General features: G+C 63.7%; 50 protein-coding genes, 1 tRNA gene and 1 pseudogene. 15 read left to right on the forward strand and 37 right to left on the reverse strand.

Translation table 11 applies throughout. From position 1 onward, the window contains the following. Positions 1-111 (reverse strand): annotated as a pseudogene (locus IAE37_RS24730) (thiamine pyrophosphate-binding protein); the annotation flags it as partial. A 126-nt stretch (positions 112-237) separates the two neighbouring features. Between IAE37_RS24730 and IAE37_RS24735 the strand changes: the two are divergent. Together IAE37_RS24735 and IAE37_RS24740 are read left to right on the forward strand one after the other, a co-directional pair. Next, positions 238-1,152 (forward strand): LysR family transcriptional regulator, encoded by a 915-nt coding sequence (locus IAE37_RS24735; protein ID WP_201177911.1) that lies wholly within the window; start codon positions 238-240, stop codon positions 1,150-1,152. Between the two features lie 63 nt (positions 1,153-1,215). Continuing rightward, complete coding sequence (locus IAE37_RS24740; RefSeq protein WP_201177913.1) at positions 1,216-2,883, forward strand: NAD-dependent malic enzyme; 1,668 nt, start codon at positions 1,216-1,218, stop codon at positions 2,881-2,883. Positions 2,884-2,952: 69 nt separating this feature from the next. Here the strand turns inward: IAE37_RS24740 and IAE37_RS24745 are convergent, their stop codons facing one another. From IAE37_RS24745 to IAE37_RS24755, 3 genes are all read right to left on the reverse strand, one after another. Next, on the reverse strand, positions 2,953-3,717 hold the full coding sequence (locus tag IAE37_RS24745) for a 2-keto-4-pentenoate hydratase (protein ID WP_201177915.1): 765 nt from the start codon (positions 3,715-3,717) through the stop codon (positions 2,953-2,955). Between the two features lie 51 nt (positions 3,718-3,768). Beyond that, the gene (locus IAE37_RS24750; RefSeq protein WP_201177917.1) at positions 3,769-5,067 is read right to left on the reverse strand and encodes an MFS transporter; all 1,299 of its coding nucleotides are present in this window, start codon (positions 5,065-5,067) and stop codon (positions 3,769-3,771) included. A gap of 108 nt (positions 5,068-5,175) precedes the next feature. Beyond that, positions 5,176-6,387 carry a pyridoxal-phosphate-dependent aminotransferase family protein gene (locus IAE37_RS24755; RefSeq protein WP_201177919.1) on the reverse strand — a complete coding sequence of 404 codons (1,212 nt, stop codon included), beginning with the start codon at positions 6,385-6,387 and terminating at the stop codon, positions 5,176-5,178. A gap of 145 nt (positions 6,388-6,532) precedes the next feature. On the opposite strand from IAE37_RS24755, the gene IAE37_RS24760 reads away from it, so the two are divergent. Then, positions 6,533-7,249: a GntR family transcriptional regulator gene (locus IAE37_RS24760; RefSeq protein WP_201177921.1), complete on the forward strand. Its 717-nt coding sequence runs from the start codon at positions 6,533-6,535 to the stop codon at positions 7,247-7,249. Between the two features lie 14 nt (positions 7,250-7,263). Continuing rightward, positions 7,264-8,433, forward strand: a complete 1,170-nt coding sequence (locus tag IAE37_RS24765) for a beta-eliminating lyase-related protein (protein WP_201177923.1) — start codon at positions 7,264-7,266, stop codon at positions 8,431-8,433. A 383-nt stretch (positions 8,434-8,816) separates the two neighbouring features. Here IAE37_RS24765 and IAE37_RS24770 read toward each other — a convergent pair whose 3' ends face one another. Genes IAE37_RS24770 through glcD form a run of 5 tightly spaced genes read right to left on the reverse strand, consistent with a single transcriptional unit; the run spans position 8,817 to position 15,221 of the window. Beyond that, positions 8,817-10,994 (reverse strand): malate synthase G, encoded by a 2,178-nt coding sequence (locus IAE37_RS24770; protein WP_201177925.1) that lies wholly within the window; start codon positions 10,992-10,994, stop codon positions 8,817-8,819. Between the two features lie 40 nt (positions 10,995-11,034). After that, positions 11,035-11,433: a heme-binding protein gene (locus IAE37_RS24775; RefSeq protein WP_201177927.1), complete on the reverse strand. Its 399-nt coding sequence runs from the start codon at positions 11,431-11,433 to the stop codon at positions 11,035-11,037. A 9-nt stretch (positions 11,434-11,442) separates the two neighbouring features. After that, the gene (glcF, locus tag IAE37_RS24780) at positions 11,443-12,660 is read right to left on the reverse strand and encodes a glycolate oxidase subunit GlcF (protein WP_201177929.1); all 1,218 of its coding nucleotides are present in this window, start codon (positions 12,658-12,660) and stop codon (positions 11,443-11,445) included. Positions 12,661-12,669: 9 nt separating this feature from the next. Then, the gene (gene glcE / locus IAE37_RS24785; RefSeq protein ID WP_201177931.1) at positions 12,670-13,722 is read right to left on the reverse strand and encodes a glycolate oxidase subunit GlcE; all 1,053 of its coding nucleotides are present in this window, start codon (positions 13,720-13,722) and stop codon (positions 12,670-12,672) included. Then, complete coding sequence (gene glcD, locus IAE37_RS24790; protein WP_201177933.1) at positions 13,722-15,221, reverse strand: glycolate oxidase subunit GlcD; 1,500 nt, start codon at positions 15,219-15,221, stop codon at positions 13,722-13,724. Before glcD ends, glcE begins: the two co-directional genes overlap by 1 nt. Before the next feature lie 230 nt (positions 15,222-15,451). Between glcD and glcC the strand changes: the two genes are divergently transcribed. Beyond that, positions 15,452-16,231: a transcriptional regulator GlcC gene (gene glcC, locus IAE37_RS24795; protein WP_201177935.1), complete on the forward strand. Its 780-nt coding sequence runs from the start codon at positions 15,452-15,454 to the stop codon at positions 16,229-16,231. A 2-nt stretch (positions 16,232-16,233) separates the two neighbouring features. Here glcC and IAE37_RS24800 read toward each other — a convergent pair whose 3' ends face one another. Then, positions 16,234-16,419, reverse strand: a complete 186-nt coding sequence (locus tag IAE37_RS24800; RefSeq protein ID WP_201177937.1) for a hypothetical protein — start codon at positions 16,417-16,419, stop codon at positions 16,234-16,236. 375 nt (positions 16,420-16,794) lie between these two features. Then, entirely contained in the window at positions 16,795-17,847 is a 1,053-nt protein-coding gene (locus tag IAE37_RS24805; RefSeq protein WP_201177939.1) for an alpha/beta fold hydrolase, read from the reverse strand. A 337-nt stretch (positions 17,848-18,184) separates the two neighbouring features. On the opposite strand from IAE37_RS24805, the gene IAE37_RS24810 reads away from it, so the two are divergent. From IAE37_RS24810 to IAE37_RS24820, 3 genes are all read left to right on the forward strand, one after another. Then, complete coding sequence (locus IAE37_RS24810) at positions 18,185-18,610, forward strand: DUF6306 domain-containing protein (RefSeq protein WP_201177942.1); 426 nt, start codon at positions 18,185-18,187, stop codon at positions 18,608-18,610. 35 nt (positions 18,611-18,645) lie between these two features. Then, positions 18,646-19,800, forward strand: coding sequence for a cyclopropane fatty acyl phospholipid synthase (gene cfa / locus IAE37_RS24815; protein WP_201177944.1), 1,155 nt, complete (start codon positions 18,646-18,648; stop codon positions 19,798-19,800). A gap of 376 nt (positions 19,801-20,176) precedes the next feature. After that, entirely contained in the window at positions 20,177-20,371 is a 195-nt protein-coding gene (locus IAE37_RS24820; RefSeq protein ID WP_201177946.1) for a hypothetical protein, read from the forward strand. Positions 20,372-20,502: 131 nt separating this feature from the next. Here IAE37_RS24820 and IAE37_RS24825 read toward each other — a convergent pair whose 3' ends face one another. From IAE37_RS24825 to IAE37_RS24845, 5 genes are all read right to left on the reverse strand, one after another. Continuing rightward, positions 20,503-21,927, reverse strand: a complete 1,425-nt coding sequence (locus IAE37_RS24825; protein WP_201177954.1) for a GGDEF domain-containing protein — start codon at positions 21,925-21,927, stop codon at positions 20,503-20,505. Between the two features lie 130 nt (positions 21,928-22,057). Beyond that, positions 22,058-23,893 (reverse strand): SLC13 family permease, encoded by a 1,836-nt coding sequence (locus IAE37_RS24830; RefSeq protein ID WP_201177956.1) that lies wholly within the window; start codon positions 23,891-23,893, stop codon positions 22,058-22,060. A 143-nt stretch (positions 23,894-24,036) separates the two neighbouring features. After that, complete coding sequence (locus tag IAE37_RS24835) at positions 24,037-24,444, reverse strand: glycine zipper domain-containing protein (protein WP_201177958.1); 408 nt, start codon at positions 24,442-24,444, stop codon at positions 24,037-24,039. Positions 24,445-24,494: 50 nt separating this feature from the next. Continuing rightward, positions 24,495-24,671: a hypothetical protein gene (locus IAE37_RS24840; protein ID WP_201178014.1), complete on the reverse strand. Its 177-nt coding sequence runs from the start codon at positions 24,669-24,671 to the stop codon at positions 24,495-24,497. Between the two features lie 190 nt (positions 24,672-24,861). Then, complete coding sequence (locus IAE37_RS24845; RefSeq protein ID WP_201177960.1) at positions 24,862-25,164, reverse strand: RcnB family protein; 303 nt, start codon at positions 25,162-25,164, stop codon at positions 24,862-24,864. 114 nt (positions 25,165-25,278) lie between these two features. On the opposite strand from IAE37_RS24845, the gene IAE37_RS24850 reads away from it, so the two are divergent. Beyond that, on the forward strand, positions 25,279-25,629 hold the full coding sequence (locus IAE37_RS24850) for a hypothetical protein (protein WP_201177962.1): 351 nt from the start codon (positions 25,279-25,281) through the stop codon (positions 25,627-25,629). A 15-nt stretch (positions 25,630-25,644) separates the two neighbouring features. Here the strand turns inward: IAE37_RS24850 and IAE37_RS24855 are convergent, their stop codons facing one another. The 4 genes from IAE37_RS24855 to IAE37_RS24870 form a co-directional block, all read right to left on the reverse strand. Further along, positions 25,645-26,412 carry an SDR family oxidoreductase gene (locus IAE37_RS24855; RefSeq protein ID WP_201177964.1) on the reverse strand — a complete coding sequence of 256 codons (768 nt, stop codon included), beginning with the start codon at positions 26,410-26,412 and terminating at the stop codon, positions 25,645-25,647. Positions 26,413-26,444: 32 nt separating this feature from the next. Further along, on the reverse strand, positions 26,445-27,512 hold the full coding sequence (locus tag IAE37_RS24860; RefSeq protein ID WP_201177966.1) for a phosphotransferase family protein: 1,068 nt from the start codon (positions 27,510-27,512) through the stop codon (positions 26,445-26,447). Between the two features lie 197 nt (positions 27,513-27,709). Then, positions 27,710-28,027, reverse strand: coding sequence for an SCP2 sterol-binding domain-containing protein (locus tag IAE37_RS24865; protein WP_201177967.1), 318 nt, complete (start codon positions 28,025-28,027; stop codon positions 27,710-27,712). A 55-nt stretch (positions 28,028-28,082) separates the two neighbouring features. Next, positions 28,083-28,793: a histidine phosphatase family protein gene (locus IAE37_RS24870; RefSeq protein ID WP_201177969.1), complete on the reverse strand. Its 711-nt coding sequence runs from the start codon at positions 28,791-28,793 to the stop codon at positions 28,083-28,085. Positions 28,794-28,989: 196 nt separating this feature from the next. On the opposite strand from IAE37_RS24870, the gene sohB reads away from it, so the two are divergent. Both sohB and IAE37_RS24880 read left to right on the forward strand, forming a co-directional pair. Then, a complete protein-coding gene (gene sohB, locus IAE37_RS24875; RefSeq protein WP_201177971.1) occupies positions 28,990-30,015 on the forward strand; it encodes a protease SohB in 1,026 nt (341 codons plus the stop codon). Positions 30,016-30,168: 153 nt separating this feature from the next. Further along, positions 30,169-30,242, forward strand: a tRNA-Cys gene (locus IAE37_RS24880). 96 nt (positions 30,243-30,338) lie between these two features. Here IAE37_RS24880 and IAE37_RS24885 read toward each other — a convergent pair. From IAE37_RS24885 to IAE37_RS24915, 7 genes are read right to left on the reverse strand one after another with little or no spacing between them, the layout of a single operon-like run. Next, positions 30,339-31,391 (reverse strand): site-specific integrase, encoded by a 1,053-nt coding sequence (locus IAE37_RS24885; protein ID WP_201177973.1) that lies wholly within the window; start codon positions 31,389-31,391, stop codon positions 30,339-30,341. A 1-nt stretch (position 31,392) separates the two neighbouring features. Next, complete coding sequence (locus IAE37_RS24890) at positions 31,393-31,638, reverse strand: DUF4224 domain-containing protein (RefSeq protein WP_201177975.1); 246 nt, start codon at positions 31,636-31,638, stop codon at positions 31,393-31,395. 39 nt (positions 31,639-31,677) lie between these two features. Beyond that, the gene (locus IAE37_RS24895; protein ID WP_201177977.1) at positions 31,678-31,905 is read right to left on the reverse strand and encodes a hypothetical protein; all 228 of its coding nucleotides are present in this window, start codon (positions 31,903-31,905) and stop codon (positions 31,678-31,680) included. A gap of 56 nt (positions 31,906-31,961) precedes the next feature. Beyond that, positions 31,962-32,273, reverse strand: coding sequence for a hypothetical protein (locus IAE37_RS24900; RefSeq protein ID WP_201177980.1), 312 nt, complete (start codon positions 32,271-32,273; stop codon positions 31,962-31,964). Between the two features lie 46 nt (positions 32,274-32,319). After that, positions 32,320-32,745, reverse strand: coding sequence for a hypothetical protein (locus IAE37_RS24905; protein WP_201177982.1), 426 nt, complete (start codon positions 32,743-32,745; stop codon positions 32,320-32,322). Further along, the gene (locus IAE37_RS24910) at positions 32,742-32,993 is read right to left on the reverse strand and encodes a hypothetical protein (RefSeq protein ID WP_201177984.1); all 252 of its coding nucleotides are present in this window, start codon (positions 32,991-32,993) and stop codon (positions 32,742-32,744) included. The genes IAE37_RS24905 and IAE37_RS24910 overlap by 4 nt, the downstream gene beginning before the upstream one ends. After that, a complete protein-coding gene (locus IAE37_RS24915; RefSeq protein WP_201177986.1) occupies positions 32,990-33,640 on the reverse strand; it encodes a hypothetical protein in 651 nt (216 codons plus the stop codon). Before IAE37_RS24915 ends, IAE37_RS24910 begins: the two co-directional genes overlap by 4 nt. A gap of 178 nt (positions 33,641-33,818) precedes the next feature. Between IAE37_RS24915 and IAE37_RS24920 the strand changes: the two genes are divergently transcribed. Together IAE37_RS24920 and IAE37_RS24925 are read left to right on the forward strand one after the other, a co-directional pair. Further along, positions 33,819-34,070 carry a hypothetical protein gene (locus tag IAE37_RS24920; RefSeq protein ID WP_201177988.1) on the forward strand — a complete coding sequence of 84 codons (252 nt, stop codon included), beginning with the start codon at positions 33,819-33,821 and terminating at the stop codon, positions 34,068-34,070. 61 nt (positions 34,071-34,131) lie between these two features. Further along, on the forward strand, positions 34,132-34,413 hold the full coding sequence (locus tag IAE37_RS24925) for a hypothetical protein (RefSeq protein ID WP_201177990.1): 282 nt from the start codon (positions 34,132-34,134) through the stop codon (positions 34,411-34,413). 20 nt (positions 34,414-34,433) lie between these two features. On the opposite strand, the gene IAE37_RS24930 is transcribed toward IAE37_RS24925, so the two are convergent. After that, positions 34,434-34,586, reverse strand: coding sequence for a hypothetical protein (locus IAE37_RS24930; RefSeq protein WP_201177992.1), 153 nt, complete (start codon positions 34,584-34,586; stop codon positions 34,434-34,436). Next, positions 34,583-35,083, reverse strand: a complete 501-nt coding sequence (locus tag IAE37_RS24935) for a hypothetical protein (RefSeq protein ID WP_201177994.1) — start codon at positions 35,081-35,083, stop codon at positions 34,583-34,585. The genes IAE37_RS24930 and IAE37_RS24935 overlap by 4 nt, the downstream gene beginning before the upstream one ends. A 48-nt stretch (positions 35,084-35,131) precedes the next feature. Here IAE37_RS24935 and IAE37_RS24940 point away from each other — a divergent pair, with 48 nt between their 5' ends. After that, complete coding sequence (locus tag IAE37_RS24940) at positions 35,132-35,377, forward strand: hypothetical protein (protein ID WP_201177996.1); 246 nt, start codon at positions 35,132-35,134, stop codon at positions 35,375-35,377. Between the two features lie 18 nt (positions 35,378-35,395). Here IAE37_RS24940 and IAE37_RS24945 read toward each other — a convergent pair whose 3' ends face one another. The 4 genes from IAE37_RS24945 to IAE37_RS24960 all read right to left on the reverse strand — a co-directional run bounded on the left by IAE37_RS24945 (position 35,396) and on the right by IAE37_RS24960 (position 38,359). Next, positions 35,396-36,319, reverse strand: a complete 924-nt coding sequence (locus IAE37_RS24945; RefSeq protein WP_201177998.1) for a DNA cytosine methyltransferase — start codon at positions 36,317-36,319, stop codon at positions 35,396-35,398. A gap of 15 nt (positions 36,320-36,334) precedes the next feature. Continuing rightward, the gene (locus IAE37_RS28890; RefSeq protein ID WP_236410142.1) at positions 36,335-36,559 is read right to left on the reverse strand and encodes a hypothetical protein; all 225 of its coding nucleotides are present in this window, start codon (positions 36,557-36,559) and stop codon (positions 36,335-36,337) included. A gap of 850 nt (positions 36,560-37,409) precedes the next feature. Further along, positions 37,410-37,793, reverse strand: a complete 384-nt coding sequence (locus IAE37_RS24955; protein ID WP_201178000.1) for a hypothetical protein — start codon at positions 37,791-37,793, stop codon at positions 37,410-37,412. A 14-nt stretch (positions 37,794-37,807) separates the two neighbouring features. Then, a complete protein-coding gene (locus IAE37_RS24960) occupies positions 37,808-38,359 on the reverse strand; it encodes a hypothetical protein (RefSeq protein ID WP_236410143.1) in 552 nt (183 codons plus the stop codon). A 110-nt stretch (positions 38,360-38,469) separates the two neighbouring features. On the opposite strand from IAE37_RS24960, the gene IAE37_RS24965 reads away from it, so the two are divergent. After that, the gene (locus IAE37_RS24965) at positions 38,470-39,066 is read left to right on the forward strand and encodes a hypothetical protein (RefSeq protein WP_201178004.1); all 597 of its coding nucleotides are present in this window, start codon (positions 38,470-38,472) and stop codon (positions 39,064-39,066) included. Between the two features lie 5 nt (positions 39,067-39,071). On the opposite strand, the gene IAE37_RS24970 is transcribed toward IAE37_RS24965, so the two are convergent. From IAE37_RS24970 to IAE37_RS24985, 4 genes are all read right to left on the reverse strand, one after another. Beyond that, positions 39,072-39,422 carry a hypothetical protein gene (locus IAE37_RS24970; protein ID WP_201178006.1) on the reverse strand — a complete coding sequence of 117 codons (351 nt, stop codon included), beginning with the start codon at positions 39,420-39,422 and terminating at the stop codon, positions 39,072-39,074. Between the two features lie 245 nt (positions 39,423-39,667). Then, positions 39,668-40,159, reverse strand: coding sequence for a single-stranded DNA-binding protein (ssb, locus tag IAE37_RS24975; protein ID WP_201178008.1), 492 nt, complete (start codon positions 40,157-40,159; stop codon positions 39,668-39,670). After that, on the reverse strand, positions 40,156-40,494 hold the full coding sequence (locus IAE37_RS24980) for a hypothetical protein (protein ID WP_201178010.1): 339 nt from the start codon (positions 40,492-40,494) through the stop codon (positions 40,156-40,158). The genes ssb and IAE37_RS24980 overlap by 4 nt, the downstream gene beginning before the upstream one ends. 20 nt (positions 40,495-40,514) lie before the next feature. Further along, the gene (locus IAE37_RS24985) at positions 40,515-40,898 is read right to left on the reverse strand and encodes a response regulator transcription factor (RefSeq protein ID WP_201178012.1); all 384 of its coding nucleotides are present in this window, start codon (positions 40,896-40,898) and stop codon (positions 40,515-40,517) included. Between the last annotated feature and the right edge of the window lie 178 nt (positions 40,899-41,076).

A 41,076-nucleotide genomic window follows, 5' to 3' on the forward strand; every position in this document is an offset into this window, starting at 1 on the left:
CAGGGCCGAGTACAGCGGGTTGATGGCAGCCCCGGGAATGCCGAACGCCGTCTCTACACCTTCACGGCGCATGACCAGCACCGCCGCGTCGATCGCTCTCATCTTTGCCATGGTGTGTTCTCCTGTCATGGGGTCGATATCTTTCTTATTGACTGGCAGCATGGAGCAGGGGTCTGGCTTGTTGAAGGCCAGTAAACTAGATTCTGTCGATACCTTTTGTATGGAGTACGCGGGGTCATGGATCGCTACGTCGAGCTGCAGAGCTTCGTCCAGGTCGCCCAGAAGGGCAGCTTCGCCGCCGCCGCGCTGGTCGAAGGCGTGACTCCGGTGATCATGGGGCGGCGCCTCGACAGCCTGGAAAAACGCCTGGGCGTGAAGCTCATGCACCGTTCCACTCGCGGCCTGAAACTGACGGCCCTGGGCGAGCAGTTGCTGGAAAGCGCCAGGCAGGTGCTGCTCGACTTCGACGACCTGGAGGCGGCCATCTGCAGCAGCTCGTCGCTGGTCAAGGGCAGCCTGCAAATCTCGGCGCCGGCAGCGTTCGGGCGGGTGCACGTGGCCCCGCTGGCACTTGGGTTCCAGCAGCGCTACCCGCATGTGAAGCTGGCCTTCAACCTGACCGACAGCGTGGTCGACCTGGTCAGCGAGGGCTATGACCTGAGCATCCGCATCGGCGAGATCCGCGACCCCAACTACGTGGCGGTGAAGCTGTTCCCCAATCGCCGGGTGGTGTGCGGCACCCCGGACTACTTCGCCCGCCATGGCAGCCCGCAGACCCTCGAAGACCTGGCCGGGCACAACTGCCTGGCCTTCACCCTGCAGGGCGGCCAGCAGCGTGGCTGGACCTTCCTGCGCGATGGCCGCCCGGTGGCGATGAAGGTCAGCGGCAACCTGGCCTGCAACGACGGCGAGCTGCTCGCCTCGTGGATGCAGCAGGGCGTGGGCATCGGCTGGCGCTCGACTTGGGAGATCCAGGCGGCGCTCGATGCAGGCACCCTGGTCACCGTGCTCGACGAGTTCGCGTTGCCCGACTACGACATCCAGGCCGTCTGGCCGCAACAACGTCACCTGCCGGCCAAGGTGAGGTTTTTCGTCGACTACCTTAAAGAGGTCTACAACACAGCGGGATACTGGGACGGTGCCGGCGCTTGATTGCAATCCCGCGCTTGCTTGGTATATTGAATTCAAAATACAACAAACAAACGAGGCCACTCCATGCCGTCAGTACGTCGTCCGTTGCCCGTCAAGTTCCGCGGCCCAACGCTGCTGGAAACCCCATTGCTGAACAAAGGCACTGCCTTTTCCGAGAGTGAACGCCAGCAGTTCCACCTGCTCGGCCTGCTCCCGGCTCACGTCGAGACACTGGAGCAGCAAGTCGCCCGGTGCTACCGGCAGTTCAGCGAAGCGCCGGGCAACCTGGAAAAACACGTCTACCTGCGCTCGGTGCAGGACCGCAACGAAACCCTGTACTACAAGTTGGTGGAAACCCATCTCGAGGAGATGCTGCCGATCATCTACACGCCCACCGTCGGCAAGGCTTGTCAGGAGTTTTCCCGTATCTACCGCAGCTACCGCGGCGTGTTCATTTCCTACGACGACCGCGACCGAATCGACGAAATCCTCAACAACGTCACCAAGGACAAGGTCAAGGTCATCGTCGTCAGCGATTGCGAGCGCATCCTCGGCCTCGGCGACCAGGGCGTGGGCGGCATGGGCATCCCGATCGGCAAACTGTCGCTGTACACCGCCTGTGGCGGCATCAGCCCGGCCTACACGCTGCCGGTGGTGCTCGACGTCGGCACCGGCAACAGCACTCTGCTCGACGACCCGGAGTACTTCGGCCTCAAGCAGCCGCGGGTACGCGGCGCCGAGTACGACGCGTTCCTCCAGGCCTTCGTCGATGCCGTGCAAAAGCGCTGGCCCGATGCCTTGCTGCAGTTCGAAGATTTCGCCCTGACCACCGCCATGCCGCTGCTGGCGCGTTACCGCGACCAGATCTGCTGCTTCAACGACGATATCCAGGGCACCGCCGCCGTCACCGTCGGCACCCTGCTGGCGGCCTGCAAGATCAAGGGCGAGCCGCTGTCGCAACAGACCATCGCCTTCGTCGGCGCCGGTTCCGCGGGCTGCGGTATCGCCGAGCAGATCATCCAGGCCATGGTCGAGGAAGGTCTGACCGATGCCCAGGCCCGCAGGCAGGTATTCCTGCTCAACAGCAAGGGCTTGCTCACTGACCGCCAGGAAGGCCTGTATGACTTCCAGAAGCGCCTCTCGCACCCAACGGCCTCGCTGGGGCAGTGGGGCTTCCAGGGCGATTGGCCGAACTTGCAGGAGGTGGTGGCCAATGCGCGGCCAACCGTGCTGATCGGCGTGTCGGGCAAGGCCGGCTTGTTCACCGAAGAGGTCATCAGCACGCTGTACAAAGGCTGCGCCAAGCCGATCGTGATGCCGCTATCCAACCCGACCTCACAGATCGAGGCACACCCCGCCGACATCCTGCGCTGGACCGACTGCCAGGCACTGGTAGCCACCGGCAGCCCGTTCCAGCCGGTGGAAGTGGATGGTCGCACCTTCCGCATCGCCCAGTGCAACAACTCGTACATCTTCCCCGGTGTCGGCCTGGGCGTGCTCGCCAGCAAGGCCAAGCGAGTCACCGAGCGCATGCTGATGGCTTCGGCCAGGGCGCTGGCCGACAGTGCGCAAGCCGGAGAGATGCTGCCGCCGATGAACGAGGTGCAGCGGGTGAGCAAGGACATCGCCCTGGCCGTGGCGCTGGAGGCGTGCGCCGAAGGGGTGGCGCCGCAGCAGAGTGAAGCGGCGCTGCGTGAAGCGATCGAGGCGACCTTCTGGGAGCCGAAATACCGCGACTACGTCACCGCCTGACGGCAAGCGGCGCCACACGAATATCGTGTGGCGCCGCAATTGTGACGGCTCGATGTGCCAGCCGGTGATTCACTGGATATCGAGTTTCACCGATGGCAGCCCCTCGATGACGCCAACCACCTGGCCCTGAGCCTGCGGGAAGTACATGCCGGTGAACGAGCCAGTGGTGATCACGAAGTCCTTGGGCAGCGTGCGCCCTTGCTGCGTGTGGTGATTGACCAGCCATGGCAGCAGCCGACGGGGGTCGCCAGCCGGGTTCGCTGCCGCCCCTGGGACGATGCTGGTTTCGTTGAACATGAACTCCAGTGACGGTTGCGCGAAAGGAAAATCTGCCCGGTAGGGCACGAATTCACCGACTATCAGCGCCCCGTGATTGAGCAGGTCGGCCAACTGGGCCAGCGGCTCGATCTTCGGCCATGCGGCGAATCGGCTGGACACGATCTCCACGGCCGCGGCCATCTCGCCGATGCTGCCGAGCACTTCCTCGTCGCTGTACGGCTGCTCGCGCGGGGGGAAGTCGCGATTGAAGCGAAAAGCGATTTCCAGCTCCAGGCCGGCAGGCGCGTAGACCACCCGATCGAACTGGCTGGCCTGGGTGTGGATGCATTCGGCAGGCAGGGGCGAGCCCTGGATCGGTCCGCTGTGGGATTTCGAGCCGACCTTCCAGCCACCTGGTTTCAGGCCGCGCAGGTCGAGGATCGCTTGCTGGGTCTGGTAGGCGGCGGCGAAATCTTCTGGGTTGAGGGCCGGGTCGAAGTCGCCCAGGGCATTGCGCCCGCGCTGCGCGTCGACCAGCAGTTGCGCCAGGCGCGCAGGGTTGGTTGCTGTATTCAAGGTATCGCTCCGTTGTCGAGGGCCCGCGCCTCGGGGCGCGGGCTCGGTGCATCACTTGCCGATGGCAGGCGAGGGTTGTGCTTCGGTGGCGGGGGCCACTGGCGGCTGGGCATATTCGAACTTGTTCTGCGGCTTCATGCGGCCCGACAGCGCGACGCCGATGCCCAGCAGGATGATGCTGACCAGGAACGGCAACTGCCAGTTGTCGAAGGTGTCGATCAGCATACCCGATGCCACCGGGCTGATGATCGCCGCCATGGCAGAACCGGTGTTCATCATGCCGCTGGCGGTGCCGGAATGCTCGGGGGCGATGTCCATGGGGATCGCCCACATCGGGCCGATGGTCATTTCCGAGAAGAAGAAGCCGATGGCCAGGCAGGCCAGCGAAACGTGCAGGTTGGTGGTGAACATCAGTGGCAGCAGCGACAGCAGGGTCAGGCTCAGGCAGATGGCGACCATCAGGCTGCGCGCCTTGTTGAGGTTGCCGGTGCGGGTATAGATGCGGTCGCTGACGATGCCGCCCAGGGTATCGCCGACCACCCCGCCGAAGAACACCAGCGAGGCGAAGATCGCCGTGCCCTTGAGGTCCAGGCCCAGGTTCATGAAGTACATCGGCACCCAGCTGAGCAACAGCCACAGCGTCCAGCCGTAGCAGAAGTAGACGATGGTCACCGGTGCCATGCGCTTGAACAGGCGCCCCCAGGGCAGGGGGGTCTTGTTCTTGGACTTGGCCTCCGGCAGCGAATCCAGCTCTTCTTGCGAAATGCGCGGATGGCGCTTGGGTAAATCGGTGAACACCAGTGCCCACAGGCCGACCCAGACGAAGCTGATGACGGCGCACACGTAGAACGACTCGCGCCAGCCATAGTGGGCCATGATCGCGATCATCGCCGCCGGGGCCAGGGCGTTGCCGAGCCGGGCGAAGGCGTGAGTGATGCCCTGGGCGAAACCGCGTTTCTCCTTCGGCACCCAGCGCGACATCGCCGACGTGGCTGCGGGGAAGGTCGCACCCTCGCCAAGGCCGAGGATGATGCGGGCGATGATCAGCGACACGAAACCACCGGCCAGGCCGGTCATCACCGTGCCGCCGGCCCAGATGATGCCGCACACCACCAGGGTGCGCTTGGCGCCGAAGCGGTCGCTGACCCAGCCGCCGATGATCTGGAAGATGAGGTAGGGGTAGGCGAAGGCCGAGAAGACGATGCCGATTTCGGTCTTGCTCAGGCCGAACTCAGGCCCGAAGCCGACGGCGGCGGTACTGACGTTGACGCGGTCCAGGTAGGTGATGAAGTACATGGCGCAGAGCATAGCCAGCACCACGGTGGTGGGGCGCAGACGTAAAGACTTCATGTTCTATCTCCAGTTTCTTATTGTTCTCGCCAGCGCGAGGTGTCGGGATAGTCAGTCGTTCATGGCACTGCGGCAGGTGCCGCAGTGCGCTTCACTGCGGTGGGCAGGTCATTCGCGGCGCAGCGGCACCGATTGCGCTCCCAGGTAGTCCATCGCCGCCAGTACACCACTGGAGTGCAGTTTCACGCCCGCCAGTTGCAGGCCCATCTCGCAACCGGTCAGCGTCGCCATCAGTGTCAGGTCGTTGCAGTCACCCAGGTGGCCGATGCGGAACATGCGGCCCTTCATTTTGCCTAGGCCGGTGCCCAGCGACATGTCGAAGCGTTCGTAGATCACCTTGCGCACGGCGTCGGCGTCGATGCCTTCGGGCGTCATCACGCCGGTCAGCACCGGGCTGTACACGCGCGGGTCGGCGCATTGGATATCCAGCCCCCAGGCGTTGACGGCGGTGCGGCAGGCCTGGGCCAGGCGCTGGTGGCGGCTGAAGACGTTGTCCAGGCCCTCGCCGAGGATCATGTCCAGGGCTTCGGCCAGGCCATACAGCAGGTTGGTGTTCGGCGTGTAGGGCCAGTAGCCGGTCTTGTTCATCTCGACGATTTCGTCCCAGCCCCAGAAGCTGCGTGGCAGTTGGGCCTGCTTGCTGGCTTCGATGGCCTTGGGCGACAGGGCATTGAAGCTGATGCCCGGCGGCAGCATCAGGCCTTTCTGCGAGCCGGACACGGTGACGTCCACGCCCCATTCGTCATGCCGGTAGTCGGCCGAGGCCAGGCCGGAAATGGTGTCGACCAGCAGCAGGGCGGGGTGGCCCGCCGCATCGATGGCCTTGCGCACGGCGGCGATGTCCGAGGTAACGCCGGTGCTGGTCTCGTTGTGCACTACGCACACCGCCTTGATGCGCTGGGCGCTGTCGGCGCGCAGATGGCTTTCGATCATCGCGGCATCGACGCCAGCGCGCCAGCCCTCGATGCCTGGGCGGCCGATGAACTGCGGCTTGAGGCCCAGGTTCACGGCCATCTTCTGCCACAGCGTGGCGAAGTGGCCAGTCTCGAACATCAGCACTTCATCGCCTGCGCTCAGGGTGTTGCACAGCGCGGCTTCCCAGGCGCCGGTTCCCGACGCCGGGTAGATGACCACCGGGTGCACGGTCTTGAAGATCTTCTTGATGCCGTCGAGCACCTTGAGCCCCAGCTCACCGAATTCCGGGCCACGGTGGTCGATGGTGGGGTAGCTCATGGCCCGCAGGATGCGATCGGGAACCGGGCTCGGCCCAGGGATTTGCAGGAAGTGACGGCCGGCAGGATGGAAGTCGAGCTTGAGCATGGGTGTCTCCTGTTGTTTTTGTATTTTGAATGCAAAAAACAATAGCAGCCGGATTCGGCCTGTCAAATGAGGCTTCATGCACCCCTCAAGCTCCCGCTTTGCGAGGGTTTGATCTATCATCACCAAGCCTGATGGGGGATTTTGCATGCAATATTCAGATTCTGTAGGGGGCGGTGCACTGGATCGGGTGCTGCCCAAGGTCGAGCGTCAACGCCTGCACGACACCGTGGTCGAGCACTTGCGCACGTTCATCACCGAGGGTGTGCTGGAGCCTGGGCAGAAGCTTAACGAGCGCGAGCTGTGCGAGCACCTGGGCATTTCCCGCACACCGCTGCGCGAGGCCTTGAAGGTGCTGGCCGCCGAACGCCTGATCGACATCGCGCCGAACCGCGGCGCCAGCGTTGCGCGCCTGTCCGAGGCCGAGATGCGCGAAGCGTTCGAGCTGATGAGTGGCTTGGAGGCGTTCTCCGGCGAACTCGCCTGCGAGCGCATCACCGCTGAGGAGCTGGCCGAGATCAAGGCCATGCACTACGCCATGGTGGTGTGCCGCAACCAGGACGACCTGGCGGGCTACTACAAGCTCAACCACGCCATTCACGAGCGCATCAACCTGGCCGCGCGCAACAGCCTGCTGACCCAGCAGTACCAGCAGTTGAACAGCCGCTTGCAGGCGTTCAGGTTCCGCTCTAATCATCTGCCGCCGAAGTGGGACCGGGCCGTGCACGATCACGAGGAAATGATCGAGGCGCTCGAAGCGCGTGATGGCAAGCGCCTGGGCGCCATCCTGCGTCACCACTTGCTGGAGAAACGCGATGCGGTGTTGTTGCTGACCGCCACGCAACAGGCGGCTCAACCTCGCTAGACCGGGAGCCAGGCATGACAGCGATCGAAAGCGATGAAGCACTGACAGACGCGGCGCAGGGCCGTTACCAGCAGTTGAGCGAGGCGCGGTTGGTGCTGTACGCGGGCGCCAACCTGCCCAGTGCCGAGGTCATCGCGGCCTATGCGCCGGGGTTGAGTGCCTATCCGGCGATGGGGCCGAGCTTTTTCAAGGAGCAACCGGACACGGATCTGGTGTCGCACCTGGAGCAACGCGTCGAGGCGCTGGCCTGCGAGGTGTTCGACGCGACCTGGGCAGAGGTGCGGTTGCCCAGTTGCACGTTGGCCAATCTGGCGATTTTTCATGCTTTCAGCAAGCCTGGAGACCTGTTGCTGGCGCCGGCCGCGGCTCATGGCGGGCACTTGAGCCAGCGCCGGGGTGGCACGCCGGAACTGGCGGGGCTGCGGGTCGAGGACTTGCCGTTCGATGTGCAGGCCGGCCAGTTGGACGGCGAGCGTGCCGCTGCCCTGGTGCGGCAGCGTCAACCGCGATTGGTGATGCTGGGGCGTAGTGTTCTGCTGCAGCCCGATGCGATCGATGAGGTGGTGCAAGCCGCCCACGCCGTGGGGGCGCTGGTGGTTTTCGATGCTTCGCACGTGTCGGGCCTGATTGCCGGCGGGGTTTTCCCGAATCCGTTCGAGGCAGGTGTCGACCTGGTCACCACCTCGACCTACAAGACCTTGCCGGGGCTGCCGCAGGGGCTGGTGCTGGGGCGCCGGCCGGAGCACGCGGTGCAGTTCAAGGCATTTCTCGACCGATATTTCCTGGCCAACTACGACGCCGGGCGGCTGCCGTGTCTGTTGCAGTTGCTCAATGAGGTGAAGCAGGACGGGGCTGGGTATGCGCGAAGGGTTCAGCGCAACACCATTGCCTTGGCCACCGCCCTGCGGGCTGAGGGCTTCACCGTGAGGGCGGCGGCCACGGTGGAGCAGGCGACGCATCAGTTGTTGGTTCCGGTGCAGGATGGCGCAGATCCACGGGCGGTGATGGGGCGCTTGGAGCGCGGCGGTATCGTAGTTGGCACTTGCGCGGACCCGGTGCGGCCCGGCGGGCATGCGTTGCGGGTAGGGACGCAGGTGATTACCCGGTTGGGGTTGGTGCCGGAGGATATGGCCGGCGTTGCGGGGCGCTTGCGGGCGGTAGGGGTGTTCGCTCAGGATTTGTAGGGAGGCGGATATCGAGCGCCGCCCGCGCGGCGCTTCGCGGTGTTCGACTCAAGAGGTGCATGGTCGCTGATATCGAGCGCCGCCCGTGCGGCGCTTCGCGGGGCAAGCCCGCTCCCACATTTGTTGCAACGTGGCCATGTCTGTGAGGCCATAGTTGTCAGCCTTGTTGGTATGACTGGATTTCGATGTGGGCATCGCTGCCGCCCCACCTGTCTCAAGCCTTGCACCAAAGCGGGCAACCATGGCCTGACAGGTTCGGCACGTTGCAACAAATGTGGGAGCGGGCTTGCCCCGCGAAGCGCCGCGCGGGCGGCGCTCGATATCAGCAGCGCTGCACCTCTCGAGTCGAACACCGCGATGCGCCGCCCGCGCGCCGAGCCCCTTTACTGCCCCTGCTTGAACCGCAACCGCCAAGCATGCAGCAACGGCTCGGTATACCCGCTCGGCTGCTCGCGGCCCTTGAACACCAGGTCACTGGCCGCACGGAAGGCATACGACCCTTCCAGGTCCGTGGCCATCGCGCGATACGCCGGATCCCCGGCATTCTGCCCGTCCACCACCTGCGCCATGCGCGCCAGCGTCGCATGCACTTGCTCGCTGCTGACCACGCCGTGATGCAGCCAGTTGGCGATATGCTGCGCAGAAATACGCAAGGTCGCGCGGTCTTCCATCAGCCCTACGTCATGGATGTCCGGCACCTTGGAGCACCCGACCCCCTGTTCGACCCAGCGCACCACATAGCCCAGGATCCCCTGGCAGTTGTTGTCGAGCTCGGCCTGGATATCGCTGGCGCTCCAGTCACGCGTGGCGCTGACCGGCACGCTCAGCAGATCGTGCAGCAGACTGGCGCGCTGGCTGTCGAGCGAGGTGCGCTCCAGCTCGATCTGCACCTGGCGCACGTCGACCTGGTGGTAATGCAAGGCGTGCAGGGTGGCGGCGGTGGGCGAGGGCACCCAGGCGGTGTTGGCGCCGGCCTTGGGGTGGGCGATCTTCTGCTCGAGCATGGCCGCCATCAGGTCGGGCATGGCCCACATGCCTTTGCCGATCTGCGCGTGGCCGCGCAGCCCGCAGTTCAGGCCGACCAGCACGTTGTTGCGCTCGTAGGCCTGGATCCACGCGCTGGACTTCATGTCGCCCTTGCGTAGCATGGCCCCGGCTTCCATGGCCGTGTGCATCTCGTCGCCGGTGCGGTCGAGGAAGCCGGTGTTGATGAACACCACGCGCTGTGCCGCCTGGGCGATGCAGGCCTTGAGGTTGACGGTGGTGCGCCGCTCCTCGTCCATGATGCCCATCTTCAGGGTATTGCGGGCCAGGCCGAGCAGGTCCTCGACGCGGTCGAACAGCTCGCTGGCGAATGCCACTTCGTCCGGGCCGTGCATCTTCGGCTTGACGATGTAGACGCTGCCGGTGCGCGAGTTGCCCTGGCGTTGCAGATCGTGCAGGGCGGCCAGGCTGGTGACCACGGCATCGAGGATGCCCTCGGGGATCTCCTGGCCGTGTTCATCGAGCACCGTCGGGTTGCTCATCAGGTGGCCGACGTTGCGCACGAACAGCAGCGAGCGGCCCGGCAGGGTCAAGGTAGAGCCATCGCGGCCCTGGTAGCTGCGGTCGGGGTTGAGGGTGCGGGTGAAGGCCTTGCCGCCTTTGCTGACGCTTTCGGACAGGTCGCCCTTCATCAGCCCCAGCCAGTTGCGGTAGACCAGCACCTTGTCGTCGGCATCCACCGCGGCCACCGAGTCTTCGCAGTCCATGATGGTGGTCAGCGCCGACTCCAGCAGCAGGTCCTTGACCCCGGCGCGGTCGGTGCTGCCGATGGCGCTGGCCGGGTCGACCTGGATTTCCACGTGCAGGTCATGGTTTTTCAGCAGCACGGCGGTAGGCGCCGAGGCCTGGCCCTGATGGCCGAGGAACTGCTCCGGCCGTGCCAGGCCTGCGCTTTCGCCGTTGCCGAGGGTGACGCGCAACTGGCCATCGACCACCTGGTAGGCGCTGGCATCGACGTGCGAGGCACCCTGCAGCGGGAAGGCCTGGTCGAGGAAGGCGCGGGCGAAGGCGATCACCTTGTCGCCGCGCACCGGGTTGTAGCCCGGGCCCTTTTGCGCGCCATCGGCCTCGCTGATGGCATCGGTGCCATACAGCGCGTCGTACAGCGAGCCCCAGCGGGCGTTGGCGGCGTTCAGCGCATAGCGCGCATTCATCACCGGCACCACCAGCTGTGGGCCGGCCTGGGTGGTGATCTCGGTGTCGACCTGGGTGGTGGTCACCTTGACCTGCTCGGGTTGCGGCAGCAGGTAGCCGATGCTTTCGAGGTGGCGCTGGTAGGCGGCCATGTCCTGCACCGGGCCTGGGTGGGCGCGGTGCCAGGCATCCAGTTCGGCTTGCAGGCGGTCGCGTTCGGCCAGCAGCGCGCGGTTACGCGGGGCGAGGTCGTGCACCAGGGCGTCGAAGCCTTTCCAGAATTGCCCCGCGTCGATCTCGGTGCCAGGCAGCACCTCGTCCTCGATGAACTGCTTGAAGTTGGCGGCCACGCTCAGGCGCTGGCACGTTACACGCTCGGTCATGTTCTTCTCCTATGGCTTGATTCGTTGATCCTTGCCGCGCTCACAACGCGGCGATACCGGCGGCTGCCACCTGCGCGTCCTGCTCGGCCTTGACCCCGGACACGCCCACCGCGGCGATCACCTGGCCGTCGACCACCACCGGCAGGCCACCTTCGAGCGAAGTCAGCAGCGGGGCGCTGACGAAGGCCGTGCGGCCACCGTTGACCATCTCTTCGTAGCCCTTGGTGTCACGCCGGCCCAGGGCCGCGCTGCGGGCTTTCTCGGTGGCGATGTAGGCGGCGATCGGCGCGCAGCCGTCGAGGCGCTCCAGGGCCAATGGGTGGCCACCGTCGTCGACCACGGCGATGCTCACTTTCCACTGGTTGCGTTGCGCCTCGTCGCGCGCGGCGGCGAGGATGCGGGTGACGTCGGCTTGTTCCAGTACGGCTTTGCGTTGCATGGTCTTCTCCTAGATGAGGGCTTCTTCCACCAGTTCGATCCAATGGCGCACGGGTGTGCGCCCAGCCCCGTCGAGGTGGGTCTGGCAACCGATGTTGGCGGTGACGATCACCTCCGGGTTGCCGCTTTCCAGCGCGTTGAGCTTGTTGTCCCGCAGTTGCAGCGACAGCGCCGGCTGGGTCAGCGAATAGGTGCCGGCCGAGCCGCAGCACAGATGGCTGTCCGGCACTGAGGTGAGACTGAAGCCTAGACGGCCCAGCACGCCTTCGACGGCGCCGCCGAGCTTTTGTGCGTGTTGCAGGGTGCACGGGCAGTGAAACGCCAGGCGTCGGTCGGCGTGCACGCCGAGGCTTTCCAGCGGTTCCGCGCGCAGCACTTCGACCAGGTCGCGAGCCAGGGCGCTGACCTTGGCCGCCTTGGCGGCGTAGGTTGGGTCACCGGCGAGCAGATGCCCATAGTCGCGTACGAAGGCGCCACAGCCGCTGGCGGTCTGTACGATGGCCTCGGCTCCGGCCTCGATGGCTGGCCACCAGGCGTCGATGTTGCGGCGGGCGCGTTCCAGGCCCTTGTCCTGGGCGTTGAGGTGATAGTCCACGGCGCCGCAGCAACCGGCTTCGCGCGCCGCGCTCACCGAGATGCCGAGGCGATCGAGTACACGGGCTGCCGCAGCGTTGGTGTTGGGCGACAGGCTCGGTTGCACGCAGCCTTCGAGCATCAGCACCTGGCGCGCATGCTGGCGCTGTGGGCGCGGCTTGGCCGGCTGCGCATGGCGCGGCAGCTTGGCCTGCAACCGTTGCGGTAACAGCGGGCGCAAGGCCTTGGCGGTCTGGGTCAGCGCCTTGAACACCGCCGGGCGTGGCACCACCGTGCGCAAGCCTTCGCGCAACAGGCGCTCGCCGAGCGGGCGAGGGACCTTTTCCTCGACCACGGCGCGGCCGATGTCGAGCAGGCTGTGGTACTCCACGCCCGATGGGCAGGTGGTTTCGCAGTTGCGGCAGGTCAGGCAGCGGTCCAGATGCTCCTGGGTCTTGGCGGTGACCTCCTGGCCTTCGAGCACCTGCTTGATCAGGTAGATGCGCCCGCGCGGGCCGTCCAGTTCATCGCCCAGCAGTTGGTAGGTGGGGCAGGTGGCGGTACAGAAGCCACAGTGCACGCACGAGCGCAGGATGCGTTCGGCTTCCTCGGCGCGAGGAAGGCTTTTGGCGTATTCGCTCAGGTTGGTTTGCATGGCGCGCTCTCAGACGTCGGCGTACAGACGGCCAGGGTTGAAGATGCCCTGGGGGTCGAGTTGCTGCTTGAGGTTGCGGTGGTAGCGCAACAACGGTTCGGCCAGCGGCTGGAACGGCGCCGGGTCCTGGCGGAACAACGTCGCGTGGCCACCTGCTTGCGCAGCGGCGGCACGAATCGTCGCCGCCGGGGCGTCGGACTTCAGCCAGCGCTGGGCACCGCCCCAGTCAAGCAACTGCCTGCCAGGCAGGCCCAGCAGCGGTGTGTTGTTCGGCAGCGACAGGCGCCACAGCGGCTCGTCGCCGGCAAAAAAGCCCAGGCGCTGCTCGCGCAGGTCCGTCCAGTAACGGCTGTCCAGTATTTCTCCACCGAGCCGGTCGACGGCCGATGCCACCGAACCTTCACCCCCCTCCAGGCGTAGGTGCAGGGCTTCGCCGTCGTGGCAGGCGGCGCTGATCGGGATCGGCTGCTGGCCCCATTCGGCCAGCTCGCCCAAGGCCTGGCGGGCATCCATCGGCAAGCGCAGGCTCTGGCAGGCACGCGGCTTGGGCAGCACCTTCAGCGACACCTCGACCAGCAGCCCCAGGCAGCCGAAACTGCCGGCCATCAGTCGCGACAGGTCATAGCCGGCGACGTTCTTCATTACCTCGCCACCAAAGCGCAGCAGCTTGCCGTGGCCAGTGATCACCCGGGTGCCCAGCACATAGTCGCGGGTCGAGCCGGCCCACGGCCGACGCGGGCCGGACAGGCCAGCGGCGACCATGCCGCCGAGGGTCGCCTCGGGGCCCAGGTGCGGTGGCTCGAAGGGCAGCATCTGCCCCTGGGCCTGCAGCGCCGCCTCGACTTCCGCCAGCGGCGTGCCGGCGCGTGCGCTGAGCACCAGTTCGGTCGGGTCGTAGCTGACGATGCCACGGTGCACGCGGGTGTCGAGCACCTCGCCCTCGACGCGGCGACCGAGCATCGCTTTGCTGTTGCCGCCCTGGATGCGCAGCGGCGTGCGCTCGTTGAGCGCCTGGTTGACCTGTTCCAGCAGCGCCACGCTGGCGTCGTGATCGTGTCGCATCAGAAGCGCTCCAGTTCAGGGAACGGCAGTTGGCCGTGATGCACGTGCATCGAGCCGAACTCGGCGCAGCGGTGCAGGGTGGGGATGTTCTTGCCGGGGTTGAGCAGGCCCTGGGGATCGAAGGCGTGCTTGACGGCATGGAACAGGGTCAGCTCGTCGCTGTTGAACTGGGCGCACATCGCGTTGATCTTCTCGCGGCCCACGCCATGCTCGCCGGTGATGCTGCCGCCCACCGCCACGCACAGTTCGAGGATGCGCGCGCCGAGTGCTTCGGCGCGCTCCAGCTCGCCGGGCTGGTTGGCATCGAACAGGATCAACGGGTGCATGTTGCCGTCGCCGGCATGGAACACGTTGGCCACGCGCAGGCCAAATTCCTCCGACAGCGCAGTGATGCCATTGAGCACCTCGGGCAGGGCGCGGCGCGGAATGGTGCCGTCCATGCAGTAGTAGTCCGGGGAAATCCGCCCGACTGCCGGGAAGGCATTCTTGCGCCCGGCCCAGAAGCGCGCCCGCTCGGCCTCGTCGCAGGCCAGGCGCACGTCGGTGGCGCCAGCGGCCCGGAGCACGTTGTCGACCCGTTCGCAGTCGTCCTGCACGTCGGCTTCCACGCCATCGAGTTCGCACAACAGGATGGCCGCGGCGTCTACCGGATAGCCGGCATGGATGAAGTCTTCGGCGGCGCGGATCGACAGGTTGTCCATCATCTCCAGGCCACCGGGGATGATGCCGGCGCTGATGATGTCGGCCACTGCCCGCCCGGCTTTTTCCACCGAGTCGAAACTGGCCAGCAGCACCCGCGCCACTTGCGGCTTGGGCAGCAGCTTGACGGTGACCTCGGTGACGACGCCGAGCATGCCTTCGGAGCCGGTGAACAGTGCCAGCAGGTCGAAGCCCGGCGCGTCGAAGGCGTCGCTGCCGAGGGTCATGCATTCGCCCTCGATGGTGAGGATCTCCACCTTGAGCAGGTTGTGCACGGTCAGCCCGTATTTCAGGCAGTGCACGCCGCCGGCGTTCTCGGCGACGTTGCCGCCGATCGAACAGGCGATCTGCGAGGAAGGATCGGGGGCGTAGTACAGGCCGTGAGGCGCGGCGGCCTGGGAGATGGCCAGGTTGCGCACCCCGGGCTGGACCCGGGCAAAGCGGCCTTCGGGGTTGACCTCGAGGATGCGGTTGAAGCGCGCCATCACCAGCAGGATGCCTTGCTCCAGCGGCAGTGCGCCGCCGGACAGCCCGGTGCCGGCGCCACGCGCCACCACCGGCACGTTCAACCCATGGCACAGCTTGAGCAAGGCCTGCACCTGCTCGATGCGCTCGGGCAGCACCACCAGCAGTGGTACCACACGGTAGGCCGAGAGCCCGTCGCACTCATAGGGGCGCAGGTCTTCGAGGGTGTGCAGGATCTCCAGGTCGGGTAGGGCAGCGCGCAGGCGGTCGAGCAGCAGGGCCTTGTCCACACGGGGCAGCGCGCCGTCGACGCGCTCGTCGTAGAGAATGTTCATAGTGCTCACTTTGTCTTTTTTGTCTAAAGAGCCCTAGGGCTCTCCACGCTGAACATTTCCGAGACTGCAACCTAGGGCTGGCTTGCGTCGAGGGGGAGGTGGACTGGTCCTACCACTTTCTCGGGAAGCGCCGCTGAAAAGGTAGGTGGTTGATGGCTTGCTGGGATAGGATCGATAGCAGTGTGCTTCGCAAATCAATGACTGGTCCTACCAGTTCTAACGAGGTTTCGATGTCCAGCTCGCCGCATGTCAAACAAGAAAAGGTCCAGGTCGCCGACCAGGTCGCAGAGCGAATCGAGAAGTTGATCGTCGACGGTGTCATCAAGGTCGGTCAGGCGTTGCCGTCGGAACGGCGCCTGGTCGAGAAGCTGGGCTGTTCGCGCTCGGCCCTGCGCGAGGGGTTGCGCATCCTGCGTGGGCGGGGCATCGTCGAAACCGAGCACGGCCGCGGCTCCTACGTCGCCGACCTGACCCGTGCGGACAATGCCACGCCGCTGATGCACCTGTTCAGCTCGCAGCCGCGCACGTTGTTCGATCTGCTGGAGGTGCGCGCCCTGCTCGAAGGTGAGTCGGCCAGGCTGGCGGCGCTGCGCGCGACCGATGTCGACCGGCTGCTGATCAAGCGGCGCTTCGACGACATGGTCGCCGCCCACGAGGAGGCGCAGTTGCACGACCCACGCGAACAGGCGCGGCTCGACCACGCCTTCCACCGGGCGATCAGCGAGGCCTCGCACAACCCGGTGCTGGTCCATACCCTGCAGACCCTCAGCGACCTGACCTTGAGCACGGTGTTCGCCTCGGTCAACAACCTCTACTGCCGGCCGGCACAGAAGCGCCAGATCGACCGACAGCATTCACGGTTGTACCACGCCGTGATGGAACAGCTACCGGAGCAGGCGCAGCGGGCAGCCAGGGAGCACATCCACAGCATTCGCGACAATTTGCGCGAGATCGAGCAGGAAGAGCAGCGCTTGGTGCGGGCCACCATGCGCTTGGAAGGATGGCGCTGAGCCTACTGCAAAGTGGGGGGGCGAAGCTTTTCAGGTAGGTCGCGGAGTATCTGCTCCATCCGCTCGATGTGCTGGGTAAGCGCCGCGGCTTTCTCTTCCTGGCCGTCCGCCTGCAGGCGGTCGCGAGAGCGGCGCAGGTCGAGCAGGGTTCGCTGTAGACCGCGTGCTGCGCTGTGGAAATGTTCCATGATGTTACTCACTGCTGTGGGCATCCGTGCCGTTGTAGGAAGCGCGGACCGTAGCAGGTCGAAGTTGGAGTCGGAACTGGGGTTTTGAACAGGTAAATGCTGAGGCTGGGATATAGCCTACTGAAGAGAGTAAAACTTCCTACAAGCGATGTTTCCGTTCGTAAAAGCCGGCAGTGGATGTAGGCCTCAGTTGGCTTGGTCTGCGAGGGATCCGGCGCCTCGATCGCAGCATGGCCCGCGTAGACCCAGGCGCGGGCAGCCACCACAGGCTACCGAAATCCTTTGTTTCAATTGATGCCTCCTTACCCGCGAATGCGGTGGTGGTATCACCCTCGCATTCGCGGGTAAACCCGCTCCTACACGCTCAGCGTGATTTCACAAATGATCAGCATCCACCACCGCTTTGGCGAATGCCTGCGGTGCCTCCTGCGGCAGGTTGTGGCCGATGCCACCGGCGATCAGGCGATATTCGTATTTGCCGGTAAACCGCTGCGCATAGGCCTCGGCCGGCGGATGCGGCGCGCCGTTGGCGTCGCCTTCCAGGGTGATGGTCGGCACCGAGATGCTCGGCAGCTTGGCCAGCTTGGCCTCCAGTGGGTCGTACTGGGGCTCGCCCTGGGCCAGGCCCAGGCGCCAACGGTAGTTGTGCACGGTGATGGCGACCTGGTCGGGGTTGTCCAGCGCCTGGGCGCTGCGCTCGAAGGTGGCATCGTCGAAAGCCCACTTGGGCGAGGCGGTCTGCCAGATGAGTTTGGCGAAGGCATGGCGGTTGGCGTCATAACCGGCCTGGCCACGGGCGGTAGCGAAGTAGTACTGGTACCACCACTGCAACTCGGCGCTCGGCGGCAGCGGCGTCTTGGCTGCTTCCTGGCTGTTGATCAGGTAGCCACTGACCGACACCAGCGCCTTGACCCGCTCCGGCCACAGCGCTGCGACGATGTCGGCGGTGCGTGCGCCCCAGTCGAACCCGGCCAGCACGGCGTGCTGCACGTGCAGGGCATCCATGAACGCGATCAGGTCGCTGGCCAGGGCCGTCGGCTGGGCGTTGCGCGGGGTTTGCGCGGACAGGAAGCGGGTCTGGCCATAGCCGCGGACATACGGCACCAGCACCCGGTAGCCTTTGGCGGCCAAGGCCGGGGCGACCTCCTGGAAACTGTGGATGTCGTACGGCCAGCCGTGCAGCAGGATCACCACCGGGCCATCGGCCGGCCCCTGTTCGACATAGGCCACATCCAGGACACCGGCCTGGATGTGCTTGAGCGGGCCGAAGGCATCCGTGCTGCTGGCCGTGGCCTGGGCGGGCGTTGGCGCGGCCAGGGAGGTGCCGGCGGCGGCCAGCCCGAGTGGCAACAGGGCACAGGCGAACAGGGCTGCGCGGGTCAGGCGGCGTGGCGCGAACGGGACGGCGGCGGGGCGACTGGCGAACATGGGGCGTCTCCTTGCGTAGGCATCGGTGCGGTTGATGCAAGCCAGTAAAGAGGGGCGCTGTATCTCATCTGTGTCGGCAGGGTAGGAATGTTGCCGGTTTGTGTGTCAGGTCGCAGTTTGTACACACGAAGATACATTCGATGAGGTTGGTCGTGGTTGGTGCGGCTGGTCGCTTGATGAGCCCGATGCATCAAAAAAACTGCACTCAAGCCGTGAGTCGACCGCCAATATTCATTTTATTGCACTCAAGGCCCATTTAATTTCAGTTATTTTCCCTCGCCCATCCCTCTAAGCTCGTCCCGTCGCTGCATTCCAGAGCGGCTTCAGGAGCTTCTTCATGATCCCCGAGACTGATACCAAGACCTCACCTATTCCAAATGCCGACGACCTGATCGACTGGCTGCGCATGCTGATGCGTGCCGAGCGCGCTGGTGCGCGACTGATGCTCGACAGCGCCCGCGAAACCGATGACCCAGCCATGCTCGCCCGTCTGGAGCAGTTGCATCACGGCGAGGCCGAAAGCTGCCGCCGCCTGCATCACTGCCTGGTACGCCTGGATGCCAAGCCCGGGGCTGGCATGGGTGAGTTCTATGCCAAGGCCATGGCCATTGCCGACCTGCAGGCGCGCTTGCAGTTCATCGCCCGTGGCCAGCACTGGGTTGCCCGGCAACTGCAGGCGCGGCTGCCGCAGATCGCTCAGCCGTGGCTGCGCGAAGAGCTGGAAGTGGTGCTACGCCTGCACCAGGCTCCCAGCGACGACTGAACGTCCGACCTCCAAGAATCCGATAAGGACAGAGCATGCCTTCAGAGCTTTCCTCCGATCTGCGTGACCCAACGCAGCCCGATCGCGCCACCCGTTTCGCCCGCTCGCTGCTGGCCCAGGCCGGCCTAGGCCTGGATGGCGAGCAACCCTGGGACATGATCTTGCACCAGGGCGACGTACCCCGCCGGGCCCTGGCTCAAGGCAATCTCGGCCTGGGCGAAAGCTACATGGAAGGCGCCTGGGACTGCGAGCAACTGGATGAGTTTTTCAGTCGCCTGCTGCGCGCCCAGGTGCCTGACCAGGTCAGCCCCTTGGCGCTGATCTGCAACGCCTTGCAGGCGCGCCTGCTGAATCGCCAGACCACGCGGCGTGCATGGGCCGTGGGCGAGCGTCACTATGACCTGGGCAATGACTTCTATGCCGCGATGCTCGACCCGCGCATGGCCTACACCTGCGGCTACTGGAAGGACGCCAGCAGCTTGGCCGAAGCCCAGGACGCCAAACTCGACCTGATCTGCCGCAAGCTGGGCCTGCAGCCAGGCATGCGGGTGCTCGACATCGGCTGCGGCTGGGGCAGCTTCATGGGCTTCGCCGCCGAGCGTTACGGCGTCGAATGTGTCGGTGTGACCATTTCCCGCGAGCAGTGCCAATGGGCCGAAAAACGCTACAAGGGGCTTCCCCTGGAGTTTCGCCTGCAGGATTACCGCGAACTGGACGAACGTTTCGATCGCATCGTCAGTGTCGGCATGTTCGAGCACGTCGGGCGCAAGAACCATCGCACCTTCATGGAGGTGGCCGCGCGCTGCCTGGATGACGACGGCCTGCTGTTGCTCCATACCATCGGCAAGAACCGCCGAAGCGATGTGCCGGATCGCTGGATCGACAAGTACATCTTCCCCAATGGCGACCTGCCCTCCATCGGCCAGATCGGTGACGCGGCCGACGGCCTGCTGGTGATCGAGGACCTGCACAACTTCGGCGCCGACTACGACCGCACGCTGATGGCCTGGCACGCCAACTTCGAGGCCCACTGGCAATACTTCGCAGAAGAGCTGGGCGAGCGCTTCCGGCGCATGTGGCGTTACTACCTGTTGTCCTGCGCCGGGGCGTTCCGGGCCAGGGACATCCAGCTGTGGCAGTGGGTGATGTCGCGGCGCGGCGTGACGGGCGGCTATCGCCGGGCTATCTGATACGGTTTTTTTCCATCAACCTGAATCTGTAACCGTATCAGCGATAGCGGGACAATAGGTGCCATCTCCTCATCACATTGCAGAGGTTCCGATGGGCAAGCTGGCACTTTTCCTGGGTGGTTTCCTGTTATTGACGATTCTGGTGGGGCTGCTCGGCACCATCCCGCCGAGCTGATCCTGCCAATCCCTCCTGGCCCGTCTATCTCGCTGGATGGGCCCCTGCCTGCCCGCCCTGGGTAGCTCGCCTGACCTAGAACCACCGGATCGGTGGTATCTGCAGTTCGTTCTCAAGTGCAAATCATTCGTGTACGCTGCGCCGCCACCTCATGCTGGCCGCGTACGCGCGCCGTCTGTTTGCCTTGGAGCCAACGAATACATGGAATGCAAGAAAGGCGCTGCGGCCGTGCTGCAGTGGCGCAGCCGCTACCTGACCGACGACCTGCTCGACGAAGCCGCCTATGACCAGGCACTACGCAGCGCCGAAGCGCTGGAGCAGTCCGGTTCCATCAGTGCCAGTGAATGGATCGAACTGGTAAAGCTAGCCAACGCCGCGCTGCTGCGTGTGCGATAAGTCGTTCTTTATGCGGGGAAATCTGTCCACAAAAAACGTGGGTAGGTCTGTGGATAACATTCTGCAAGCCAGGCAGGGGGCGGTCTCTGTTAAATTGAGCAGAATTTGAGCAGCCCCGTGGCGAGGCGCGATCAGATCACCTGGCGCGCCGTATCGGCCTGTTCGACCCGGTTGCGGCCATGGGCCTTGGCCCGGTACAGCGCCTGGTCGGCGCTCGCCAACAGCACGTCCAGGCTCGGCGCGGGCGTATCGGCGGCGCAGCCGGCCAGGCCGATGCTCACGGTGATCTGCAGGCGTTGGTCGCCTTGCGCCACCTGCAGGTCCTGCACCGCGCGGCGCAGGCGTTCGGCGGCGAACAGCGCGCGTTCCGGGGCCAGGCCTGGGATCACCACCACGAACTCCTCGCCGCCCAGGCGCCCCAGTAGCTCGCCATCGTGCAGGCGTTCCTGCAGGGTCAGGGCGAACTGGCGCAGCACCTGGTCACCGATTGCGTGGCCGTACAGGTCGTTGATCGACTTGAAGTGGTCGATGTCGAGCATCATCAGGGTCAGCGGCAGGGCCGGCGCATGCTGCTGACGGCTGTCGAGCAGGGCGTTGGCGCGGCGGGTGAAGGCGCTGCGGGTGAGCACGCCAGTGAGGTGGTCGATGGTCGCCTGGTGCGCCAGCCGCGCCATGAGGCTGCGGTTGGCCTGGCTGACGCAGGCCACCACCAGCGGCCCGAGTACCAGCATGGCGATGCCCAGGCGCGCCGACATCAGCGTGGTCACCCCGGTCTCGCTCTGCGGCACGCTGAAATGCATGAGGTTCTGCGCCACTGCCACGATCAACGTGCTGCCTGCGGTGAGGGTGAGCAAGGAGACCAGAAAGGGCGAGTAGGTCCACGCGCACCACAGCAGCGCGGCGATCGGGAAGGCGATGGCCCCAGGCCCACCGAAGACGATGCTCAGCCCCAGCGAGGCCAGCAGCACCAGCAGCGGCGCCAGGCGTACCGGGTGGCCGCCGCTACGTACCAGGGCGCGGGCGGACGGTGCGGTGAGCAATACCGGCAGCACCAGCACGCTGGTGGAAAACTGCTCGCTGAACCACGCCAGCCAAGTGGCCCACAGCGACTGCTGGAACCATGGCGTGGCCATCACGCTGGCGAGGCTGGCCGCCACCATCGCACCGCTGGCGCAGGCGCCGAAAACGCTCAGCACGCCCTGCGGCGTGCGCATGCGCCGGTGCAGGCGGGGCAGGCGCGAGAGCACCGCCCAGATGGTCACCACCACGCCGAGGTTGCACAGGTTGAACCACAATCCTGGGGCCCAGGCGCTACCGGTGGCAAGGTCGCCCAGCACCATCGCCAGCCACACCAGGGTAAAACCAAGCGGCGTGGCCTGGCGCGGGTAGCGCAGCAACACGCCGGCGAGCACCGCGTTGACCGGCCAGAACAGCGACAGCGATTCGATGGGCCGTGCCAGGATGCCACCCAGGGTCAGGGCAAGGGTCAGGCAGAAGAGAATAGCGTAGGACAACAGGCGCGACTGGGCTGGAGAAACCATGGGCTCGACCGGCAAGCGGAAACGGAATCCAGGACGACGGCTTTGAGCACCTGGGGCAATAACGTTGCAGTGTGTTTCCACAGGCTGGCTGATGTCAATCTGCCGCGTGCCTTGGCCCGCGGCAGCGGCGCCATTGCCTGTGCAGCTACAGGCCGTAGAACCACGACACCATCAACACGCTTACCAGCATCACCAGAACGGTGAACGGCACGCCGATCTTGATGAAGTCGGCGAAGCGGTACTGGCCTGGCCCGAGCACCAAGGTATTCACCGGCGACGAAACCGGGGTCATGAACGCGGCCGAGGCGGCCAGGGCCACGGTCATGGCGAACGGATAGGGCGACATGCCCAATTGCGCAGCGGTGCTCACTGCCACCGGTGCCATCAACACCGCCGTGGCGGTATTGGAGATGAACAGCCCGATCACGGCCGTGACGGCGAACAGGCAGACGAGGATGGCCAGCGGGCCGGCGCCGCCGAGCACGCCCACCAGGCCACTGACTGCGAGGTCGATACCGCCGGTTTTCTGCAGCGCCTTGGCGAACGGCAGCATGCCGACGATCAGCACCAGGCTTTGCCAGTGGATAGCACGGTAGGCGCTGTTCATGTCGATGCAGCGGCCGGCCCCCATCAGCAGGCAACCGATCAGCGCGGCGAGCACGTTGGGCACTATGCCACTGACCATCAGCCCGACCATCACCGCCAAGCTGACCAGCGCATGGGGCGCCCGTTCGCGCGCGGGCGCCACCTGGTCGATCTCCGCTGGCATGCTCAGCACCAGGAAGTCATATGGGCGGCTTTGCAACTGGCGGATGGCCTTCCAGGGGCCGACCACCAGCAAGGTGTCGCCAAGGCGCAGTTTTTCCTCCAGCAGCTGCGCTTCGACAGCCGACTGCTCGCGGCGCAGGCCGACCACGTTGAGGTCGAAGCGGGTGCGGAAGGCGAGTTCCAGAATGCTCTTGCCGATGCATTGCGAACCGGGCGGCAGCGACACTTCAGCCATGCCCAGGTCCTGGGACTGGTCGATGAAGTAGGCCGCTTTGAAGTGCAGCGGTTCGAGCTGCATGGTCTGGCAAAGGTTGCGCAGGTCGTCGCCGTCGCGTGGGCCGAACAGGTCGAGCAGCAGCACGTCGCCCTGGTGCAGCACGGTGCTCGAGTCGGCCGTCATCACCCGCGTGGTGAACTTGTGCTGGCGCTCGATGCCGATCACGTTGGCGCCATACCGGGTGCGCAGCTCCAGCTCGCCCAGGGTGTGACCGATCAGCGGCGAGTGCGGGCGGATGCGCAGGCGCCGCTCGCGGCCGTTGAGCTTATAGTCGAGCACCAGGTCGAGCAGGGTACGCCGTGACTCCATCCGGCCGTCCTTGCGCGTTTCGCCCTTGAGCCAGTTGCGTGTCAGCAGCATGTAACCGACGCCGAGCACCAGCACCACCAGGCCGAACGGGGTGAAGCTGAAGAATTCGAAGCCCGCTTCGCCACGGCGCACCAGTTCGCTGTGCACCACCACGTTGGGCGGTGTGGCCACCAGGCTGAGCATGCCACTGATCAGGCCGGCGAAGGCCAGCGGCATCATCAGGCGGCTGGGTGGAATGCGCAGGCGCGCGGCGATGCTCAGCACCACCGGAATGAAGATCGCCACCACGCCGGTGGAGCTCATGATCGAGCCCAGGCCGGCCACCGACACCATCAGCAGTACCAGCAGGCGCGCCTCGCTGTTGCCGGCCCGCTCGCTCATCCATTCGCCGATGCGGTAGGCGATGCCGGTGCGCACCAGGCCTTCGCCGATCACGAACAGCGCCGCGATCAGGACCACGTTGGGGTCGGCGAAACCGGCCAGGGCCTGGTCGACGGTGAGGATGCCTGACAACGGCAGGGCGAGGATGACCAGCAGCGCGACCACGTCCATGCGTGGGCGATTGATGATGAACAGGGCGACGACGATGGCCAGCAGGCCAAGGACCCAGAGCAGCTCTTGGTTCATGGGGAGGGGGTGTTCCTTCACTCAGGGGGCACGTTAGACATTAGCAGCCAGTGTGCCAGCTCGTGGTGAAGGCGTTATTGACATGTTGCAGGAATTTGCCCGCAGCGGGGGCAGGCCAGGGACAGCGCCCTGGCCGCGAGGAATCAGTGGCGGTGACGACGGTGCTTGTGCTTGTGGCTGCTGCCGCTGCTGCGGTTGTTGTCACCTACGTGGTTGCCCAGGGCACCACCGGCCGCGCCGCCCAGGCCGGCACCGAGGGTGGAGCCGGTCGAGCCACCGACCGCGCCGCCCAGCAGCGAGCCACCGGCCGAGCCCAGGCCACCGCCGATGGCGGCTTCTGTACGATTGCCCTTGCGCGCGCCCACGGCGCTACCGGCGGCGCCACCCAGGCCAGCGCCGATGGCCGCGCCGGTCTTGCCGCCCATGGATTGGCCAACGATGTTGCCCAGCGCCCCCCCCAGGCCACCGCCAATGGCGGCGGTACCGTCACCGGCGAAAGCGCCTTGGCACAGCAGCAGGCCAAGGGCAAGGGAAGGCAAAGTCAGACGCATGATATGAACCTCAGAGGAATCATCGGGTAAAGGTGGGTTGGAAAGACGCTTCAGCGGTGATAACGATCACGGTACTGACGGTCGTCATCGTCGCGATCGTGGCGGCGGTGATGACGGTCGCCACGGTCGTGGTCACGCCATCCATCGTCGTCGTGGTGGTGGTGATAGCAACCTGCGGTGAGCAGGACCGCGGCGAGTAGGGTAAGGCTGGCAAACGACTTGATCACGATATAGGTCCTTGATCCGCAACGGTTTACGGGACACTCACTGAGACTGGAATCGATCCATTTGGTTTCCTGGGCGCGCAAGAATTTCTGACGCCAGCGATAAGCGGCGCTACTTCGGCGAAGGTATCGGAAGGAGATGCAACAGGCTTGGGGCCGCCAAGCAGGGCGGCCCCAAGCGTCGAGGAGGCGATCAGGAGGCTGGGTGGATGGCGAGAATCACGCCGTTGGTGATCTGCACCAGCACGTAGTGGTCACCCATGCGCACCCAGTGGCTTTCTTTCTCGGGTGCCGGCAGGCCCTTGGCCTTCCAGTCGGCGATGGCCTGGTCGTCGCGCTTGTACTGGTCGGGGGCCTTGTCACCGACCTTGACTTCGCGGTTGTGGGTTTCCGGGCCCTCGATGCTCTCCACAGGGGAGGAGGCTGCTGAGGCGGTCATGGGCAGCACGGGCAAGGTGGCAAGCAGCAGGGCGGGCAACAGGGCGAGCGGTCGCATGGCGTTTCCTTGTGCAGTGGTAGGTCTTCTTGCGACAGCGCAGGACGCGTGACAATTCACTCCGATTGCCCAGCAGTGCTAGAGTCGCGTTCTTTTTCATACCGAGGGTTGAACATGCGAGCGATCGTGCCGATGGCCGTAGTACTGATGCTGGCCGGTTGTGCTTCAGCGACCATGGATACGGCGCGCGGCGGCAAGCCGACGGCGCAGCTCGACTCGCAGAAGGACCCTGAATTGGTCGCCCAGTGCATTCAGTACAGCTGGCAGGATGAAGGGCGCTTCGGTGTCGACGCCAGCGGCTACCTGCAGCCTCGCGACCAAGGGGGGCTGACCGTCTACACCCGTGGCGCCGAGTCGTTCGTCGACGTCTACCCACAAGCCGGCGGCACCCATGTCGACTACTACGCCAAGCAGAACGACGGCGTGGCCCTGCAACGCCGCGCCGCCGCCGCGACCTGCCTGTAAGGCGCGGCTGCTACCTCAGGACAGATAGCCACCGTCGACGTTGAGCGCGGTGCCGGTGGTGTAGCTGGACGCATCGCTGGCCAGGTACAGCACCGCGCCGGCCATCTCTTCGGGCGCGGCCACGCGCTTGAGCGGGATCTGCTGCAGCGCGGCATTGAGAATGGCGTCGTTCTTCACCAGGGCCGAGGCGAACTTGGTGTCGGTCAGACCCGGCAGCAGCGCGTTGCAGCGGATACCGAACTGCGCGCACTCCTTGGCGAACACCTTGGTCATGTTGATCACCGCAGCCTTGGTCACCGAATAGATGCCCTGGAAGTGGCCGGGTGACACGCCGTTGATCGACGCCACGTTGATGATGCTACCGCCGCCGTGCTCGCGCATCAGCTTGCCGGCCTCCACCGACATGAAGAAATAGCCGCGGATGTTCACGTCCACGGTCTTCTGGAAGGCGCCTGGGTCGGTGTCCAGCACGTTGCAGAATTGCGGGTTGGTGGCGGCATTGTTGACCAGGATGTCCAAGCGCCCGAACTGCTCGCGGATGGCGCCGAATACCTGCTGGATCTGCTCCAGCTCGCCGATGTGGCAGGCCAGCGCGGTAGCCTTGCCGCCGGCGGCGATGATCGCGTCGGCCACGTGCTGGCAGCCTTCGAGCTTGCGACTGGAGACGATCACATGGGCGCCCTGCTGGGCCAACAGGTGGGCGATGGCCTCGCCGATGCCGCGGCTGGCGCCGGAGACGAAGGCGATCTTGCCATCGAGGTCGAACAGGTGGGTCTTGGACATGCGGTGTTCCTTGTCGGTCGTCGGGGCGGTTGTCAGAGCACGGACTTGTCGATGACCTGCAGGGTCATCTGCTCGAGCAAGCGGTTCATGTGGATGAACTGGGCGAAGCGCTTGTCCTGGGTCTGGCCGTGGTAGTAGCGGTAGTAGATCTGCTGGACGATGCCGGCCAGACGGAACAGGCCGTAGCAATAGTAGTAGTCGAAATTGTCCAGGCCGATGCCGGCGCGCTCGGCGTAGTGGTCGACGAACTGGCGGCGGGTCAGCATGCCCGGTGCGTTGCTGGGCTGGCGGCGCATCAGTTGCACTGCAGGTGGGTCGGTCGCCTCGATCCAGTAGGCCAGGCTGTTGCCCAGGTCCATCAGCGGGTCACCGATCGTCGCCATTTCCCAATCCAGCACGCCGATGATGCGCATGGGGTTTTCGGCATCGAGGATGACATTGTCGAAGCGGTAGTCGTTGTGCACGATGCCCGGGCGCGGGTGGTCGGCCGGCATCTTCTCGCGCAGCCAGGCCATCACCTGTTCCCAGGCCGGGGCATCCGGGGTCATGGCCTTGCCATAGCGGCTGCTCCAGCCTTCGATCTGGCGCTGCACGTAGCCTTCGGGCTTGCCCAGGTCGGCCAGGCCGCAAGCCTGGTAATCGACCTGGTGCAACTGCACCAGGCGTTCGATGAAGCTCTTGCACAGGCTTTCGGTGCGCATGGCATCCAGGCCGAGTTCGGCGGGAATGTCCGAGCGCAGGATCACGCCCTTGACCCGCTCCATGACATAGAACTCGCTGCCGATCACCGCGCGGTCGGTACAGTGCACGTAAGCCTTGGGGCAGTAGGGGAAGCCGCTGTTGAGCTGGTTGAGGATGCGAAACTCCCGGCCCATGTCGTGCGCCGACTTGGCCTTTTCGCCGAAAGGCGGGCGGCGCAGCACGAATTCACGGTCCGGGTAGGCCACCAGGTAGGTCAGGTTGGAAGCACCCCCGGGGAACTGACTGATGCCTGGCGTGCCCGCAAGCCCGGCGATGCTGGCCTTGAGAAAGGCGTCGACGGCCTGCGCATCGAGTTCTTCGCCGGGGCGTACCTGGGTGGACGAGTCGGTGAGCGTCATGCGTTTTCCTTATTATCTGTCGCAAGGACTATTGGCTAATCTAATGGGCTGAGTCGGCTGGAACAAGCGTGCCAGCGCCCTATAGGCGAGGGTGTTGCCCACCGATCAACTGCCCTGATGACGCCCTTGGCCTGCAGGCGAAAAAAAACCGAAGCCACCCGGGCTTCGGTTTTCGTATCGCTCGACAGGCCCGCCACTCAGGCCGGGAACAGCTCGCTCAGCTTCATCGACAGCATCATGTCGCCTTCGACACGCAGCTTGCCGCTCATGAATGCCTGCATGCCGTCGGTCTCGCCGCTGACGATGCCCTTGAGGGTCTCGCTGTCCATTACCAGGGTGCAGTTGGCATCCGGGTTTTCGCCTTCCTGCAGGTCGCAGGTGCCGTCCTTGACGATCAGCGCGTAGTGCTTGTCTTCGTCGGTGACATTGAAGCCGAACACCAGGTCCAGGCCGGCGGCAGCGGATGGGTTGAACTTCTCTTGCATCTTCTTAACGGCATCAGCTACGGAGGTCATGGTGCATTCCTTATAGAGTGGTTTTCACGTCCCCGCGGGGACACAACAGGCCGGGTCATCGGTAGGTGATGAGCTCCGGCGCCCTCAACAGCTGCACATGGGCCTGGCTGTTGAAGGTGGCCAGGGACACGTCGCGACCACGGAATTTCAGCTGGCTGAGCGACGTGTTGATGATCTGCCAGTTCAGCGCGAAGGCCTGGCTGGGGGTGATACGGGTGACCAGGTGGAGCAGGGCGGCAATGGTACCGCCGGAGGTGAAGATGGCAATGTTGTCGCCACTGCCGGCCTGATCCAGCACCCGCAGCAGGCCAGCCTCGACCCGGCCGGTGAAGGCCTCCCAGGTTTCCAGGCCTTCGCCCGGGTGCTGGCCGTCGTGCCAGCGCTGCACCATCAGTGCGAACAGGCGCTGGAACTCGCTGCGGTGCTGCGCGCCGTTGCGCAGGATATGCAGCGCGTCGGGCTCATCCTCCAGCAGGGCCGGGGCCAAGGCCCGGACCACGCCGTCGGCGTCGAATTCATTGAACGCCGGCTCGGTCTCGATCGCCGGGGCCGCGCAGCCCGAGGCTTGCATGGCCTGCAGGGTGAGGCGTGCGGTGTCCTGTTGACGCCGCAGGTTGCCGGCCAGGCAACGATCCAGGCGAACCCCTAGCTGCGCCAGGTGCTCGCCCAGGGCGTGGCTCTGGCGCGCCCCAATGGCCGACAGGACGTCGTAGTCCTCGGCGCCGAAGGAGGCTTGGCCATGGCGGATCAGGTACAGGTTGCCCACGAAAGTGTCCGGCGCAGTAAGGTTGATGCGAGGTTAGGATGCCCCACCCAGGCTGTCAACGAAAAAACATACAAGCGTTTGAAAAGGTTGTTTGAACTGTGTTGCGAGCATTTGCGCCGGCTGGCAGGGTCATCGGCGCACCGGTATGCTTGCAACAGTTTCGCGCCGTGCAGGCGCTGTCTATCAAGGAGTCAACGTGGAGTTTCTTGCCGAATACGCAAGCTTTCTGGCCAAAACCGCCACCCTGGTGATTGCCATCCTGGTGGTGCTCTCCGCCATCGTCGGCATGCGTGGCAAGGGCCGGCGCAAGCCGGGTGGGCAGTTGCAGGTCACCCGTCTCAACGAGTTCTACAAGGAGCTGCGCCAGCGCCTGGAGTCGGGCCTGCTCGACAAGGCCCAGCTCAAGGCCCTGCGCAAGCAGCAGGCCAAGGCGGAAAAACAGCAGAAGAAGGGCAAGGGCAAGGCCGAGGAGAAGGCCCGGGTGTTCGTGCTCGACTTCGACGGCGACATCAAGGCCTCTGCTACCGAGAGCCTGCGCAACGAGATCACCGCACTGCTGACCCTGGCTACCCCACGTGACGAAGTGGTGCTGCGCCTCGAGAGCGGTGGTGGTCTGGTGCACAGCTACGGCCTGGCCGCCTCGCAATTGGCGCGTATCCGCCAGGCCGGCATCCCGCTGACGGTGTGCATCGACAAGGTCGCGGCCAGCGGCGGCTACATGATGGCCTGTATCGGCGAGAAGATCGTCAGCGCGCCGTTCGCGGTGCTCGGTTCCATCGGCGTGGTGGCGCAATTGCCCAACGTCAACCGCTTGCTGAAGAAGCACGACATCGACTTCGAGGTACTGACCGCGGGTGAGTACAAGCGCACCCTCACCGTGTTTGGCGAAAACACCGAGAAGGGCCGGGAGAAGTTCCAGGAAGACCTCGACGTCACCCATCAGCTGTTCAAGGACTTCGTCAGCCGCTATCGCCCGCAATTGCACATCGATGAAGTGGCCACTGGCGAAGTGTGGTTGGGCGTGGCTGCGCTCAACCGCAAACTGGTGGACGAGCTGCGTACCAGCGACGAATACCTGAGCGATCGCGCCCGCGAGGCCAACCTGTTCCACCTGCACTACGCCGAGCGCAAGAGCCTGCAGGAGCGGATCGGCGTGGCGGCGAGCGGCACCGTGGAGAACACCTTGGTCAGCCTCTGGAGCAAATTCGGCCGCTTGCGCTAACACCTTGAACCTCTTGAAGATTTTTTTAAATCAGGGGGTTGCAAGGTTGTTCGAATGCAGACATAATGGCGCCCATCGAAACGCAGCGAACTTTGAAAAAGGTTCAGTGTTTCAAGGAGATAGCAAAGCGCAAGCAGCTAGATCCGACTTTGAGGCCGAGTAGCAAAGTGGTTATGCTCCGGATTGCAAATCCGTCTACGCCGGTTCGATTCCGACCTCGGCCTCCATATTCGAAAGCCCCGCAGATTAACGTCTGCGGGGTTTTTCTTTGTGGGTCGGAAAAGCCAAGAGTTCCGAAACAAAAAGCATGGAGTTCCGAAACTTCAGCCTTTGGAGGGCTTCGCGATGGCGCCGACGCGGCGGTAAACGCGCTCGGTGATCCCCTCTTTCGAATGCCCCAGCAGCACGCTTGCATCGCTCAGATCGTTGATCTCCGACGCCGCCTTCGGTCGGATGTCGCGGAACTGGAACTGGGCGATTCGATTGGCCAGGTCCGGCTTCTTCTCGACCTCGGCCTTCACCCTGGCATCCTCTCGGGCATCTGCCCATCGGTTGCGCAACATCGGCCAGCTCATGCGCTTGCCGTGCTCATTGATGATGAAGAACGGCGAAAGGTGCTCGCTCGTCCTGCGCATGATTCGCTCGAGCAGCTGGCCCAGGCTGTTCTTCACCCCGTCCACCTCCAAGACGATCCTCAGTCGCTTGCCGGTCTTGCCTTGGCTGACCAGCAGGTAGATCCCCTCTATATCGTCCTTTCGCATGGACAGCACGTCCGACGGCCGCTGGCCGGTCAGATACGCCAGGTCCATCGCGTCCTTCAGCTCCGGTGGAGCCTCCTCATACACCGCCTGCCATACCGTTTCGTTGGCGTAGTAGTCGCGCGGTTTCTCCTTGTTTTTCCTCACGCCCAGGCACGGGTTGTCCCGGGTGGTCAGCCCCCATTCCCTGGCTGTGTTGAATACGTGGGAGAACAGGGCGATTTCCCTGTTCGCCCTGGTCTTCGCCGAACGCGAGTCGCGGTACTGGGCGATCATCGCTGGCGTGATGGCGTCGATTGGCGCCGAGTCGAACACGGCGCGCAGCTGCTTGAGCTCGTAGATGTTGTCCTTTTGGGTTCTGGCGGCCTTGCCCGGGATGATCTTCAGCAGGTACTCGTCGAAGATCCCCTTCATCGTCGTCAGCTCGGCCGGGGTGGCCTTGGCTTCGAAGTCGGCCCATTTCAGCTTGGCCTGCACCAGGTCGGTACCGAGAGGGATTTCCTTGCCGGCCTGGTCGCGGTAGTAGTACCCCACCCACACTTTTCCGTTCTTCCTGGTGCGCTTTCGTCGGTACATGCCCGGCGGCAGGTCGCGGTTCTCGGTACTTCTGGGTCGCATTTCACTTTACTCGGGAGAAATCAGGGGTCCAGGCTGGCGCCGGGGGCGGGGCTGCAGCGACCGGCACGGTGTCGATCACCACGCCGCTGAGCTTCTGGCGGGCGTACTGGCGGCCAACCAGTGGCCGGCCGCCGCGGCTCTCGACGAAGTGCCAGCCTTTTTCTGTGAGCCAACGGCGCTGCCACGCCCGGGGTTTGTAGCCGGTGATCACCACCAGCTCTTCGTCCGAAAGGATCTCGGTTTCCATGGGATGGTCTCCACGCCGCCGGTGGCGGCAGGTTGGTGGTCAGTATTCGCCTTCGGTGATGGAGTGCTCGACTGATTGCGATCGAGCGTCAGCCGCTCCCATGAAGACTTGGTTCAGAGCGGTGTCCTGAAGAGCGCCGACTGCATCAGTGCCTTCGTCGTCTTCGCCGAGGACGGGAAGCGCTTGGTGGCGGATCAGGTCGATACCCACGCCTTCGGGCACATCGAAGCGGGTGATGACTGTGGAGGTCACGGTGATGATTGGCATGGCAATAGCTCTCCATGCCCGCGCATGTCGGCGGGCTTGAGTTGTAGGAGGAGGGGTTACTTGATGCGGTCGAAGAAGTTGCCGCCGCGACGTTGATAGGAGAGGCCGGACCAGCGGGATGCAGCGCTACCGGCCTGCCTGATGTCGACTGCTTCGGCTGCATAGCCAATGTGCAGCACCTCATCGCCGGCAGCGCTGCTGAGCACGATCATGGCTGCCAAAGGCTCGCGCTCGATCTCGTTGCCCTCAATGTGCTGGGCAATGGCTCGAAACCAGTCAGCCAACTTCTTGCGCTCGGCCTGATTGGCAGCTACCTGGTTATTTTGGAGCCGGCGCTTGACCGGAAATTGGAATACTTCGGCGCTCATCGAGGCCCCCTGTAGATCAGGCAGGCCATGTACATCAGGGGCAGGATCATGGCTGCGGTTCCTTGCTTGGTTGCAGGTCTGGAATCGGCTGATAAGCGACGATCTCGGTGCCGAAGTCCTTGCTGGTGAAGTTGAACTGCCCGAACGGCCATCGGTACTCGAAGGTGCCAGTTCGCGCGCAGCCGGCAAGCACGCTGCCGCAGCGCAGGCGCACATCGATCCAGTCAGATACTGGGTCTTCGTCGTGCTCTGCCTCGAGCCAGTGGCCTTTGAGTTTCTCGACCGCCTCGACCACCTCGGAAATTTCGAACTCTCGTCCGCGACGGCCGATGATGCCGTGAATCCGGTGAATGCCTTGTTCCCAGCGATCCTTGCGGACCAGGGCGCCGTCGGCGCGGAACTCGTAGTCTTCGATCTTGGCGTCGCGGAACTCAGGCCGCCGGAAATCTTGCTCTGTGACTTGACGGCTCACAGCTGATACCTCTCATCAATCCAGCGCCCAGGCGCCAGTGCGGGTGTAGGTTCGGGTTGTGTTTCGTGCGGGGAGAGCTGGCGCTGGTTGCCGGCCTGCAGCTGGCTGTCGGGGATGCAGCTGATGCCGACCCCGTTGAGCAGGTAGCAGGTGACGCCGCGCCGGCTGTCGTGCTGCACGTCGATGACGTTCTCGGTTGCGCTGGCGCCGGTGGCCAGCAGCAGGAGGCAGAGGGCGAGGCGGGTCATGGCTCGATCCTCTTGAATTCGACTACCCATACCCATGGATTGGAGGTCCAGGCTTCAGGGCCGTTGATCGACTCCCAAAGGCGCCGAAACTGCACGCCCCAGGCGGCATCAAGGTGCTCAGCAACTGGCAGATCTGGCCCTTCGGCCTTAGCCTGGTCCTCGCTGATCTCCTGCAACCGCTCGACGCGCACGTCGGTGACCTCCAGCAGGATGCGGCTGGCCCAGCGGGGCATGTGGATGCTTGGCTTCCATGTCGGCTGCTCGGCTTCATACGGCGTCAGGCCATCAGCGGCGTAGACCAGCGTGCCGTCTTCGCGAGCGTCGGTAACGTCAAGGTCGGCGGGTTTAAGGTACGGGCCGCTCATGACTTCGAAGTGGTCGCAAAACCAGGTTTCCCGCACCCAGAGCCGGTCGCCGGGTTTTCCGTGAGGGCAGGAGATCGGGTATTCCATACCATCGCTGTCGACTTCGGAGTCGCCGAACGCATTGAACGGCCACCATCCGTTGCCGTGATCGAGCATGATGAGGCCGTCGGCATGAGACTTTGTTGCCTTCACTACTCGCCGTGTCACCGTCTTCCGGCCATCCAGAATGGCGCGGACCATCGGCCCGCTGAACAGGATCGGGCGTTCCTTTGCTTGAGACATAGCTTCGCCTTGGCCGCCATATCGCGGCAGTGAATAGAGGGGAGAGGGTTTGGTACTAGGTGGCGCGACAGCCTTTGGTATCGCTTGTCGGCTTTTTGGTGAAGCAGGGAACCTTCACGCCGCTTATGCTGGTCCCTAATGTTAGGGACTGATATCAATAGCTTGCGGATGAATTCTCATGAGTGCTGACAAACATGAGCGCCAATATCAGGCGTACCAAGCGCTGAAGGATTTGAGTGACTTGGCCGCTGACACGATGAAACAGATTGCATACGAGCAGATGGATCACATTGATTGGGACGAGACTTGCCGTCGGCACCGTCAAGCTTTCGCCCGCTGGATTGAGTACGCTGAAGGGCAAGGCGCGGAGGATGCAGCTGGCCCAGGCGGGGCACCACGGCAATTAATTGATTCAGCGGTTAAGAAATAGTTAGCTATTGCGTAGCGTTGCTGTAGCCTGAGATGACAATTCATCACTTTGAGGCCCAGCCATGCGTAATCGCGGTAAGGTTTACTGGGATTGGGCAAATTCGGAATTGCACTTCCGCAACTACGACGAGCGCCTGCCCTGCGGCACCCTCATCAACATTCAGGTCCGCACCTCCAAAGAGAACGTCACCCAGCTCTTCTTCGGCATTTATGGCCAGAAGGGGCTCATGCTTATTGAAGAAAATCACCCTGATTGCAAAGGGCAGACGATGACCGCAGCCATGGCCTGGGCGCTCCAGCGCGCCAACGACTGGGTAGCAGGTCAGCGGCTCAGCCCTCGCTGAGTGAATAAAGGGGAGAGGGGTTAGAAATCGAGAGAGTATTCAGCCAGGTAGGCTTCTTGCGGGGTCTGGCCACGCGCCCAGTTGTATTCCTTCCACATCTCTGGCATGCCTGGCGTGTGCCCGTGCTTGGCGGCGATAGCCACCAGTTCGGCCCACCACTGCTCCCAACTCATGGCTGAATCTCAAGGGCCGCGCGCACATTCTGTATCAGGAGCCACTCGGTATCGCTTCGGCCAACGCCATCGTCAATCAAGGCCAGCACCTCTCGCAGTAGTGCATCCCTCTTGGCCAGATGGTCACGCAGGACTGCGGCCTCATCACTGGCGGCGGCGCGCTCATCCTCGCATTCGCGTAGTTCCTCGCAGCAGAGCAAATAGCGATCGTCGTCGTTTAACTGCCCTGACCCTACGCGCTCCTTCACTGGCTCGCCGGTAACTCGGGCCTGAATGGCTGCCCAGGTCGGCTCGTACTCTGGCCAGTCGCTTTCGATCACCAGGCACTCGCGCTGCGGCAGATGCGCCTGGAGGTGAAAGAGCGGATCAACCAAGGCGCTCCGGTAGGCCACCGGCACTTTCGCCAGGTCGCTGCGCTTGATGACGATGTACCGGTCTTCGCGCTGGAAGGGCACGCTGACCATCTCGGTGTTGCTGGATCGGTTTTCTGTGGGCATGGGGAAACCTCGCGGCTATAGTTGCCCGCTCAAGAAATGGAGGTTCTTATGGAATGTGTTGTATGCAACAAGCCAGCAATGGAAGAAGAGCGATTCGGTGACTATGCCGACTTCGATTGCGACGATTGCGGGAAGTATCGTGTGACTGGAACGGTGCTCGGGATTCTTGATCGGGCTCAGTGGCTTCGCACTACTGCAATGCAGCAGTGGATAGCCGAGCAGCATCAAGCGGGTGTTGAGCGTCCAATCATCAATAGCGCAAATGCAGAGTACGAAGGGGTGCTATATCGCTGAGCAAAGCCGTGACGGCCATTATGCGGCCTGTAGAAGCGCCTCTATCACTCGCTGACCAGCCAGCGGAGGCACTGCATTTCCCGCCATGTGCATGGTTAGCCGGTGGTTGTCCGGCCGCAGGGTGTCAGCCGGGAACGACATGGCGGCCAGGGCCTCGTTGGCGCTGAGCATCCGCATGCGATCGCCGTCGACCAGGGCCCAGCGGTCCAGGGTGGTGATGGTGCCGATCGGCCGGTTGATGTCTCGGCCGGTGGTACCGGAACCTTTGCCGTAGTAGGGCATGATAAATCGGTCACCGAAGCGCTGGCGCCCGTTGCCCACGCGTTCCAGCGTTGCCACGGCCCGGCCTGGCTTCTCGATCTGCGACCAGCGTCCCGCGTCGAAATTGAGGAAGCTGCTGGCCGGAACGTGCTCGCACTGCTGCAGCTGCAGCTGGATCGGCGCTTTGCTCTTGGTGCAGATTAGGAACAGGCGCACACGGTGTTGCGGCACGCCCAAGTCGGCGCAATCTACGATGTGCGGCGCGACCTGGTAGCCCAGGCGCCGCATCGCGTCGACCCAGCAGGGGTAGAGCACCCAGTTCACGAACTCGGGCACGTTCTCGACCACCCAGGCATCCTGATCAAGTACTTCAGCAGCAGATGGCACCGCCCAGGCGGTCGAGCGAGAGGCGTCGTGCTCTGGATTGCCGTTCTTCTTGCCGCGGGCCTTTGCATGGCCCTGGCAGCATGGGGAGGCGATGCCGATGTCCGAGCGCGGCACCTTTGCCCAGTTCGCCTGCTGCAGGTCCTGGCACACGTGCTCGGTGTCCTGGTGGTTTGCTGCATGCCACTTCACGGCCTCTGGCCAGTGGTTTGCCGCCCAGAGAACCTGGACGCCTGCGGCGCGCGCGCCGGTGCTCCATCCGCCGAGGCCGGCGAACAGGTCGATTGCTGTGGTCATTGTGCGATTTCCGTCTCAAGCGGCTTTGTGAATTTCTGGCTTCCAATCCGCCCAGCCGATAACGGGCATCTTGGTCTTGGGGCTGATGATCTTGTTGCCCTTCTCGTCGAGCAGGGCGGCTTTGCACCGGATCTTCAAGTCGCGGCAGGCGCCGGCCCGCTTGGCCAGCTCGATGAACTGCTGAGCGTGCTGCGGGGTGTCGAAGAGCGCGCTGAGCTGCTTCACCTTCTCGCCGGCCATGATGGCGTCCGCGTTGCGCTGAACGGCCTCAGTCCATTCGGCTAGCGTCAGCTCTAGGGGGGGGGCAGCCAGCCTTGCCGCTTGGCTTGGTCGCCTTGGTCTGCTTCCGGGCATCGGCGAGTGCCGCGCTCGCGGTCATGCCGAACACTGCGAATGTGCTCATGGTGATCTCCAGGCAGGCGCCGTCCTCGCAGGGTGGCGCTCATAAAGAAAGTGAGATATCTCTAATGTCCGTTTGAGGCGTTATCGAGAGGGAAGGGCTTTGGAGCTGAAAGACGTCTGGGAGGCGGCATCTGCCTTAGGTACATGCGCTGCCGTGATAGTGGCTTTGGTCTTTTCGTATCGCGCCTTAGCGGACAGCCGAAGGATTGAGAAGGACAGATCCGATCTTGCGGCCGCAAGACTCCTGGGGCCGGTTAGCTCACTAGAAGAGCAGGTATCACTTCTGTACGCCTGTCTTGTATTTAACGATGACGACTACGAGAGCAGTGGCCCGCAGATTTCGGGTCTCCTTGGTGAGATTGAATCGGCTGCATCCACTATCACCACTGATGATCTTTATCAGGTTCTGTGCTTACCTAATCACGCAGCAAAGCGACTGGCTCGCGCCCTTGGCTTGATACATATCTTTGCCGGGCAGACGAAATACAGGTTAAGTCAGCCTAGATGGACTCAAAACGAAGTCTCGGCAAAGCGAGAGGCCTATAAGCGATGGACTGAATCGGTTGGTGATATTCGGGACCATCTTCAAATTGCGACTCGCCAGCTTCAATCCGCCGCAGACACTGGGGCTCCTCTGCCTTCATCGGAGGAAATACACGGGTCGGTCGAATAGCTTCAAAGCCAACTGCTAGGCCCTTCGAACCTTGAATCCGAACATGCACTCGATGTCGTGGTACTCGCACCTCTCGTAGGCCTTGTACTTGGCCTGCGACGGGGTGCTGGCGAAGACATCAACGATGGTTCGATTGGTGATGTCCCACCAGTCCCATCCGGCCACCAGCACCTGGTAGCGTTTAAGCGGCAGCTTCTCAGCCATATCGCCGTACTGCATTTCCCAGGTCGGGTGGTAGTTGCGGATGCGCTTCTTCGGGTCGCTGTCGAGGATGACGCCGATGTAGTGGCCACGGTCGGCCATGATCACACCGAGCTCACCGTTGGCGATGACTCGGCGTCCGATCTCTGCTGGCACGCCATAGTGGTCGCGCACGTAGGCGCAGTTGTAGTCGCTCATAGATCGCTCCTTGATCAGGCCGCTTTCCGCGCGTTGAGCACGCGCTGGCGGGCTGTTTCGTACTCGCTGCTGACGATCTCAACCAGTCCTTCAACATCGCCATCAGCGGCCTTGCTGCCCAGGTTCAGGTAAACCGTTTCGCCGTAGGTGAAGCACACCCCGCCGCTGAGCCAGATCCCGCCGCGCTCGACGCCGATGGCCTCCCACATTTCGTCGCGGTCGATATCGACCGGGCAATGCGCTTTCCAGAGGTCTTCCAGGCGCTGGTGCTCGGCCTTCTCGGCCGCGCGCACCTCTTTGTCCGTGCCCTTGGCGTGCTTGGGCGCCCGACGCAGAGAGCGATAGCCGTATTCGTCAGGGCGGCACCAATGCACATCCAGGGCGCGGCTGGCGCTGAGCTTGATGCCGCCGACGTAGTTGCGGGAGCCGCTGTACATCGGCGATGCATCGGCGCCGAACGCCTCACCCAATTTCTTGCGCTGAGCGTCCCAGGCAGCTTTCTTGTCGTCCCAGGCGCGCACGGCGGCCAGAACCTTTGGCGATTCGGTCTTGTAGAAATAGCTCATGGCTTTCTCCATGCATGCGCCGCCCTCCGTGGCCGGATGCGGCATGGTGGCAATTTGGTTTGGGATGGGGTATTAGTCGGCTCTGTACGAATCAGCTAGCGAGACAGCTAATGTTCAAAAATCCTGAATTAGACTCCGCCCTCATCACTACAATTCATCACGAAAGCTTTCTGATGAAGAGTAGCTGGGATGAGTTTGAGCGCCTTGCTAATAAACAGATACTATCAACGTTAAATGCGACGGAGTGTGTTAGTCTTTTTAGCTTCTATACCTCGTTTTTACATCACCTTTATGAATTCTATTTAGCCTGTTTCAAGCGTCAGATTGGTAATGACTCTGGATTTGGCGGGCGCGAGGGCGCTGCTAGAAAAGATAGACTTTTCACTGCAGAAACACAGCGTGTGTTCGATCGGATAAGCGCCAGGCTAGAGGCTGGCAAAGGACAAGGATGGGAGAATGACCCCTCATACTATAAAGTAGCTGTGCCAATCGATTTCGCCGAAGACCTGAGAAATATTCGGAATAGTTCGGCCCATGCTCTGACTTCAAGGGCAGCAGGTGATATCGATCTTTCAGATTTCTACCATAGCTATCACAAATACGTTTACGAGTTATTTAGAAGTGCGCGCGAATACTGGGGCGCATTTTCGATAGAGAACTTGGACATGAAAGCTATATCGAGATTCTCGGTGTTGGTACGTACGTGACAAGCTCAATCCGGGTAGCTAATTTCATCACCAGGGTCGCGCCTCAGGTCTGCCCTGCTTGCTGCTTCGAACTGGCGCGCTAGTTTGGGAGAGATGTAAAAAGCTGGCGCGCCAGGTCGCTCAAGACGACGCGCCCGCTCTTCAGGATCCTGAGCGATCCAAGACAGAGCCAGGTCTTGCCAAAGCTCCTGCACCTGCTTGTACCCGTGCCGCTTGAGTTCAGCGGTGAGTGCTTTCTTGATGCCTCCCGGCATTGTGATGGTGATGTCTTCGATCCCCAGCTTCTCGGCCTTCGCCTTCTCGCGGGCTCGGTAGTCCGCAGAGTGCTTCGCGGCTCCGGTCTTCTGCTCGGCCATGGCCGATACCTCCCAAGCCGCTGGGCGGCAAATTGATGTGTTGCTGGCGCCGGCCGTGCCGGACGCGCGCGGTGATGCGTTTCAAGCGGTGAGCTCCATGTCTCGGTCGTTCCAGCCTGCCAGCCACCAGCCGCAATCAACGGTCATCCAGCCGTAGGGCTGGGAATCGCGGGACTGCTTGTTGTCTCTGCAGGCTCGACCGAGATAGTAAGCAGGTGGGCACTGATAGTGCTGGTTGTGCATGGCTACGCTCCGGTGAGGTAGTGCGCTGGCGCGAACGGTATGTCGTCGTCGAAGTTATCCGGCGGCGCGGCCTGCTGGCTCTGCTGCTGGGGAGCCGGTCGGCGCTGCTGCGGCTGACGATCGGGCGCCTGACCTGGCTGATGGCCCTGCGGCTTGCCGCCCAGGAGCTGCATGCTGCCGCGCATGTCTACGTGCACCTCCGTGGTGTAGCGCTTGATCCCGTCCTTCTCCCACTCGCGGGTCTGCAGCTTGCCCTCGATGTAGAGCTGGGAGCCTTTGCGCGCCCACTCGCCGGCGATCTCCGCGACCTTGCCGAACATCACCACGCGGTGCCACTCGGTGCGCTCGACCTTCTGGCCGGTCTGCTTGTCGGTCCACTGCTCGCTGGTGGCCAGGCTGATGTTGGTCACCGCCTGGCCGTTGGGCATGTAGCGCACATCCGGGTCCTGGCCGACCGCGCCCACCAGAATGACCTTGTTGACCCCGCGGCTCATGACGATGCCGCCCCGGCCAGCACGATCAGCATCAGCGCGAACAGGCTCACCCAGCGGGTGGCGCGTTCGCCGAGCTCTTTCACCTTCACCGCGGCCACCACCGGCAGCGCCTTCGCGTCAATGGCCCGCTCGAGGCTTTCTGCGTAGCGAACGGCTTGCGGGTAGCTGGTGTTGCGGCCGTACACGCGATTGTCGCGGGACGAGACCACCATCCAGCCATTGCCGGCCGGGGTGACGATGAAGCGCGACTTGGCGTGGAACGCCTCGGTGGCGGTGATGACTTCCTGGCGCAGGACTTCGAGCTGATCCTGGCTCTCTCGGATGGCTACTTGCATGGTGGTGATCCTCATTGTGGTCAGGCGTGAAGTTCCAGGGCCTCGGCCCGGCGAACGATTCGAATCTGGGCGGTGCGCCGCTCCGGCGCTCGGCGATCACGGCGCATTGGGTCACCGTCGTTGATGGCTGCGTGCATGGCGATTAGGCCGGCCAGCACGATGCAGAGGGGGCTGATGATCTGCTGACGCATGGCCTTGGTGACCGCCTCGATGCGGCGACCGGCTTCGAGCTTGAACAGCGCGGCCTCGATGCGATTGGCGACCGTGCCAGGGCTCACGGCCATCTGGCGGGCGATCTCTTTTGTGGTGAGGCCCTGGGCCACCCACAGCATTGCTTCCAGTTCGCGTGGAGCCAGCGCCTTGCCGAGCTGGCCAGTCCATGAGCCGCAGGTGATCGTTTCCATGAAGTGTCCTCGGTGGGCTGCATTGGTCGTGACACTCGCTGCCGTAAACCTCCCGGACCAGGGGAGGGCGAACGTCACGACCGATGCAGCCTGGTGATGGGGAACCAGGTGATCGGGCAGTTAACGTCAGGCTGACGTGGCGCTGGTTGTTCAAAACCGCTTCTTGGCGCTCTCATTA

The sequence above is a fragment of the Pseudomonas sp. S31 genome (genome assembly GCF_016648105.1).
In the GTDB taxonomy this organism is placed as follows: Bacteria; Pseudomonadota; Gammaproteobacteria; order Pseudomonadales; family Pseudomonadaceae; genus Aquipseudomonas.

Coding starts and splice junctions, on each gene's coding strand:
- IAE37_RS24900 (WP_201177980.1), bottom strand. CDS start 32,273: ATGAGCGCCGAAGTATTCCAATTTCCGGTCAAGCGCCGGCTCCAAAAT.
- IAE37_RS24855 (WP_201177964.1), bottom strand. CDS start 26,412: ATGTCCAAGACCCACCTGTTCGACCTCGATGGCAAGATCGCCTTCGTC.
- IAE37_RS24740 (WP_201177913.1), top strand. CDS start 1,216: ATGCCGTCAGTACGTCGTCCGTTGCCCGTCAAGTTCCGCGGCCCAACG.
- IAE37_RS24810 (WP_201177942.1), top strand. CDS start 18,185: ATGATCCCCGAGACTGATACCAAGACCTCACCTATTCCAAATGCCGAC.
- IAE37_RS24805 (WP_201177939.1), bottom strand. CDS start 17,847: ATGTTCGCCAGTCGCCCCGCCGCCGTCCCGTTCGCGCCACGCCGCCTG.
- IAE37_RS24960 (WP_236410143.1), bottom strand. CDS start 38,359: ATGAGCTATTTCTACAAGACCGAATCGCCAAAGGTTCTGGCCGCCGTG.
- IAE37_RS24915 (WP_201177986.1), bottom strand. CDS start 33,640: ATGTCTCAAGCAAAGGAACGCCCGATCCTGTTCAGCGGGCCGATGGTC.
- IAE37_RS24845 (WP_201177960.1), bottom strand. CDS start 25,164: ATGCGACCGCTCGCCCTGTTGCCCGCCCTGCTGCTTGCCACCTTGCCC.
- IAE37_RS24980 (WP_201178010.1), bottom strand. CDS start 40,494: ATGCAAGTAGCCATCCGAGAGAGCCAGGATCAGCTCGAAGTCCTGCGC.
- IAE37_RS28890 (WP_236410142.1), bottom strand. CDS start 36,559: ATGGCCGGCGAGAAGGTGAAGCAGCTCAGCGCGCTCTTCGACACCCCG.
- IAE37_RS24885 (WP_201177973.1), bottom strand. CDS start 31,391: ATGCGACCCAGAAGTACCGAGAACCGCGACCTGCCGCCGGGCATGTAC.
- IAE37_RS24965 (WP_201178004.1), top strand. CDS start 38,470: ATGTTCAAAAATCCTGAATTAGACTCCGCCCTCATCACTACAATTCAT.
- IAE37_RS24835 (WP_201177958.1), bottom strand. CDS start 24,444: ATGCGTCTGACTTTGCCTTCCCTTGCCCTTGGCCTGCTGCTGTGCCAA.
- IAE37_RS24820 (WP_201177946.1), top strand. CDS start 20,177: ATGGAATGCAAGAAAGGCGCTGCGGCCGTGCTGCAGTGGCGCAGCCGC.
- IAE37_RS24920 (WP_201177988.1), top strand. CDS start 33,819: ATGAGTGCTGACAAACATGAGCGCCAATATCAGGCGTACCAAGCGCTG.
- glcF (WP_201177929.1), bottom strand. CDS start 12,660: ATGCAAACCAACCTGAGCGAATACGCCAAAAGCCTTCCTCGCGCCGAG.
- IAE37_RS24775 (WP_201177927.1), bottom strand. CDS start 11,433: ATGCAACGCAAAGCCGTACTGGAACAAGCCGACGTCACCCGCATCCTC.
- IAE37_RS24850 (WP_201177962.1), top strand. CDS start 25,279: ATGCGAGCGATCGTGCCGATGGCCGTAGTACTGATGCTGGCCGGTTGT.
- IAE37_RS24770 (WP_201177925.1), bottom strand. CDS start 10,994: ATGACCGAGCGTGTAACGTGCCAGCGCCTGAGCGTGGCCGCCAACTTC.
- glcE (WP_201177931.1), bottom strand. CDS start 13,722: ATGCGACACGATCACGACGCCAGCGTGGCGCTGCTGGAACAGGTCAAC.
- IAE37_RS24925 (WP_201177990.1), top strand. CDS start 34,132: ATGCGTAATCGCGGTAAGGTTTACTGGGATTGGGCAAATTCGGAATTG.
- IAE37_RS24930 (WP_201177992.1), bottom strand. CDS start 34,586: ATGAGTTGGGAGCAGTGGTGGGCCGAACTGGTGGCTATCGCCGCCAAG.
- IAE37_RS24985 (WP_201178012.1), bottom strand. CDS start 40,898: ATGGAAACGATCACCTGCGGCTCATGGACTGGCCAGCTCGGCAAGGCG.
- IAE37_RS24895 (WP_201177977.1), bottom strand. CDS start 31,905: ATGCCAATCATCACCGTGACCTCCACAGTCATCACCCGCTTCGATGTG.
- IAE37_RS24935 (WP_201177994.1), bottom strand. CDS start 35,083: ATGCCCACAGAAAACCGATCCAGCAACACCGAGATGGTCAGCGTGCCC.
- IAE37_RS24830 (WP_201177956.1), bottom strand. CDS start 23,893: ATGAACCAAGAGCTGCTCTGGGTCCTTGGCCTGCTGGCCATCGTCGTC.
- glcD (WP_201177933.1), bottom strand. CDS start 15,221: ATGAACATTCTCTACGACGAGCGCGTCGACGGCGCGCTGCCCCGTGTG.
- IAE37_RS24970 (WP_201178006.1), bottom strand. CDS start 39,422: ATGGCCGAGCAGAAGACCGGAGCCGCGAAGCACTCTGCGGACTACCGA.
- IAE37_RS24940 (WP_201177996.1), top strand. CDS start 35,132: ATGGAATGTGTTGTATGCAACAAGCCAGCAATGGAAGAAGAGCGATTC.
- IAE37_RS24945 (WP_201177998.1), bottom strand. CDS start 36,319: ATGACCACAGCAATCGACCTGTTCGCCGGCCTCGGCGGATGGAGCACC.
- glcC (WP_201177935.1), top strand. CDS start 15,452: ATGTCCAGCTCGCCGCATGTCAAACAAGAAAAGGTCCAGGTCGCCGAC.
- cfa (WP_201177944.1), top strand. CDS start 18,646: ATGCCTTCAGAGCTTTCCTCCGATCTGCGTGACCCAACGCAGCCCGAT.
- IAE37_RS24865 (WP_201177967.1), bottom strand. CDS start 28,027: ATGACCTCCGTAGCTGATGCCGTTAAGAAGATGCAAGAGAAGTTCAAC.
- IAE37_RS24735 (WP_201177911.1), top strand. CDS start 238: ATGGATCGCTACGTCGAGCTGCAGAGCTTCGTCCAGGTCGCCCAGAAG.
- IAE37_RS24800 (WP_201177937.1), bottom strand. CDS start 16,419: ATGGAACATTTCCACAGCGCAGCACGCGGTCTACAGCGAACCCTGCTC.
- IAE37_RS24890 (WP_201177975.1), bottom strand. CDS start 31,638: ATGGAAACCGAGATCCTTTCGGACGAAGAGCTGGTGGTGATCACCGGC.
- ssb (WP_201178008.1), bottom strand. CDS start 40,159: ATGAGCCGCGGGGTCAACAAGGTCATTCTGGTGGGCGCGGTCGGCCAG.
- IAE37_RS24860 (WP_201177966.1), bottom strand. CDS start 27,512: ATGACGCTCACCGACTCGTCCACCCAGGTACGCCCCGGCGAAGAACTC.
- IAE37_RS24910 (WP_201177984.1), bottom strand. CDS start 32,993: ATGACCCGCCTCGCCCTCTGCCTCCTGCTGCTGGCCACCGGCGCCAGC.
- IAE37_RS24760 (WP_201177921.1), top strand. CDS start 6,533: ATGCAATATTCAGATTCTGTAGGGGGCGGTGCACTGGATCGGGTGCTG.
- IAE37_RS24750 (WP_201177917.1), bottom strand. CDS start 5,067: ATGAAGTCTTTACGTCTGCGCCCCACCACCGTGGTGCTGGCTATGCTC.
- IAE37_RS24755 (WP_201177919.1), bottom strand. CDS start 6,387: ATGCTCAAGCTCGACTTCCATCCTGCCGGCCGTCACTTCCTGCAAATC.
- IAE37_RS24765 (WP_201177923.1), top strand. CDS start 7,264: ATGACAGCGATCGAAAGCGATGAAGCACTGACAGACGCGGCGCAGGGC.
- IAE37_RS24955 (WP_201178000.1), bottom strand. CDS start 37,793: ATGAGCGACTACAACTGCGCCTACGTGCGCGACCACTATGGCGTGCCA.